Genomic DNA, 55,860 nt, shown 5'->3' with positions numbered 1-55,860 from the left:
TCAACCTCTTCAACGAGGCCGTCCCAGTGGGTGAACGTGTTCAGCAGCCAGCCAGCGGTCTTATGATCCAGATACGTGAACGAGGTTTTAATATCGTCGGCAAGCGTCACGGATTTAAGGGCGTAGTCCTCAATCGTCAGCTCATAGCGCAATGTTTCAGTGGCATCGTCGGGCCAGAAGGTCAGGGTGACGGGCGTAAGTGCTGACTGGGCGTTATCTTCGGCGAGCGTATAGTCAATTTCGATCAGCGTACGAAGGCTGTCTTTAACACGCTGTAACTTGGTTTGATAATAGGTTTTACCGTCTATTACGTGGGCTGTGGCAAGCCAGGTCGAGTACAGAAAGTAATATCCATCGAGGGTCAGCGACTCGGGTAGATAAAACAGCGAATCTCCCAGCTTGGACAAGACTTCTGTTCTGCCGCCTTTGCGGTAGACGGTCAATTTACCATCGGCGCCCCATTCGGCAATGACCGCCACTTGTTTCAAGTTTTTGCCCTTTTTCAAGGGCAGTGTTTCGCCGGTATTGAGCGTTAACTTTTCATATTCTTCACTGTAAATAGTCGTGCTGAATTCCCAGCCGTCGCCCAATGCGGCCTGGTTATTGGTCAGGGGGCTATAATACAGGTCCATTTCTAACGGGGGGCCGTTACCCTGGTTACCGCTCGGGGTGGGCATTTTTACGTACGCTTCAAACAGTCCGGTGCGGGTGTTCACCATATTGAATTTTTGGGTGGTTGCGTTAAAAATCGGCTCGCTCTCGTAGTCGGCCGGGTCTTTGCCCATTGGGTTATGTGCCATGTTCAATCTCCTTATAAGTTTGCTTGTCCTGAGCCTTCAGAACAGGGTGGAGATCTGAGCCTATATAAAATCTGACGGGGTAAAACCTGTGATTTCTGACAGTTTTTTATAGCGATTGGCTATAGACCGGGCTGTTTAATAGCAGCGATGGGCGAGGGTGTGCGGCGGGCATAAAAAAACCGGTGCCCTTGGCGGGGCTCCGGTTTTTAAGCAGATCACGGATTATTGATTAATCACACAAGTGATCAGCGGTACAGCAAGGTGTGCTTAAGCAGTAAAGGTCTTGCCTTCGAACTGCTCAGCCACGAACTTCCAGTTGACCAGGTTCCAGAACGCTTCCACATACTTTGGACGCACGTTGCGGTAGTCGATGTAGTAAGCGTGTTCCCAGACGTCGCAGGTCAGCAGCGGGGTGTCGCCGCTGGTCAGCGGGTTGCCGGCGCCGATGGTGCTGGCCAGGGCCAGGGAACCGTCAGCCTTTTTCACCAGCCAGCCCCAACCGGAACCGAAGGTGCCGACGGACGTCTTGGTGAATTCTTCTTTGAACTTGTCGAACGAACCGAACGCAGCGTTGATGGCATCGCCAAGTGCGCCGGTTGGTTGGCCGCCGGCGTTTGGCGCCAGGCAGTTCCAGTAGAACGTGTGGTTCCAGACCTGAGCGGCGTTGTTGAAGATGCCGCCCGAAGAGGACTTGACGATTTCTTCCAGGGTCTTGCCTTCGAACTCGGTGCCTGGCACCAGGTTGTTCAGGTTCACGACATAGGTGTTGTGGTGCTTGTCGTGGTGGTATTCCAAGGTTTCCTTGGAGATGTGCGGCTGCAGGGCATCGTGTGCGTAGGGCAGCGGCGGCAATTCGAAAGCCATGATGATTCTCCTAATCAGGTCAGTTGCGGTGAGCGCAAGGCCGATCACGGGCGGCCAAACAAGCGCCGGGGAGTTTGTACTCTTTGCGGCGCAGGGTCCGGATCATAGCACCGGGGGTGCGGCAAAACCACGCAACAACTGTGTGGGATAGAGGTTCCAGAGCGTTTTGGAATATTCATCAAGCACTGATCAATTGATACGCCACGCTGAACATCATGACCGCCACCAAAAGGTCCAGCAGCCGCCAGGTAGCAGGGCGTGCCAACCACGGCGCCAACCACGCGGCGCCTAATGCCAGGGTGGCGAACCACAGGAACGACGCGCTGGCCGCACCGGCCACGTAGGCGCCGGGTTCAGTTTGCTGAGCGCCTAAAGAGCCAATCAGCAAGACGGTGTCCAAATACACATGCGGATTGAGCAACGTCACCGCCAGGGCGCTGAGTAACACCGCGCGCAGGGAACGCACCTTGAGGTTTTCGCCTTGACCTAGGCTTTGCTTGGAAAACGCGCGACGCAGCGCCAAGGTGCCGTACCACAACAGGAACGCCGCGCCGCCCCAACGGGCAACCGCCAGCAGCAGCGGGTTTTGTGCCAGCACTGTGGCCAAGCCGAATACCCCGGCAGCCACCAGAATCGCATCACATACGATGCACAGCGCCGCCACCGGTAGGTGATGCTCACGGCGCAGGCTTTGCGCCAACATAAACGCATTCTGGGTGCCGATCGCCATGATCAGGCCGAGGGCTACCAGCAGCCCGTTCACGTAGCTTTGCCACATAACCTTTACTCCGCGTTTGCTGCCAAGTGGCGCAATACATCCATGGCTCGCTCAGCATCGCTGCGGCCGACAAACAGGTGGTCGTGATAAAAGCCGGCGATCACGTTGCAACTGATGCCGGCCTTGCCCAAGGCGCTGGCGAAGGCAGCGGTCAGGCCTACCGCCTCCAAGGCCGAATGCACGTTCAAGGTGATCCACGCGGCGACATAGTCGAAGGCCAATCCGGCCTGTTCAGCGTGTTGGCGGTCCAGGATCAACGTCAGGCCTTCCTGCTCGCGGAAGCTGCCGATCACCTCGCAGCCGGGGGGGATACGGTTGTCGGGCAGGGTGCAGAACACATAATCGCCCTCATTGAGCTGTGGGCTCATGCTGCGCAGCAGGGTTGCCAGGGCGGTTTCGCCAGCCATGTGTGGGTTCCTTAATAGAGAGAGACTCAATGCTGGTCATTCTCATGGGCTAGGCTGTATAAGAAAAACCAATATTGCTGATCGCCCATTAGAGAAACTGATGTTCGACTATAAATTGCTTTCCGCCCTGGCGGCGGTGGTGGAACAGGCCGGCTTTGAGCGCGGCGCCCAGGTGCTGGGGTTGTCGCAGTCGGCGATCTCCCAGCGCATCAAGTTGCTTGAGGCGCGTGTCGGCCAGCCGGTGCTGGTGCGGGCCACACCGCCCACACCTACCGAAATCGGCCGGCGCCTGCTCAACCATGTGCAACAGGTGCGCTTGCTCGAGCGCGACCTGCAAAGCCAGGTGCCGGCGCTGGACGAGGAGGGCATGCCCGAGCGCCTGCGCATCGCACTGAATGCCGACAGCCTCGCCACTTGGTGGGCTGAGGCCGTCAGCGACTTTTGCGCCGAGCAGCATTTGCTGCTGGACCTGGTGGTGGAAGACCAGACTGTGGGCCTTAAACGCATGCGCGCCGGTGAAGTGGCGGCCTGCATTTGCGCCAGCGAGCGCCCCGTGGGCGGCGCGCGCAGCCTGTTGCTCGGTGCCATGCGCTATCGCGCGCTGGCCAGCCCGGCTTTTATTGCGCGGCATTTCCCTGAGGGCGTGCGTGCCGATCAATTGGCGCGAACGCCGGCGCTGGTGTTCGGCCCGGATGATTTCCTGCAGCACCGTTACCTGGCGTCCTTGGGCGTGGACGGCGGTTTCGAACACCATTTATGCCCATCCTCCGAAGGCTTTATCCGCTTGACGGAAGCCGGCCTGGGCTGGGGGCTGGTGCCGGAATTACAGGTGCGCGACCAGCTGCAAACCGGCGTATTAGTCGAGTTATTGCCAGATAAGCCCATCGATGTGCCGTTGTACTGGCATCATTGGCGCAGTGGCGGGCAGTTGTTGGGCCTGTTGACCGACCATCTGGCCCAGGCCTGTGGCCAATGGTTGGTGCCCTATCAGCAGTAACAAGCGTCAAGCTGCAAGCTGCAAGAGAAAAGCTTGCGGATCGTTTTTAACTTGTGGCTTGAAGCTTGACGCTGGCAGCTGCATCCGTAGGAGGCTACATGAAGATTCTGGTCACCGGCGCAAGCGGCTTCATCGGCGGGCGCTTTGCGCGTTTCGCCCTGGAGCAAGGCCTGGACGTGCGGGTCAACGGGCGGCGCGCCGAAGGTGTGGAGCACCTGGTACGGCGCGGCGCCGAGTTTATCCAGGGTGATTTGAACGACGCCGATCTGGTGCGCCACCTGTGCCGCGATGTTGAAGCCGTGGTGCATTGCGCCGGCGCCGTCGGGCTGTGGGGCAAGTATCAGGACTTCCATCAAGGCAATGTGCTGGTCACCGAAAACGTGGTTGAAGCCTGCCTCAAGCAGCGCGTCGGGCGACTGGTGCACTTGTCATCGCCGTCGATCTACTTCGACGGGCGCGACCACCTCGGCCTGACGGAAGAACAAGTGCCCAAGCGCTTCAAGCATCCCTACGCCGCCACCAAGTACCTGGCGGAACAGAAAGTGTTCGGCGCCCAGGAGTTCGGCCTGGAAGTGCTGGCCCTGCGCCCGCGCTTTGTTACCGGTGCCGGTGACATGAGCATCTTCCCGCGCCTGTTGAACATGCAGCGCAAGAACCGCCTGGCTATCGTCGGCGACGGCCTGAACAAGGTCGACTTCACCAGCGTGCACAACCTCAATGAAGCGCTGCTGAGCAGTTTGCTGGCCACCGGTTCGGCGCTGGGCAAGGCCTACAACATCAGCAACGGCACGCCGGTGCCGGTGTGGGATGTGGTCAACTACGTGATGCGCCAGATGGACATGCCCCAAGTCACGCGTTATCGCTCTTACGGTTTGTCCTACAGCGTGGCGGCGTTGAACGAGGCATTTTGTGCGATGTGGCCGGGGCGCCCGGAGCCGTCACTGTCGCGGTTGGGCATGCAGGTGATGAACAAAGATTTCACGCTCGATATCAGCCGGGCGAGGCATTATCTCGACTACGAGCCCAAGGTCAGCTTATGGACTGCACTCGACGAGTTCTGCAGTTGGTGGCGAGCCCAGGCTCCGGGGCGCCAGTAAGCTCACACCCGGCAACACTTCGGGAACCGAATTCGCGGTTCCGGGTCGATCAGTGCGGCGCAAGCGCGGTTTATACTCGCGCTGCTCGGCTTTTCAGGTAGCTATCTCACCGATTCAGGGTTGATTCATGCGTAACGATGCTAAAGACGATTTCGACAACGTTCCCAGCCTGCGGGCCGACATCGGGGACGATGATGATTTCGAGCCGAGCCCCGCCACGTCGGTGCGCTCGCGCAATCCGAAGGTGGTCAAGGTCAAGAGCGCCAGCACCGGCCCGCTGTGGGCTTTGGTCGGCGCGCTGTTGATCGCCTTTGCGGGTCTTGCCTGGTGGAGCTTCCAGCAGATTTCCCTGATGGGCCAGCAATTGGTCGCTACCCAGGAAAGCTTTGCGCGCATCAGCGAAGAAGCGGCGGGGCGCCTGCAGGATATTTCCGGCAAGGTGGTGGCCAGCCAAGCCAGCGTGAACAACGGCAGTGAAGCGCTCAAGTTGCAGATCAAGCAGTTGGAAGCGCAGTTGCAGGAACAAGGCAAGCAGCAGGTCGGCGTCGCCGGCCAGGCCTCCGAACTGGACCAGCGCCTGGCACAAATGACCGCCAGCACCGCCGACCTGTCGAGCGCGAATGCCAAGTTGCAGGGCCAGGTGCAGGCGCTGACCGACGCAGTGGCAACCCTCAAAGCGGCGCAAGGTGAAGTTAAGGATCTGTCTGCCGACGTGGCCACCCTGAAGAAACAGGGCAACCCGAGCGCGGCCATTGCCCGCCTGGAACAGGACCTCGTGGTGCTCAAAAGCGCGCAGGACAACCCGACGGTTAACAGCGATGCGCCGACCAATAAAGAGTTTGATGTGTTCCGCATCCAGACCACGCGCAATATCACCACCCTGCAAAGCCAAGTGCAAAACCTGCAGCAACAGCTCAACGCGCCAGCGAAGATCAGGCCTCTGGGGCAGTGATAGCAGGTGTAAACCGGCTTTCAACTGTGGGCGCTGGCTTGCCTGCGATAGCGATCTGTCAGCTCATGCTTTTGTAACTGACCCACCGCTATCGCAGGCAAGCCAGCTGCCACAATTAGAGTGGGTTCAGAGTTAGACAGGACCATCTTTTGAATTGTCACCGGCTGGTGACATTTCCGTTCCCCTTCGTTACTTGCCCTGATCTCACCCTTGTTTAGACTCCGGTCATCCCATAAAAAATAATAAGGGCTACCTATGACCACGCAACCACTGCCTGCCAGCAGTTGGCTGAACGCACCTGCCCATCACACTTGGCTCGCCCACGAAGGCCTGCGCCTGCTGGCATTCGCCAAGGCCTCGCGCCTGCCAGATGGCTTCGGCAACCTCGACGACAACGGCCAACTGCCGGCCGATACCCACGCCGAAACCATGAACACCGCCCGCATGACCCACAGCTTCGCCATGGCCCACGCCATGGGGTTGCCCGGTTATGCCGACCTGGTGGCGCACGGCGTTGCGGCGCTCAGCGGGCCATTACGCGATAGCGAGCACGGCGGTTGGTTTGCCGCGCCCCATGCCGTGGATGGCAACCGTGGCAAGGCCGCTTACCTGCATGCGTTCGTCGCCCTGGCCGCCAGTTCGGCGGTGGTGGCGGGCGCGCCCGGTGCACAAAACCTCTTGAACGACGCCGTGCACATCATCGACCAGTTCTTCTGGAGCGAGGAGGAAGGCGTCATGCTCGAATCCTTTGCCCAGGGCTGGAGCGGTGTTGAGGCTTATCGCGGCGCCAACAGCAACATGCACGCCACCGAAGCATTCCTGGCCCTGGCCGATGTGACCGGTGACACGCGCTGGCTCGACCGCGCATTGCGCATCGTCGAACGTGTTATCCACACCCACGCCGCCGGCAACCAGTTCATGGTCATTGAGCACTTCGACGCCCACTGGAAGCCACTGCTCGGCTACAACGAAGACAACCCTGCCGACGGTTTCCGCCCTTATGGCATCACCCCCGGCCACGGTTTTGAATGGGCGCGGCTGGTGCTGCACCTGGAAGCCGCGCGCCTGCAAGCCGGGTTGGCCACGCCGGACTGGCTGGTAACCGATGCTCAAGGCCTGTTCGCCAGCGCCTGCGAATACGCCTGGGCCGTAGATGGTGCGCCCGGCATCGTCTACACTCTGGACTGGAACCACCGCCCGGTGGTGCGCGAGCGCCTGCACTGGACCCATGCCGAAGCCAGCGCCGCCGCCCAAGCGTTGCTCAAGCGCACCGGTGAGCTGCATTACGAAACCTGGTATCGGCGGTTCTGGGAGTTCTGCGAAAGCCACTTTATCGACCGCATCCGTGGCAGCTGGCACCACGAACTCAGCCCACACAACCAACCCAGCAGCAAGATCTGGGGCGGTAAACCGGACCTTTATCACGCCTGGCAAGCGGTGGTGCTGCCTGCGCTACCCTTGTCACCCAGCATGACCAGTGCGTTAGGGCAGGGCTGCTATGTCACCAAGTGGTGACATTTGTACGTCCCTTTGTTACCTGCGCCTGGAAAATCCCTGTTTAAACTCCGTGCAGCGCAAGCTCTAGACTTGCATGCATAACAACAAGAAAAGGTACTCAGATGAACGCGATTAATCGCCTCGCCGTTGCTATTTCCATTGCCTCGTTGTTTCCCCTCAGTGCATTTGCCGCCGACTCGAAAGGGACGGTTGAAGTTGTGCATTGGTGGACCTCCGGCGGTGAAAAGGCGGCTGTAGATGTCCTGAAGGCCCAAGTTGAAAAAGACGGCTTCACCTGGAAAGACGGTGCCGTCGCAGGTGGCGGTGGTGCCACCGCGATGACTGTGCTGAAAAGCCGCGCAGTCGCCGGCAACCCACCCGGCGTTGCCCAGATCAAAGGCCCCGACATCCAGGAATGGGCGTCCACCGGCTTGCTCGACACCGACGTGCTCAAAGACGTCGCCAAAGAAGAAAAGTGGGACTCCCTGCTCGACAAGAAAGTCTCCGACACCGTGAAGTACGAAGGTGACTACGTCGCCGTACCGGTCAACATCCACCGCGTTAACTGGCTGTGGATCAACCCGGAAGTCTTCAAGAAAGCCGGTATCACCAAGAACCCGACCACCCTCGAAGAATTCTACGCAGCCGGTGACAAGCTCAAGGCCGCGGGCTTCATTGCGCTCGCCCACGGTGGCCAGCCTTGGCAGGACAGCACCGTATTCGAAGCGGTCGTACTGTCGGTGATGGGGGCTGATGGCTACAAGAAAGCCCTGGTCGACCTGGATAACGCTGCGCTGACCGGTCCTGAAATGGTCAAGTCCCTCACCGAGCTGAAGAAAGTCGCGACCTACATGGACGTCGACGGCAAAGGCCAGGACTGGAACCTCGAAGCAGGCAAGGTCATCAACGGCAAGGCCGGCATGCAGATCATGGGTGACTGGGCCAAGTCCGAGTGGACTGCCGCCAAGAAAGTCGCCGGTAAAGACTACGAGTGCGTAGCCTTCCCAGGCACCGACAAAGCCTTCACCTACAACATCGACTCCCTGGCGGTGTTCAAGCAGAAAGACAAAGGCACTGCTGCCGGTCAGCAGGACATCGCCAAAGTCGTGCTGGGTGAGAACTTCCAGAAAGTCTTCAGCATCAACAAAGGCTCGATTCCGGTTCGGGTCGACATGCTGAACAAAATGGAATCGTACGGGTTCGACTCCTGCGCCCAGACCGCTGCCAAAGACTTCCTGGCAGACGCCAAAACCGGCGGCCTGCAGCCAAGCATGGCGCACAACATGGCCACCACCCTGGCTGTGCAAGGTGCGTTCTTTGATGTCGTGACCAACTTCATCAACGACCCGAAAGCCGACCCGGCCGACACCGCCAAGAAACTCGGCGCTGCGATCAAGTCTGCCAAGTAACGGTTAGCAGCTGGTCCTTGTGAGGGGAAACCCCCTGACCCCTCACAAGGCTTGTTCCTGTAGTCCTTTTCTCTGTACTGGATTTTCCCATGAGTTCTGTTGCTGTGTTCAGCAAGGCCTCGCCGTTCGATGCACTGCAGCGCTGGCTCCCTAAACTGGTGCTGGCGCCCAGCATGCTCATCGTGCTGGTGGGCTTTTATGGCTACATCCTGTGGACGTTCGTTCTGTCGTTCACCACTTCCACGTTCCTGCCAAGCTACAAATGGGCGGGGCTTGCGCAATACGCGCGGTTGTTTGACAACGACCGCTGGTGGGTAGCGAGCAAGAACCTGGCTGTTTTTGGCGGGATGTTTATCGGCATCACCTTGGTGATTGGCGTGACCCTGGCGATTTTCCTCGACCAGAAAATCCGCCGCGAAGGTTTTATCCGCACCATTTACCTGTACCCGATGGCGCTCTCGATGATCGTCACCGGTACTGCCTGGAAATGGCTGCTCAACCCGGGCATGGGCCTGGACAAACTCCTGCGTGACTGGGGCTGGGAAGGCTTTCGCCTGGATTGGCTGATCGACCCGGACCGCGTTGTGTATTGCCTGGTGATTGCTGCCGTGTGGCAAGCCTCCGGCTTCATCATGGCGATGTTCCTCGCTGGCCTGCGTGGCGTTGATCAGTCGATCATCCGTGCCGCCCAGATAGACGGCGCGAGCCTGCCGCGTATCTACTGGAGCGTGGTACTGCCAAGCCTGCGTCCGGTGTTCTTCAGTGCGGTGATGATCCTGGCGCACATCGCCATCAAGAGCTTCGACTTGGTTGCGGCAATGACCGCCGGTGGCCCGGGCTACTCGTCCGACTTGCCCGCGATGTTCATGTACTCGTTCACCTTCAGTCGTGGCCAGATGGGCATGGGCTCTGCCAGTGCAATCCTGATGCTCGGTGCGATCCTCGCGATCATCGTGCCTTACCTGTACTCCGAGCTGAGGACCAAGCGTAATGACTAGTCTCGCTTCCAAACCAACCATCAGCCTGAGTCGCATCGCGATCTACACGGTGCTGATCCTTGCTGTGCTGCTGTACCTGGTGCCGCTGGTAGTGATGCTGTTGACCAGCTTCAAGACCCCGGAAGACATCAGCACCGGCAACCTGCTGAGCTGGCCCACCGTGGTCACCGGCATCGGCTGGGTAAAAGCTTGGGCCACCGTCGATGGCTACTTCTGGAACTCGATCAAGATCACCGTTCCGGCGGTGCTGATTTCCACTGCCATCGGCGCATTGAACGGCTACGTGCTGTCGTTCTGGCGCTTCCGTGGTTCGCAGCTGTTCTTCGGCCTGCTGTTGTTCGGCTGCTTCCTGCCGTTCCAGACCGTGCTGCTGCCGGCCTCTTTCACCCTCGGCAAGATGGGCCTGGCCAGCACCACCACCGGCCTGGTGTTTGTGCACGTGGTCTACGGGCTGGCATTTACCACACTGTTCTTTCGTAACTACTACGTCAGCATTCCGGATGCGCTGATCAAGGCGGCACGACTGGACGGTGCAGGGTTCTTCACCATCTTCCGGCTGATCATTCTGCCGATGTCGACGCCGATCATCATGGTCTGCCTGATCTGGCAGTTCACCCAGATCTGGAACGACTTCCTGTTCGGTGTGGTGTTCTCCAGCGGCGACTCGCAGCCCATCACGGTGGCGCTGAACAACCTGGTCAACACCAGCACGGGGGCCAAGGAATATAACGTGGATATGGCGGCGGCGATGATCGCCGGGCTGCCGACCCTGCTGGTCTATGTGATCGCAGGCAAGTATTTCGTGCGCGGCCTCACGGCCGGCGCGGTCAAGGGGTAATCATGGCTACGCTTGAACTTCGCAATGTAAACAAGACCTATGGCGCCGGCCTGCCCGACACCTTGAAGAACATCGAACTGTCGATCAAGGAAGGCGAATTCCTGATCCTGGTCGGCCCTTCGGGGTGTGGTAAGTCCACGCTGATGAACTGCATCGCCGGTCTGGAAACCATTACCGGCGGCGCCATCATGATCGGTGATCAGGATGTGAGCGGCATGAGCCCCAAGGACCGTGACATCGCCATGGTGTTCCAGTCCTACGCCCTGTACCCGACCATGAGCGTGCGCGAGAACATCGAGTTCGGCCTCAAAATCCGCAAGATGCCTCAGGCGGATATCGACGCTGAAGTGGCGCGCGTGGCCAAGCTGCTGCAGATCGAGCACCTGCTTAACCGCAAGCCAGGCCAACTGTCCGGTGGCCAGCAACAGCGTGTTGCCATGGGCCGCGCCCTGGCGCGTCGGCCGAAGATCTACCTATTCGACGAACCGCTGTCCAACCTCGACGCCAAGCTGCGCGTCGAGATGCGCACCGAAATGAAGCTGATGCACCAGCGCTTGAAAACCACCACTGTCTACGTCACCCACGATCAGATCGAAGCGATGACCCTGGGCGACAAAGTGGCGGTGATGAAGGACGGCATCATCCAGCAGTTCGGCACGCCGAAAGAGATCTACAACGACCCGGCCAACCTTTTTGTGGCAAGTTTTATCGGTTCACCTCCGATGAACTTCATTCCTTTGCGCCTGCAGCGCAAGGACGGTCATCTGGTGGCGCTGCTCGACAGCGGCCAGGCCCGTTGCGAGCTGCCGCTGAGCATGAATGACACCGGCCTTGAAGACCGTGACGTGATCCTGGGCCTGCGCCCGGAGCAGATCGTGTTGGCGGCGGGTGAAGGTAATGGTTCGTCGAGCATTCGTGCCGAAGTCCAGGTCACCGAGCCGACTGGCCCGGACACACTGGTATTCGTGCAACTCAACGACACCAAAGTCTGCTGCCGCCTGGCACCCGACGTGGCACCGCAGGTGGGTGAGACCCTGACCCTGCAGTTCGACCCGGCCAAGGTCTTGCTGTTCGACGCCAAAACCGGCGAGCGCCTGGGCGCTGCTGCTTCATTGCCTGCACACGGGCATGCCGACAATGTGGCCCAATTCAAAGGCCGCTAATGCAGATAAGTTGTTGTTTTAGATAAAAATGTAACCCGCGTTAGATAAAAACAGTTTAATAACAATAAAGACGAGGATGTAGGGATGAAAAAGCAACACAACAACACCCGGCTGATCTGCCAACTGTCAGCAGCAGCAGCCCTGGTATTGTCCGCCAATGCGATGGCGGCCGATGCATTCAGCGCCGACTCCAAGTGGATGACCGGCGATTGGGGCGGCGAGCGGACCAAGCTCATCGAGCAAGGTATCGACATCAAGGCTGACTACGTTGGGGAAGTGGGCGCCAACCTGCGCGGCGGCTACAACGACGACAAAACTGCCCGTTACGCTGACCAGTTCGGTCTGGGCGTAGCACTGGATCTGCAAAAGCTGTTTGGCTGGGATAACACCCAGGCCAAGATCCAACTCACCAATCGTAACGGCGCGAACATTTCCAATGACCGTATTGGTGACCCGCGTGCCGGCACCTTGAGTTCGTCTCAAGAAGTTGATGGCCGAGGCCACATGGTGCGTCTGACCCAGTTCTGGATTCAGCACCAGATGTTCGACAACAAGTTGGACGTCAAACTCGGTTACTTCGGTGAAGGCGAAGACTTCAACACCTTCCCATGCGACTTCCAGAACCTGTCGTTCTGCGGCTCGCAAGTGGGTAACTACGTTAACACCTGGTACAACTGGCCGGTCAGCCAGGCCGCGATCCGCGTGAAGTACAACATCACGCCTGAGCTGTATGCGCAAATCGGTGCTTACAACCAGAACCCATCGCAACTGGAGCACGGCAACGGCTTCAAACTCAGCGGCAGTGGCACCAAGGGCACCGTATTGCCGGTGGAATTGGTCTGGTCGCCGAAGGTCAATGGCCTGCCGGGCGAATACCGTGTGGGTTACTACAAGAGCACCGCCGACGCTACCGACGTACGTGAAGACGTCAACGGTAACGACGCTGGTACCACCGGCGCGGCCTTCCGCGTTCGTAGCAGCAAGAGCGGCTACTGGGGCGTTCTTCAACAGCAGCTCACCACGCACAATGGCGACGCTTCACGCGGCTTGAACATCGCGGCCAACGTGACCTTCCACGACAAAGACACCAACGTCGTCGACAACTACCAGTCGCTGATGCTTGTGTATAAAGGCCCATTCGACGCGCGCGCCAAAGATGACATCGGTATCGGTGTTGCGCGTATCCATGCCAACAGTGACGTGAAGAAAAACGCCGAGTTGCTCAATGCCGCTGGCGGCTTCACCGATTACGACCAACTGGGTTACGCGCCACTGCGTAACACCGAGTACAACGTCGAGCTCAACTATGGCGTCCACGTCACCAATTGGCTGACCGTGCGTCCTAACTTGCAATACGTCGTCCACCCAGGTGGCGTGAACCAAGTCGACAACGCGCTGGTAGCGGGCCTGAAAATTCAGTCTACGTTCTAACGCTGTTGCGATAAGCTCCTTCTCTCTGTGCGCATTTCGCGGATAGCCATGGCTATCCGCTTTTTTTTGGGCAGCACGCTGCACAACTCCTGCGGGAGCTGGCTTACCTGCGATGGCATCGCCTCGGTCATTCAAACAAACCGAGTCGCTCACATTGCAGGCAAGCCAGCTCCCACAGGGGAACCAAGGTTTGAGCGAGAATGAATTTCAGGACCGTGGCACATGCATGAGCATCCGCTGCAACGTTTTTTCAAATCCCTGCGCGAGCGTCCGGTGTTCGCCTGGGAGCGCTTTCAGATGCGCGATGTGTTGGTGATCGACCATCCGCTGTGCCAGGCGGTGTTCAGTCGCCAGGGCGCGCAACTGCTGCATTTTCAACCCCGTGGCCAGAAACCCTGGCTGTGGTGCGCGGCCAAGTGGCCGCAAGTCGGCGCCATCCGTGGCGGCGTGCCGGTGTGCTGGCCATGGTATGGGCGCCACCCGAGTGAAAACGCGTGGCCGTCCCATGGCTGGGCGCGGCTGATTGATTGGAAACTGCTCGACAGCAGTACCGACGACGATGGCGTGCGCCTGCATTGGCAATTGCAGCTGTGCGACTGGCAGGTCGACCTGCACGCGCACCTGGGCGAAACCCTGGAACTGCGCCTGTGCACAGAGCATCAGGACGAGTTGCCGTGCCAGTTAAGCCATGCTTTGCACGCTTATTGGCGGATCGGCAATGTCGGTGAGATAGCGCTGTCTGGGCTCGATGGAGCGCAAGGTTATGACCAGCTCAATCGCCAGGTTTGCCAGCAGGAAGGCGAGTTACGCGTGGACGGCGGTTGCCAGCGAGTGTTCCAGCATGACGGCGAGCTGCACCTCAAAGACCACGCCTGGCAGCGCGAGCTGTGCATTGATACTGGCGACAGTGCCGACACGGTGGTGTGGCACCCGGGCAGCCGGCCACTGTTGGGCGTGAGCTTCAACGAGGCGTCAGGGTTTGTGTGCGTGGAGTCGGCGATGGCTGGGGCCAGTTTGGCGCCGGGGGAGAGGGCACATTTGAGTCTGCAGGCCAGGGCAGGGGTTTAGCGGTGTGGCTTATGGCCTCATCGCGGGCAAGCCCGGCTCCCACAGTGGAATGCATTCCAAATGTGTGAGCGGGCTTGCCCGCGATGGCGGCGGTACTGCTGGCAGAGATTTGATCGTTCCCACGCTCCGCGCGGGAATGCCACCTTGGACGCTCTGAAGTCGTGACGCAGAGCGTCACTGGATGCATTCCCACGCAGAGCATAGGAACGATCTGGAACTAGTTAAACTCATCCCCAACCGGATACCGGCTGTCATTCAAACTCTCTTTGATCTTGCGCAAATGCGGCTGGAAATCCACGCCACGGCGCAACGTCATGCCCGTTGCCAGCACATCCAGCACCGTCAGCTGGATAATCCGCGACGTCATCGGCATGTAGATGTCGGTGTCTTCCGGCAGCGGAATGTTCAGGCTCACCGTGCTGGCCTTGGCCAGCGGCGAGTTCTCGGCGGTTACGCCCAGTACCGATGCGCCGTTTTCCCGCGCGATACGCGCCACTTCCACCAGCTCACGGGTACGTCCGGTGTAGGAAATAATCACGAACAGCTCACCCGTATGCGCCACCGACGCGAGCATGCGCTGCATCAGCACGTCGGCGTGTGCGGTCACGGCCAGGTTGAAGCGGAAGAATTTGTGCAGCGCATCCATGGCCACCGGCGCCGAGGCGCCCAGGCCGAAGAAGTGGATCTGCCGCGCCTGGATCAACAGGTCTACGGCCTTGCTGATCAGCGCCGGGTCCAAGGCTTGGCAGGCGCTGTCCAGTGACGCAATGGCACTGCCAAAGATCTTCTGGGTGTAGGCCTCAGGGTTATCATCGGCCTCCACGGCGCGGCTGACATACGCCGCACCACTGGCCAAACTTTGCGCCAGCTGCAATTTAAGTTCAGGGTAACCGCTGACGCCGAACGAACGGCAGAAACGGTTGACCGTCGGTTCACTGACCGAGGCGGCTTGGGCGAGGGCTGCGATCGAGAAGCGGGTCGCCTGCTGCGGGTTGAGCAGGATGACCTCGGCGACTTTTTTCTCAGCCTTGTTCAATTCTTCGAGGCGGTTCCGGATTTGTTCCAGAAGATTTCGCACGCGGTCCATTCAGTCTTTCCTTCGGGCGACGATGCAACTATAGGGCGGTAACCAATCGACGAGTGGCCCTTTGCGGTGGCCTATCCTACTGAGGGTAGCTGAACACCACCACTCGGAATGCATATTTTGGGAAAATGTTGTGGTTATTACTACATTTTTCCTTGAGTGATGCCTTGAAAAAAGGTATTTGTAGCTTAACTTGATAAAAGAACAAACATCATGCCTTCGATAACCGTAGAACCCTGCACCTTTGCCCTGTTTGGCGCGTTGGGTGATCTGGCGCTGCGCAAGTTATTTCCTGCCCTCTATCAACTCGATGGCGCAGGCCTGCTGCACGACGACACGCGCATCCTGGCCCTGGCCCGTGAAGCCGGCTCCGAGCAGCAGCACTTGGCGCATATCGAAAAAGAACTGCGTAAATACGTCGGCAAGGAACTGGACGAAACCATCGCCCAGCGTTTCCTGGCTCGCCTGACGTACCTGCACGTCGACTTCCTGAAGGCTGACGACTACCTCGCCCTGGCAGAGAGCGCCGGCACCGAACAACGCCTGATTGCCTACTTCGCCACCCCGGCGGCGGTGTACGGCGCGATCTGCGAGAACTTGTCCACGGTCGGCCTGGCGGAAAACACCCGCGTCGTCCTGGAAAAACCCATCGGTTCGGACCTGGAGTCGTCGCGCAAAGTCAACGACGCCGTGGCGCAGTTTTTCCCGGAAAACCGCACCTACCGCATCGACCACTACCTGGGCAAAGAAACCGTCCAGAACCTGATTGCGCTGCGTTTCGCCAACAGCCTGTTTGAAACCCAGTGGAACCAGAACTACATCTCCCACGTGGAAATCACCGTGGCCGAGCAGGTGGGCATCGAAGGCCGTTGGGGTTACTTCGACAAAGCCGGCCAGCTGCGCGACATGATCCAGAACCACCTGCTGCAGCTGCTGTGCCTGATCGCCATGGACCCGCCGGCCGACTTGTCCGCCGACAGCATCCGCGACGAGAAGGTCAAGGTGCTCAAGGCCCTGGCGCCGATCAGCCCAGACGGCCTGACCACCCAAGTGGTACGTGGCCAGTACATCGCCGGCTACAGCGCCGGCAAGCCGGTGCCGGGTTACCTGGAAGAAGAGAATTCCAACACCCAGAGCGACACCGAGACGTTCGTTGCCCTGCGTGCCGATATCCGCAACTGGCGTTGGGCCGGGGTGCCGTTCTACTTGCGTACCGGCAAGCGTATGCCGCAAAAGCTGTCGCAGATCGTTATCCACTTCAAGGAACCGTCCCACTACATCTTCGCCCCCGAGCAGCGCCTGCAGATCAGCAACAAGCTGATCATCCGCCTGCAACCGGACGAAGGTATTTCCTTGCGTGTGATGACCAAGGAGCAGGGCCTGGACAAGGGCATGCAATTGCGCAGCGGCCCGCTGCAACTGAATTTTTCCGACACCTACCGCAGCGCGCGCATCCCTGATGCCTACGAGCGGTTGTTGCTGGAAGTGATGCGCGGCAATCAGAACCTGTTTGTTCGCAAAGATGAAATCGAAGCTGCGTGGAAGTGGTGTGACCAGTTGATCGCCGGGTGGAAAAAATCCGGTGATGCGCCCAAGCCTTATGCGGCTGGGTCCTGGGGGCCGATGAGCTCGATTGCACTGATCACGCGGGATGGGAGGTCGTGGTATGGCGATATCTGAATTGAAACTGCCTCAGGGCGTGACTGCCCATGAGTACCGTACGCCCGTGCTGCTGGCGGACGGCCTGGCCAATGACGTGGCCGAGCAACTGCGCGGGGCCATCAGTGCCCGTGGCGAGGCCACCCTGGTCGTGTCCGGTGGCCGCAGCCCCGTGGCGTTTTTCCAGAACCTGGCCAAGCAGAGCCTGGACTGGTCCAAGGTCACCATCACCCTGGCCGACGAGCGCTGGGTGCCGGTAGAGCACGCCGACAGCAATGCTGGCCTGTTGAAGAAGTATTTGCTGCAAGGCCCGGCAGCCAAGGCCACGTTCCTCAGCCTGTACAACGTTGCCGCGAACCTTGAAGACGCCGCCGAACTGGCCGACCGCCAGTTGGCAGAGTTGTCAGCCATTGATGTGCTGGTACTGGGCATGGGCGATGACGGCCACACCGCGTCGCTGTTTCCCAACAGCCCGAACCTCACCGAAGCCCTGCAGGCCGACGGTACCCGCCGTTGCTGGCCGATGCTGGCGCCGACCGTGCCGCACCAGCGCCTGACCATGAGTCGCGCGTTGCTCGCCACGGCCCACTACACCGTGCTGTCGATTGCCGGCAGCTCGAAATTGACCACCTTGAGCGCCGCGCTGGCCAGTGACGACGTTGCTGCCATGCCGATTCGCGCGTTTTTGCAACCTACTTTAGAGATTTACTGGTGCCCATGAGCCAAGGATCAGCCGCTATGAAAAGCCCTCAACCGACCGTGTCCATGGCGGAAAAAGTTGCCTTGATCGACAGCCTCTGCGCCAAGGCGCGGATCCTGCCGGTGATCACCATCGCCCGCGAACAGGACATCTTGCCGCTGGCCGATGCCCTGGCAGCGGGCGGTTTGACCGCATTGGAAGTGACCCTGCGTTCCGAGTTCGGCCTCAAGGCTATTCAGGTACTGCGCGAGCAACGCCCTGAACTGTGCACCGGTGCCGGCACCGTGCTCGACCGTCACATGCTCGAAGCGGCGGAAGTAGCCGGCTCGCAATTCATCGTCACCCCAGGCATTACCCGCGACCTGCTGGAAGCCTCGGTGCATAGCCCGATCCCGCTGCTGCCGGGCATCAGCAATGCCTCCGGCATCATGGAAGGCTATGGCTTGGGTTATCGCCGCTTTAAGCTGTTCCCGGCTGAAGTGAGCGGTGGCGTAGCGGCTATCAAGGCCCTGGGCGGCCCGTTCGGCGAAGTGAAATTCTGCCCAACCGGCGGCGTTGGCCCGGCCAACATCAAGAGCTACATGGCGTTGAAAAACGTGATGTGCGTGGGCGGTAGCTGGATGCTCGACCCGCAATGGGTCAAGAACGGCGACTGGGCCCGCATCCAAGAAGTCACCGCACAGGCGCTGGCGCTGCTGGATTGAGCTGATTTACCGAATCGTTGTTGCTGTGCTTAACGGCATTTTTGCGGCGCACTTGGTCGGTGTGCCGCTTTTTTTTGCCTGTAGAAAAACTTGAATTCAACGCCGATCAGTTGTGGGAGCTGGCTTGCCTGCGATAGAGGTGTAACTGCCACTGCAATGTGGCTGACCCACCGCCATCGCAGCATAGGTATCTACACATCTTTTTATGGGTTGAATTCTTTGGTTGTCGCGGGGGTGCTGGGTACATATCCGTTATTTGGGTAACGGCTGCTATGGGTTCCGCCCTTACGGCGGGTCACTTTTGGAAAAGAGCCCCAAAAGTAACCAAAAGGGCTCTTGCCCCACCACTCGGCACCTCGCCTAGGCTCGGTGTGCCCTCACTCCGGCTTTGGAGCGGGGGCCGCCGCCATGGGCCATCCTTGGCCCATCGCGGCTAAACCGGCGTCCTGCCGGTTTACCCACGCTCCAAAGCCTGCGTTCGGCCAGCGTGGTTTAACGGGGCGCCTAAGATCAAGATCAAAAGCAAAAGCACGGCGGCCTAGTAGCCGACCTGAGTGGTTAAATCAAAAGCGAAGCCAAGGCGGCCTGACAGCCGACCTGATATTTGAAACTGAACTCAATCTAATGTGGGAGCTGGCTTGCCTGCGATGGCATCACCTGGTTATGCCTGATACACCGAGGTGCCTGCATCGCAGGCAAGCCAGCTCCCACAGAAAAACAGAGCGCCACGGTGCTGGCAGCTAAACTCGGTCAAAATTGTGGGAGCGGGCTTGCTCCCACAGTTGGATCTCGGCACATCAGACAGAGAGTGTGCTGCTGTGCTTTTGCCCTGCTTTTGCTTCAACCACTCAGGTCGGCTACTAGGCCGCCGTGCTCTTGCTTTTGATCTTGCTTTTGATCTTGATCTGAGGCGCCCCGTTAAACCACGCTGGCCGAACGCAGGCTTGAATCCGTGGGTAACCCGGCAGGACGCCGGGTTAGCCGCGATGGGCCAAGGATGGCCCATGGCGGCGGCCCACGGATTCAAGCCGGAGTGAGGGCATGCCGAGCCTAGGCGAGGCACCGAGTGGTGGGGCAAGAGCCCTTTTGGTTACTTTTGGGGCTCTTTTCCAAAAGTGACCCGCCGTAAGGGCGGAACCCTAAGTCGCCGTTACCGCAGCAACGGATATGTACTCAATCTACCTAAACCATCGCAGGCTAAAAGCAACACAAAAAGTTGTGTAGATGCCTATGCTGCGATAGCGGTACATCAGTAAGCGTATCTTTCACTGATACACCGCTATCGCAGGCAAGCCAGCTCCCACCTTTAGATCTCCGTCAGCCGAAGCGGTAGATGTCCATGCCCAGTGCGCCCAGGGTGAAGCCTTGGTGCGCCACGCTGAATTCGCCACCAGCGCCGCGCGCAAAGTACAGCGGCAGCAGATGCTCGTCACTGGGATGGCTGCGCACCGCATGGGGCGCCTGGCGACGGTAATCGTGCAAGGCCGTTTCATCGTTAGCGGCGAGTTTATCCACCACCCAATCACGAAAATCCCGTGCCCAAGGCTCGATGCTCTCAGGTCCGGCCTGCCAGTTCAGCTCGCCCAGGTTATGGGTGATGCTGCCGGAGCCGATCAACAGCACGCCTTGCTCGCGCAGGCTGGCGAGTGCGTGCCCGACCTTGGTCTGCAGGGCAGGGCCCATACGGCTGGGCAAGGAAACCTGGACCACGGGGATATCTGCCGCTGGGTACATCAGCGACAGCGGCACCCAGGTGCCGTGGTCGAACGGGCGTTGATCATCAATTCGCGCATTCAGGCCATCGGCGTTGAGCAATTCGACAATCTCAGCGGCTAACGGCGGGTTACCCGGTGCAGGGTATTGCACCGCAAACAGTTCGCGCGGGAAGCCGCCGAAGTCGTGCCAGGTTTGCGGGGCGGCGCTGCCACTGACGAGTAATTCCTGGCTTTCCCAGTGCGCCGACACCACCACAATCGCCTTGGGCCGTGGCAATTGCGCGGCCAGGCGCTTGAGCGCCGGGCCGCTGGCGCCGGGTTGCAGGGCAAGCATGGGCGAACCGTGGGAGATAAACAGGCTGGGGAGCATAAGTGGGGTCCTGAGCGTTAACATAGGCCCATCTTCAATCAGATCATTGATCTAAATCTAATATAAGTTTTAGCGCTTTTTGATCGAATTTTCAGGGTGATTCCATGGAGCCTAAGTTTTGGCAAGAGCGCTGGGCACGTAACCAGATCGGCTTTCATCTGCCCGAGGCCAACCCCTACTTGCAGCGCCACTGGCCGCAACTGACGCTGCCGGAGGCGGCAAAGGTGCTGGTGCCGCTGTGTGGCAAAAGCCTGGACCTGATGTGGCTGGCCAGTTGCGGGTATCGCGTGCTGGGCGTGGAGCTGTCTGAGCAGGCGGTGGAGGCGTTCTTCAGTGAGCAAGGGCTTGTGCCCAGGATCAGCCAGAGAGGCGTGTTCAAGGTGTACCAGGCTGATCTGGTCGAGGTGTGGTGTGGTGACTTCTTTGCCTTGGGCGCCGAGGCAGTGGCTGACTGCACTGCGCTCTATGACCGCGCAGCGTTGATTGCGTTGCCGCCGTTGATGCGGGCGCAATATGCTCGGCATCTGAACGGCCTTCTGGGATCGGGTTGCAAGGGGCTGCTGATCACCCTCGACTACGACCAGACAAAAAAGGCCGGCCCCCCCTTTGCGGTGATCGATGATGAGGTGAAGGTGTTGCTGGGGCCGCACTGGGCTGCGCAGGTGGTGGAAGAGCAAGACATCCTGGGCGAGAGCTGGAAGTTCGTGCAGGACGGCGTCACGCGGCTGGAAGAGCGTGTGTACCAACTGACAAAGTACTGACCCTCTTATCGCCGTCGCGGGCAAGCCCGGCTCCCGCATCGACCGCCTCGTCTACAGTTTATGTGAACCTGAGCAGATCCCTGTGGGCGTCGGGCTTGCCCGCGATGGCGATTCAAGCACCCACAAAAAAGGGGCGATCAGATCGCCCCCTCCAGTGTCACTGCCTAGCTATCAGCCCCGGCGACGCAGTGCGTCGATCCGCTCTTCCAGCGGCGGGTGGCTCATGAACATGCGTGCAAAGCCTTGCTTGATGCCACCGTTGATACCAAACGCGGTCAGGCTGTCGGGCATGTGCACCGGCAGGCCCTGTTCGGAGCGCAGGTGCTGCAACGCGGCAATCATCGCCCCGGTACCGGCCAGGCGGGCACCGGCTTCGTCTGCGCGGAACTCGCGTTTGCGCGAGAACCACATGGTGATTGCGCTGGCCAGGAAGCCCAGTACCACTTCGGCGAAGATAGTTGCCACGAAGTAGGCAATGCCACGGCCGCCTTCGTTTTTGAAGATCACTTTGTCGACAAAGTTGCCGATGATCCGCGCGAAGAACATCACGAAGGTGTTCACCACGCCTTGTACCAGCGCCAGGGTGACCATGTCGCCGTTGGCCACGTGGCCGATCTCGTGGGCCAGTACTGCCTTCACTTCATCGTAGGAGAAGCGTTCCAGCATGCCCTGACTCACCGCAACGAGCGCGTCGTTCTTGTTCCAGCCGGTGGCAAAGGCGTTGGCTTCATAGGCCGGGAAGATCCCGACCTCAGGCATCTTGATGCCGGCCTCGCGGGACAGTTGCTCAACGGTTTGCAGCAACCATTGCTCATGCCGGGTGCGTGGCTGGGTGATGACCTGGGTACTGGTGCTCATCTTCGCCATCCACTTGGAGATGAACAGCGAGAACAGCGAACCGGCAAAACCAAAGACTGCACAGAAGACCAGCAGCTGATTGAGGTTCAGATCAACCCCGTTGGCCGCCATGAACCCGTTGAAGCCGAAAAGGCTCAGGGTGATGCTGGCAATCAGCACGACCGCCAGGTTAGTGGCCAAGAACAGCAGGATGCGCATCATGGTTGTAGAATTCTCCTCATGCTTAATATGTCGCGTACTGCGGGGTATATAAGGTGCGGCCTGGGGTGATTCAACCGAGCGACTATTTCAAACTGTGTCCTACAGCAAGAATGAAGCGCCTTGAAGGGATTTTCCGACCTGCAAAGCAAGCATAGGTCACTACACTCATGCCTTCGCGTCCCGTAATTGCAAGGGGCTGACCGGTCCATGGTGTGCAGCGATAGCGGGAGAGGGGTGTAGCGCAGAGAAGTGTTGCCAGATACTCGCTGTACGACCGAATGCCGGTCGTACAGCGTCACATGCGTTACTGGCGATAGGACTTGAGGAAGTTGCCGATGCGACCAATGGCCATGTCCAGGTCATCCACACGCGGCAACGTCACCACACGGAAGTGATCCGGCCACGGCCAGTTGAACGCGGTTCCCTGCACCACCAGCAGCTTTTCCGACAGCAGCAGGTCGAGCACGAACTTCTCGTCGTTGAGGATCGGGCAGACTTTCGGGTCGATCCGTGGGAACGCATACAGTGCGCCCATGGGTTTCACGCAGCTGACACCCGGAATCGCGTTGAGCAACTCCCAGGTGCGGTTGCGCTGTTCCAGCAGGCGGCCCTGGGGCAATACCAGGTCGTTGATGCTCTGGTAGCCGCCAAGCGCAGTCTGGATCGCGTGCTGGCTCGGCACGTTGGCACACAGGCGCATGTTGGCCAGCATGTCGATGCCTTCGATGTAGCTCTGGGCGTTGTGCTTGGGGCCCGAGATGGCGATCCAGCCGGAGCGGAAACCCGCCACGCGGTAGGACTTGGACAAGCCATTGAAGGTCAGGCACAGCAGGTCCGGCGCCAGGGAGCCGGTGCAGATGTGCACGGCGTCATCGTAGAGGATCTTGTCGTAGATCTCGTCGGAGAACACCACCAGGTTGTGCTGGCGTGCCAGTTCAAGCATGCCCAGCAGCACTTCCTTGGAGTACACAGCGCCGGTTGGGTTGTTCGGGTTGATGATCACCAGGGCCTTGGTGTTCGGGGTGATCTTGGCCTTGATGTCGGCCAGGTCCGGGAACCAGTCGGCACCTTCATCGCACAGGTAGTGCACCGGGTGGCCGCCGGCCAGGGTCACTGCGGCGGTCCATAGCGGGTAGTCGGGCGCCGGCACCAGCACCTCGTCGCCGTTGTTGAGCAAGGCCTGCATGGACATCACGATCAGCTCGGACACGCCATTGCCCAGGTAGATGTCTTCGATGCCGACACCTTCCACCTGCTTTTGCTGGTAGTACTGCATCACGGCTTTACGCGCGCTGAACAGGCCTTTGGAGTCGCTGTAGCCCTGGGCGGTCGGCAGGTTGCGGATCACATCCTGGAGGATTTCGTCCGGCGCTTCGAAACCAAAGGGCGCCGGGTTGCCAATGTTCAGCTTGAGGATGCGATGGCCTTCCTCTTCCAGACGTTTGGCGTGCTTGAGCACTGGGCCGCGAATGTCGTAGCAGACGTTGGCGAGCTTGTTCGATTTGCTGACCTGCATGGCGATGTGATCCTGAAAATGAACGATCCAGACGGTGTGGACACTACCGTACTGTGAATCCTGCGAGGCCTGCACCCATAAATACGTTTGAATGCCGATAGCGCGGGTGCCAGACTGGCGTTTTGAAGAGGCGCAATCATACGTGCCGCCTGATCCATGGAAAAGACACAGATCAGGGTTTTTCAGTTGCCGAGGTGTACCGATGGAAAAGTTGCAGAAAACCGTTGATGAATGGAAGGCGATGCTCGATCCAGAGCAGTACAACGTGTGCCGTCTCAAGGGCACCGAGCGACCTTTCAGCGGTAAGTACAATGGCACCAAGACAGATGGCATATACCACTGCATTTGCTGCAATGAGCCACTGTTCGACTCCAAGACCAAATTCGATTCCGGCTGCGGCTGGCCGAGCTTCTACGCGCCGATTGCCGGCAGCGCGATGATCGAGATCCGCGACGTCAGCCACGGCATGATCCGCACCGAAGTCACCTGCGGCAAGTGCGATGCGCACCTGGGTCACGTGTTCCCGGACGGCCCGCCGCCGACGGGCCTGCGTTACTGCATCAACTCGGTGTGCCTGGACCTCGTCCCGCGCTAGGGCAGGCAACACCTACCCAATGTGGACGTGTGTGGGAGCTGGCTTGCCTGCGATGCAGGCACCTCGGAGCAACTGAGAGACCGAGGTGCCTGCATCGCGGGCAAGCCCGGCTTCCACATTTGAACCGAGTACGCATCATCAATCCGATCAATTAAATTGCGTGCAATTGAATTGCCTACTATCTTTCTGTGTCTTCCCCTTTATTCGAGGCACTGCCATGAGCGACAACCTGCTGAGCATCCCGTGTACCACCCTCAAGGGTGAGCAAAAGACCTTAGCCGATTTCGCCGGCAAGGCCATTTTGGTGGTCAACACCGCCAGCAAATGTGGCTTCACCCCGCAATACAAAGGTCTTGAACACCTCTGGCAGCAGTACAAGGACCAGGGCCTGGTGGTGCTGGGTTTTCCCTGCAACCAGTTCGGTAAGCAGGAGCCGGGTAACGAAGGCGCGATTTCCGAGTTCTGCGAGTTGAATTTCGGCGTCAGCTTCCCGCTGTTCAAAAAGATCGACGTCAACGGCAGCGAGGCCCACCCGTTGTTCGTGCAGCTTAAAAAACAAGCGCCTGGGTTGCTGGGTTCCAAAGGTATCAAGTGGAATTTCACCAAGTTCCTGATCGGCCGCGATGGCCAGGTGGTCAAGCGTTTTGCCCCGACCACCAAGCCCCAGGACCTGACCCAAGAGATTGAAGCCCTGCTCAAATGATCGACGCCCCCACTGTGTCCCTGGCCTTGGACGATCAGCTGTGTTTCAAGCTTTACGCCGCATCGCGGGCGGTGACACGCGCCTACAAACCGATGCTCGAACAGTTGGGCCTGACTTACCCGCAATACGTGGTGATGCTGGTGTTGTGGGAATGGCACGACGCAACCCCGCCGCAGCCTACGGTCAAGGCGTTGGGGGAGCGGCTGATGCTCGATTCGGGCACGCTGACGCCGCTGCTCAAGCGCCTTGAACAGCTTGCCTGGGTGCGGCGCCAACGCAGCGCGCGCGATGAGCGGGAAGTGCACTTGAGCTTGACCCCGGCCGGCGTGCAATTGCGCGACCAAACCCATGGCCTCAAGACCCGGCTGTTGTGCGACAGCGGCATCGACCTGAACCAGGCCGATGCCTTGCGCGATGGCCTCGATCAGTTGCTGGCGCAGATCAAAGGCTTGTCGTCTGCGGCACCCACAGATCCAGCAAAGCCTTGAGTTCTTCGCGGCGAAACGGCTTGGCCAGGTAATCACTCATTCCGGCGGCCCGGCAACGCTCGCGCTCCTCCGGCAAGGCGTTGGCGGTCAACGCGACGATAGGCAGGTCCGGCCAGCGCCCGCTGCGACGAATCTGCCGGCTGGCCTCATAGCCGTCCATCACCGGCATATTGCAGTCCATCAACACCATGTCGAAACGCTGTTCCTCGAGGAGCTTGAGCGCTTCGCCACCATGGGCCGCCACAATCACCTCGCACCCCAGCTTGCTGAGCATGCCCTTGGCCACTAGCTGATTGACCGGGTTGTCCTCCACCAGCAGGATGCACGCCCGGTGTGCGAAGGGCGCGGCTTCCATCTGGAGGGTGTCGAGGATCAGTTGCGCGTCGCTGCGCAAGTTGCGTTGCAGGATCTGGTACAGCGCGTTGCGACTCAGCGGGCGCGCCTGTTGCTGCAATGGCGCCAGGGCCGCGACTTCTTCGCTGGGCATGAAGTTGCCATACGAGGTGACCAGAAGAATCGGCGCGCTGATCGCCGGGCGCAGGCGGAACAGGCACTCCGGGCAATCGGTGATCAGCAGGTCGGGATTTTGCCCACTCAAGTCATCGTCTTGGGAATAGACACGCGGGGCCAGCCCCCAATGGGGCAGCAAGGTGGTGAGCAATTCCGTCAGGCCGCTGCCGGCGCTGGTGATGACAATCACTTCACCGGCCAGCGGCGCCTGCCGCGCTGCGGGCAAATGCGTGGGCAGCGGCAGATCGGCACAGAACTGGCTGCCAAAGCCGACTTCCGAGCTGATGCTCAAGCGGCCTTTCATTGCGTCACACAGGTTGTGCGTCAGCGCCAGCCCCAGTCCCGTGCCGCCAAACTGGCGAGTGATACCCGCGCCCGCCTGGGTGAACGGTTGGAATATCTTGACCTGCGCTTCCAGGGCAATGCCGATGCCGGTGTCACACACTTCGACTTTCACCCGGCCATCGTGGGCGCTGAGGCGTACATCCACGCGGCCAAAGCGGGTGAACTTCAAGGCATTGGAGAGCAGGTTGCTGACGATCTGGCGTACCCGTGTCGGGTCGCCAATCACCTGGGCGGGAAAGAGCGGGTCGATCAGGCAGGTCAACTCGACACTCGGCGCGGCGTTCTGCGACAGCAGGTTGGCGGTGTCTTCTACCAGCGAGCCGAGGTCGAAGGGAATGTGCTCGAGTTCCAACTGGCCGGCGTCGAATTTCGACAGATCGAGGATGTCGTTGAGCAACTCCACCAACACCTTGCCCGAATCGTGAGCGATGGACAGCTGCTGGCGCTGTTCGGCGTTCAGCGTGCTGTCCAGTGACAGCGCGATCATCCCCAGCAAGCCATTGAGCGGCGTGCGAATCTCGTGGCTCATATTGGCCAGGAACGCAGCTCGCGCCTGGGCCATGCCCAAGGCGGTCAATTTTGCCGCCTCCAGTTCATCGTTGGATTGGCTCAAGCGTTGGTTGCTGGCCTTGAGTTCTAGGGTGCGCGCAGAGACGATGTCTTCCAGTTGGCCCAAGTATTCGGTGAGGCGGTCTTCGGCGTGGCGGCGTTGCTGGATCTCGGTCTCCATGTTTTCGAACTGCTGGTTGGCGACGCTGACCAGCACGCCGATTTCATCGTTCTCGTGCCCCGGCGGACAATCCAGATGGGCCTGCTTGCGGGTGCTCAGTGCCCGGATAACGCGCACCAGCGGTTGGGTCAGCATCACGTAGAACAGGCCTAGCAGGATGCCGGTCAGCAGCAGGCTGCGGGCAAAGCCGTTGAGCAGGGTGATCTCGGCACGGTGCAGGAAACGGCTGCCAAAGGCGTAGGTGTCGACGTCCAGGCGCAGCACACCGAGGGAATCGTTGGGCATATGTTTGAGGAACAACCGGTCTTCGAACTGACGGTTGGCGCCGAATAGAAAGTCGCTGATCGGCCGGTAGGTGCTTTCCTTGCGCGGGCGATCGACATCGGCCAGCACCACGCCATTGTTGTCGACCAGTTGTGCACGGATGATCGCCGGGGAGTGCAGCAGGCCCAGGGTCAATTCCTGGGCAAGTTCGGCGTCGATGTTGTAGGCAATACGTGAGGCAGGGTTATGGCTGATTTCGATCAGTGAGCGTATTTCACGGTTGATGGATGCGTCTTCGCTGGCATAATCAATGCCGATTTGGATCAGACTGAGCAAGGTTCCCAAGACGAAACCGACCAGCACAGTCAATTGAGCTTGTTTATAAGACAAGCGGTGGGCGAACTTGATATCCATCGGGTGTTGAACCACTTTACGTTTCCCTTCGCCCGGCAAGCATAGCTGAACATCCACAGGCTCTGGCTTGACCGGCATGAATCGTTTTTTTACGCAGCCTTGTGCGGTCTGCCCGCAGGGTTGCCAATACGCCATCTTTTGCAAGAACTTGCCAGAGGAATAATCGTGGATTCTCGATTGAATGCCTTTCTTGAGCGGGCCGATGCAGTACTTGCTCGCTTGGAACCGCTGTTACCTGCACCACGCCACGCCATCGACTGGAACCATTGCCTCGCCGCCCGTTGGCAGCGCGAAGGCCGCAGCGGCTTTTTGCTGCCGCTGGAAGTCAGCCTGGACATGCGTCTGTCCGACCTTATTGGCGTAGACAAGCAACGCGAGCAATTGGCTCGCAACACCCAACAATTTCTCGATGGCCTGCCCGCCAACCATGCGCTGCTGTGGGGCTCACGCGGTACCGGCAAATCGTCGATGGTACGCGCACTGCTTGCCCAGCACGCCAAGGCCGGCTTGCGCTTGATTGAAATCGAGCGTGATCACTTGGCTGACCTGCCGCGGGTGGTCGAGCAACTGCTCAAGCTGCCGCAGCGGTTCATCCTGTTCTGTGATGACCTGTCTTTCGAGGCCGGGGAAGGCGATTACCGCGTGCTCAAGAGCGTGCTGGACGGCTCGCTGGAGCAGGCGCCGGAAAACGTGTTGCTGTATGCCACCTCCAACCGTCGTCACCTGGTGCCGGAAAACCAGAGCGACAACGACAACTGGAAGCGAGTGGATGGCGAGTTGCACCCCAGTGAGGCGGTGGAAGACAAGATCGCCTTGTCCGACCGTTTTGGCCTGTGGCTGTCGTTTTACCCATTTAGCCAGGAACACTTCCTGAAGGTGGTCGAGCACTGGATCGGCGAACTGGCGAGCAAGTCGGGTTTGCAATGGCAGCGCGATGAAGCTCTCGACATTCTTGCCGTGCGTTGGGCCACCGGGCGTGGCAACCGCAACGGCCGTTGCGCGTATCAATTCGCCCGTTACTGGGTGGGTCTCAAGTTGTTGGAGCGTCAACCATGATCGATTTACAACAGGCCGGCACCGGCCTGGACGGCTATGCCATGTTGTGCGCGCAGTTGGAGTCGCTGCTGGCCGATGAGCGCGATTTCATTGCCAACAGTGCGCAGTTTTCTGCGTTTCTGTTCAACCAGCTGGACGACCTGAACTGGGCAGGCTTCTACCTCAATCGTAATGAAGAGCTGGTGCTTGGCCCGTTCCAGGGCCAGATCGCCTGTGTGCGCATTCCGTTCGGGCGTGGGGTGTGCGGGGCTGCAGCGGCATCGCGGCAAACCCAGCGGGTGGAAGATGTTCACGCATTCCCCGGGCATATCGCCTGTGACAGCGCGTCTAACAGCGAGCTGGTGGTGCCGCTGGTCAAGGACGGCGTGTTGATCGGCGTGCTGGACCTGGACAGCCCGTCGCTGGCCCGTTTCAGCCTTCAGGACCAGGCGGGTATCGAGCAGTTGGCGGCAATTTTCCTGCGTTTGACCGACTGCTGATGAGTGAGGAGGGGCCAGCCTCGGTTAGTGGCTGGCCAGATTATGGAGTTGCACTTGCAGCGTCCTCTCCAGTTCCAGCATGAGTTTTTCCAGGGACTTCACGTACGCCTCGATCATGGCGCGATCATCGCTGCGGGCACAGGCCTGCTCGAGTGCTTCGCATTGCGCTGCCAGCGGGCCGGCCTGAACGATCCGGGCAGCGCCCTTGATCTTGTGGGCTTGCTCAATGATCTGCTCGGGCGAGGCCTGTTGAGCCAGGAGGGCGACCAGTTCCTGGCGGTCCTGACGGCTGCTGCTTAACAGTTCCTCCAGCAGGCGACGGCTCAATAGCGGATCGCCACCGGTCAACGCGTCCAGGCAGCCCAGGTCCAGCAGCAAGCCCGCAGCTTGAGGCTTGATCTGCGCCAGTTGCTGCTCCAGTGCCGTGAGGCTGATAGGTTTGAACAGGCAATCGTTCATGCCCGCTTGCGCACAGCGGTGTTTCTCCTCGGGTTGGGCATTGGCGGTGAAACCGAGAACCACACAAGGCGCCAATTGCTCTCGATGCTCGTATTCACGGATCGAGCGGCTCAACTCGTAGCCATTCATAACGGGCATGTTGCAGTCGGCTATCACCAGGTCGAAGCGCTCCTGGCGCCAGGCCTGGAACCCGGCGGCGCCGTGCTGGGCGGCCGTGAACTGATGCCCCAGGTAACCCAATTGCTGGCACATCAACAGGCGGTTAGCCGGGTGGTCGTCCACTACCAGCACATTGAGGACCGGCGTGGCGGTGGGCGCCTGCGACTTGAGTTCGTCCACCACCTCGACCGGCTGCAGGCGCGTCATCTTCAGGCTGACATGAACCTGCGTGCCGACCATCGGCACGCTGCTCAGGCTCAGTTGCCCACCCATCATCGCGCACAGGCTGCGACAGATCACCAGCCCAAGGCCTGCGCCGCTCCTGGCCAAGTGCCCGGAGTTGTCGGCCTGGGCAAAGGGCTCGAACAGCCGCAATTGGTCGTCTCGGCTGATGCCGATGCCGGTGTCCTCGACCACCAGTTTCATCTGGATTTCTTGCGGCAGCTCGGTGGCTTGCACTTGTACCTTGATTTTCACCTGCCCGCGTTCGGTGAACTTGATGGCGTTGCTGACCAGGTTGGACAGCACCTGCTTGAAGCGCAAGGGGTCGATCAGCACGGCGGTGTCGTCGAGAACGGGGTCGAACTCAAGTAGCAGGCTGAGGGTTTTCTGGCGGGCCAGGCCATCAAAGACGCGCACCACCGATTCGATCACCTCCCGCAGGTTCACGCGCTCTGGGGCCAGGCTCAGACGGCCGGACTCGATGCGCGCAATGTCCAGGATGTCGCCGATCAGCTCCAGCAGGTCCTTGGCCGAGTTGTAGGCCACTTCGATAGCCGGGCGATCGAGGTGGCCCTGGTCGGCGCGCTTGAGGGTCAGCTCCAACATACCGATCACGGCGTTCATCGGCGTGCGGATTTCATGGCTCATGGTGGCGAGAAAGGTACTTTTGGCGCGATTGGCTTCGTCGGCGCGTTCCTTGGCGGCGCGCAGTTCGTCGAACAGCTGACGCCGCTCACTGATGTCGATCCAGCCGCCGATGATGCCTTGCACTTCGCCGACCGAGTCGCGATAGGGCAGGATCCAATGGTAGATCGTCAGTTTTTTACCTTGGATATGCAGGGTGCGATCAAGGATCAACGGGTTGCCTTCGACCACTACCCGTTGGTAGTCGGCGTGGTACTGCGCCGCCTCCGACTCCAGGGCCATGTCCATCTGGACAACACTTTTGCCGATCACCTCTTCGCGCTTGACGTCGAACACCTGCAGGTAACTGTCATTGCAGGTTTGCAGCAGCCCCTTGCGATCACGCACATAGATCGGGTGCGGCGTTTCGTTGACCAGTGCGCGCATGAATTCGAACTGGTCGCCGAGGGCGCGCTCGGCCATCTTCCGTTGCTTGATCTGGCGGCGCATGTAGGCGTTCCAGGTCAGGGAAATCAGCAACAACAGCCCCGTACCGATGATGATTTGTGCGATCAGTTGGTGGTAATTGCGCCAGTAACTGTCGGAGGCAGCGGTGTAACCGCGCCAGCGACTGTTGATCACGCCCATTTCGTCTGGCGCAATGCTCAATAGCGCCTTGTCCAGGATTGAACTCAGTTCGACGGCGCGGCGCGGCGTTGCCAGGGCGAATGTCGCGGGCAGGGTGCCGATGCTGGAACTGATCTGCAGCTTGTCCTGGAACACTTGCGAGGACAGGAAGTAGTTGGCGATCACCAGCGAGTTCACCGCCCCGTCTACATTCCCCTGGGCCAGCAGTTCTGAGGCCTTGAAGGTGTCACTGACTTGCACCAGGTGAATCAATGGAAAATCCTCGCGCAAGGTTTTTTCCAGTGGGTTGCCTTCGGTGATTGCCAGGCGCATGCCTGCCATCTGCTCCAGGTTCGAGGGCGCGTTGGGCTCTTTACGGGTCAGCAGGACGTAGGAGTTTTCCAGGTAGGGGCGGCTGAAACTGAGCTGGGCTTCTCTTTCGGCACTCGGCGCGATGGCCCCAATGATATCGGCTTTGCCGGAGACGACCTGTTCGATCATCGCGTTGACTTCGCGACTGCGCTGGATTTCGAAACGCAAGCCGGTACGCAGTCGGATCAGCTCCAGCAGGTCTGCGGTGATGCCGCGAAAGTTGCCGTCGGCATCGAAGAACGTCAGGGGCGCGAAGGTCTCGTTTACAACGACGTTCACCACCGGATGCTCTTTCAGCCAACGCTCTTCGCGCTGCGTCAACTGCAGCTTTTTGTCGGTCAGCAAGATATCGCTGCCGGCGCTCCAGCGCTTGGCGATGCTGTCCCGCTCGTTGATGGGCACGGCGGCCAGCACCGAGTCGACGATACCGAGGAGAATGTGTTGGTCCTGGCGCAACGCAAAGCTGAAACCATAGGCTTCATGTTTGCCGAAGTTGGCCATGCGGATGTTCTTCAGGTAGCCCTTGTTAATCATGTAATGGGTAGAAATGGTGTCGCCGAGAAACACATCCGCCTGATCGAAAGCCACCGCATTCAAGGCGTTTTGATACGAGGGATAGGCGCGAATTTGTGCTTGCGGGTACATCTTTTCCACTTCGTTGAGCGGCAGGTAGTGGTAGACCAGGCTCAAACGCAGACCGGCCAGGCCGTCGCTCAAGCTGCGTGTTTCGCCCTCGCGGGTCACCAGTACAGGCTGATCCACCGCGTACGGCTGCGACAGGATGAGGTTCGAGTTGGCGGCCTCAAAGCCATTGGAGGAGCCCAGTAAGTCAATTTCGCCCGTTTCCAGGGCATGTATCGACGCCTCTCGCGAGGGGTGGCGCACAACCTTGACCGGCATCGCCAGGGCTTTGGCCAGCAGCCCCGCGTAATCGGCGGTCAGGCCCTCATAGTCACGGCCGCTGGAGGTGAGATCGAAGGGCGGGTAATCAGGTGCCGAGGTGCCCAGCACCAGCTCGCGTTTGTTCTGTAGCCACTGACGCTGAGCCTTGTCCAGTTGAAGATCCAGTTGAACGGCACCCGCACGGCTCAATAAGGTGAAGTGTTCCGGGCCGGCTTGAGTGCTCGCGGGCACAGCAGTGCTGAAGCACACGCCGGCGATTAATATAATTAGATAGTCCTTTATACACCTGGGCATCCGCTTTCTCACACTAGCGCGTTTCGTTTTGCCATCTCGATAAGTTCTACCAAGGATTTGGCTTTAAGTTTTTGCATCAGCCTTTTTTTGTAAGTGCTTACTGTCTTGTTACTTAAGAACATGCCTTTGGCTATTTCTTTGTTGGTGCGACCTTGTGCAAAAAGTTGCAAGACCATCAGTTCTCGGTCATTTACCGTCTTGAATAATTCAAGTTCCAGGTAATCCTTGCCGTCGGTGCCATTGGCATTCAATGCCTGGCTGGGGAAATAGTTGTAGCCGGAGAGCACCGCGCGGATGGCGCTCAGCAGCTCGCTCAGGTCACCTTCCTTGCACACATAGCCATCGGCGCCCGAGCGCATGCACCGCGTGGCGAACAGCGTCGGGCTTTGGGCGGTGAGAATCAGGGTTTTCATGGATGTGCTCATGGCGTTGAATCGGCACAGTACCTCGAGGCCATCAAGTTTAGGAATACTGATATCCAGGATGATCAGGTCCGGCAGGCATTCGCGAACCATTTGTATTGCATCACAGCCGTTGTCCGTTTCACCGACGACTTTATAACCTTCATGTTCCAACAACATCCGAATTGCCAACCGGATAACGGGGTGGTCATCAATGATAAAAACTGTGTTCATAATCACATTCCATGCAAGTGCAAATAAAGCGGGCACATTAGCTCAGAAGATGAGGGAGGAGCATGAGCCTTGGAGGGAGTAGGTATAAAACAAGAGAATTCCTACATAAAAAAAGGTAACTGCCCACCGGCTGGTAAGGCTTTGTGTCGGTAGGTGTAAGCAATTATTGGAATCATGCATTCAGGAGCGGTGCGAGGGGTTTAGCTGAGGTTTTCAGGTGATCTTTCGTAAGTGGGCGCGTTTAAAGTCCTACATTTATAAATGGAGTAGTGGCGCAATTAACGTTGCCAGTTCGTCTTTGTTTAGGGGTTTTAATAAATAGCCAAGCAGTGGCAGGTTGCGTTGCAAGGCTTGGGTGGTCAGGTTAGACAGTTCCGCAAGAGGCAGCCCGCTCAGTAGAATCGCGCCCCTTATAAAGTGTCGCCGACTGGCGATTTCCACCAGTTCCAACCCAGGTAAATCAGGCAGGCATTGGTCGCATAGCATGAGGTCAAAGGGCGCCTCGGACTGTGACATTACGCGGATGGCCTGTTCAGCATTTTCGGCGAGGCTCAGTTGGTTAAAACCGAAACTGTTGAGCAGGCACTGAGTGGCCAGGAGCTGAAAGGGGTGATCCTCCACCAATAGGATTCGAAGAGCGAGTCTGGGCATAAGAGGCACACGTGTCAGTCAAGCGTCGATGGGGTAGGGCGTAGGAATTACTCGCCAGGTCCGCCAGAAGCGTGCGCGATTATTCCTTGAGTGGCTGTGCGAATTCGATCAGGCCGCTCTGTTCCCGTCGTAGGTAAAATCTGTTCGGGCAACAGGCGGCGTGACCAGTCTGTTCACTGTGGGCTGGAACGCCCCGTCATCTCCCGTGCCATCTCGGTGGCGTAGCTGTCGGTCATGCCGGCGATAAAGTCGATCATGCGCAGGAACGAGGCGTGCAACGACCCGTGCGGGTTAGGTGCACTGTTACCCAGCAAGTCGAGGATGCGCCGGTTCTTGAACGACGGCGTGCGCCCGCCATGCTGCTCCAGCGCTGCGCCGCAAAAGGCGTTCAAGAGGATTTCCAGCGTGGTGTAGGCGCCGATTTCATGCAGGGTCTTGCGCTTGTCCTGGAAGATTTTCTTGCGGGCCATGTCCTTGGCATCCAGTACGCAACGCTTGGCGGGGCCATGCATGTGCTCCACCAGATCGCCTGGGAGCGTGCCGGCGAGCAAGGCATCCTGTTGTTCGACAAAGGCCCGCGCGGCGGCATTGGTCAGGTGTTCGATGGCCTTGCCACGCAGGATCGCCAGCTTGCGTCGGCGCGAGTCCTGGGAACCCAGCTGCCGGTACGTCTGAGGCAGGTCGTCGCCCACCAGGTCGAGCAGCAATGACTCGACCTCGGCATATTGCAGCAACTCCATTTCCAGGCCGTCTTCGAGGTCGATCAAGGCGTAGCAGATATCGTCTGCCGCCTCCATCAGGTAAACCAGCGGGTGACGGGCCCAGCGTTGTTCTTCCAGCTGTGGAAGGCCGAGCTTACTGGCGATCTGCTCAAGGATCGGCAGCTCGCTCTGGTAACAGCCGAACTTATGCTTCTTGTAGCCCAGCGAGTCCGCGTGACGGGCGGTCCAGGGGTATTTCAGGTAGGTGCCCAAGGTGGCGTAGGTCAGCCGGGTGCCACCGTCGAACTGGTGGTATTCAAGCTGAGTCAGTACGCGAAAGCCTTGGGCATTGCCTTCGAAATTGAGGAAGTCATTGCGCTCGGCGGTGCTCATGTCATCCAGCCAGCCACGACCCGCCGCCTGTTGGAACCAGTGCCGAATGGCATCTTCACCGGAATGCCCGAACGGTGGGTTACCAATGTCATGGGCCAGGCAGGCCGATTGCACCACCATGCCCAGGTCGCTCGGGTCGCACCAGTCGGGCAGGGCGCTGCGCAGCGTTTCGCCCACGCGCATGCCGAGGGAGCGGCCCACACAGCTGACTTCCAGGGAGTGGGTCAGGCGGGTGTGGATATGGTCGTTGCTGGACACCGGGTGCACTTGGGTCTTGCGGCCCAGGCGGCGGAACGCGCCAGAGAAAATAATGCGGTCGTGGTCCTTGTGGAACGGGCTGCGGCCCAGTTCTTCCGGGCTATGCAGGGGCTTTCCAAGACGTTCGCGGTTAAGCAGGGTGGGCCAATCCAAGGCGGGTGCTCTCCGTGTGGTGAATGACACCGCCCAGCTTCCCGGTTCCGCCTTGGCGGAGCAAGCGAAAATCTACAGGCCGACCGCATCAATATCGATTAACAGCAAACGCTGACCGTTATTGAAGAATTGTCCGGCGGTCAGGCAATACTGGTTGGTGGTGGCATCTCGGTAGGTCGAGGACAGCGTCAGGCGTCGTTCCTCCCAGCCTTCGGCGAGCAAATGATAGAAGTAGGGCCGCCACGACCAGTTATGCCCCAGGTAACGGCTGTCGGCCTGCCAGGCGTCCTGGCGCCATTCGAAGTTGGGCGTGAGTTGAGTGCCATGGCGGTCGCACTGGTAAAAACGCAGCAACCAGGGGAAGTCCGGCAATTGCGGTAATTGATCAAGCGGCGCCTGGCCCTGTGCCCAAGCCTGCAGGATCTTCATCAGCTCGGCCAGTTTCAGGCGCAACTGCATGATACGGCCGCGCTCGGCGAGTTTTTGCTTTACGTAAACCGTGCGCAGTTGGGCAAAGCGCGCCACGAAGGCATCGGCGGAAAACCAGTCTAACTGCGCCTGGGCAAACAGATAGCCCTGTACGTAGCGCGCGCCGCATTCCAGGGCGAAGCTCAACTGTGCCTCGGTTTCCACGCCCTCGGCGATGATCCAACAGCCGGTCTTTTCGGCCATTTGCGCCAGTGCCCGTACCACCTCGCTGCTCGGCCCGCCCTTGGCCGCTTCCTGGAACAGGCGCATGTCCAACTTGAGAATATCTGGCTGCAACGCCAGCACCCGGTCGAGCTGCGAATAGCCGGCGCCGAAGTCATCAATGGCGATGCGTGCTCCGGCCTCGCGATAACGCGCCACCACGTCGGCCAGGCGCTGGATGTCGCCGCCCAGTTCGGTGATCTCGAACACTATGCGCTGCGGGTCAACGCCGTGCGCATGCACCTGCTTCAAGCTGGGCAAGGCTTGGCCGGGACGCAGGCGGTTGATCCAGCGTGGGGAGATGTTCAGGCTGAGGAACCAGTCTTCGGGCGCCTCGTGCAGGCGGCTCAAGGCATTGTCGCGGATCTGCCGGTCGAGGCGGCGCAAAGCCACACCAGGCGTGCGTCGGTCGGCGAACAGTGGGCCGACCGACTGCAAGCTGTCATCCGCCTGGCGCAGGCGGCCGAGGGCCTCGACGCCGGCGATGCGCCCAGTGGCAGTGTCGATAAATGGCTGGAAACAGGCGAGCGGTTGCCCGTCGATCACGGGGCCTCCTTAAAAACGTCGGCGAAAAAAAGGCCCGGCCCTCAGTGACGAGGGCCGGGCCGATTCTGTTTGCAAGAATGCAGCCAGCAGCGCTTAACGCTTGCGCCCTGCCATGGCCAATTTGATCAGCGGGATCAAACCGGCCCCCAACCGCACCAGGCGCGTCAGGCTGCTGATACTGCCGCCCTTGGCACCTTTGCCGGTGAAAAAGCCCATCAGCGTCACCGCTGCCACGCCCCACAGCGGCGCGTGCTTGATGCCCAGGCTGTCCTGCCAGTTGTGGCGCAGGTCGCGCACTTTATTCAGGGGCACCATGAGTTGCTGGGACTCGTGGCGAATCTCCTGGCGGTGCATTTCCATGCGCAGGCGGATCAACGCCTTGCGCATTTCCCGGCGGGAAGTGTTTTGCGGGATTTCAGTCAAGCTCATGGCAGCAGGCGCTCCCGATCATTGGCCAGCTCTTCGAGGGTGGCGTGGAAGGGCGTTGATTCATCGAATATCGCCGCTTTCAAGCGCACACCGCAGAAGGCCGCGGCCAGGGTGTAGAACACGCACAGGCTGATAATCCCGGTGAGACGGTAGGTGTCCCACACCAGAATCATCACCAGTGCCGATAACCCCACCAGCAATAGCAAGGCGAACACCAGTGCCAGGCCCGCAAACAACAACAAGCTGACCGTGCGGGATTTCTGCTCCTGCAACTCTATGCCAAACAATTCGACGTGGCTGTGCAGCAAGCCCAGAACGGCCGCGCCCAGGCGTCGGGAAGTGGAGCTTGAGCTCGTGGACGAGCCGGATTCGCCGATAGACATGGTATTAGCGCCTTGTAGCCAGCAGACCGATCAAAAAGCCCACGCCGGCGGCAATGCCCACCGACTGCCAAGGGTTGGCTTGCACGTAATCTTCGGTGGCGGTGACGGCCGCCTGGCCGCGTTCGCGCAGGGAGTCTTCGGTCAGTTGCAGGGTTTCGCGGGCCTTGAGCAGGCTTTCGTGAATCTTGGTGCGCAGCTCATCAGCCTGGTCACCGGCCAGCACGGCGGTGTCGTCCAGCAACCTTTCAGTGTCACTGACCAGGGTTTGAAAATCCGCCATCAGTATTTCTTGCGCAGTCTTTGCAGTTCTTCTGGCCATGGGTATCTCCGTGATTGGCTGATCTGTACATATTTTAGTTACGTCAGTTTTCGAGTCACCAGTATCGGTGAAGGTTCACTGCAATTGTCTGGTACAGCTTTTGCTTTGCCTTGGTGCGCAGGCCCCGGGGCCTGCGCTGAATCCGGGCGGTTGAGGCGAATGCCTACAAAAACCTTACCCTAAATAACTGAAACTCGCGGAAAAACCCTGTCGGCAACGGCCTGTTGTGTTGATCGCTGCGCTAAAGCGGTTCACGCCCTCTGAAGAGGGGCGGGGCCGGTGGTGCCAATTTAGTGCGCGAAATACTGGCTTGAACCGCTTTGGTGCTTTTTGCCTTATTGCAGGCCTGCCAACCTCCATGGAAAATTTGCAAAGTGCAGTGGACACCCTCGTCCACAGCTCCAACACCCTGTTCATCCTGATCGGTGCGGTCATGGTCCTGGCTATGCACGCCGGCTTCGCGTTCCTGGAAGTCGGCACCGTGCGCCAGAAAAACCAGGTGAATGCCTTGTCGAAGATCCTCAGCGACTTCGCCATCTCCACCCTGGCCTATTTCTTTATAGGCTATTGGATCTCCTACGGCGTGAGCTTCATGCAACCGGCCGCGGTGCTCAGTGCCGATCATGGCTATGGCCTGGTGAAGTTCTTCTTCCTGCTGACGTTCGCCGCGGCCATTCCGGCGATCATTTCCGGGGGCATAGCCGAACGGGCAAAGTTCGCCCCGCAGCTGTGCGCCACCGCGCTGATCGTGGCGTTTATCTACCCGTTTTTTGAAGGCATAGTCTGGAACGGCAACTTCGGCCTGCAAGCCTGGCTGCTGGCGACCTTGGGTGCCAGTTTCCATGACTTTGCCGGCTCCGTGGTGGTGCACGCCATGGGCGGCTGGCTGGCGCTGGCGGCCGTGTTGCTGCTGGGGCCGCGTAACGGGCGATACCGTGAAGGGCGGCTGGTGGCCTTCGCGCCGTCGAGTATTCCGTTTTTGGCGCTGGGCTCGTGGATCCTGATTGTCGGCTGGTTCGGCTTTAACGTAATGAGTGCGCAAACCCTCAACGGCGTCAGCGGGCTGGTGGCGGTTAACTCGCTGATGGCGATGGTCGGCGGCACGGTCGCCGCCTTGGTGATCGGTCGTAATGACCCGGGCTTTTTGCATAACGGCCCGCTCGCCGGGCTGGTGGCGATTTGCGCCGGCTCCGACCTGATGCACCCGGTGGGCGCGCTGGTCACCGGTGCGGTCGCCGGCGGTTTGTTTGTGTGGTGCTTCATCGCGGCCCAGGATCGCTGGAAGATCGACGACGTGCTAGGTGTGTGGCCGTTGCACGGCCTATGCGGCGTGTGGGGCGGCATCGCATGCGGCATCTTTGGCCAAACCGCCCTCGGCGGCCTGGGTGGCGTAAGCCTGATCAGCCAGTTGATCGGCACCGCCCTTGGCGTGGTGGTGGCGCTGCTCGGCGGCCTGCTGGTGTATGGCGTGATTAAGCGTGTGCACGGGCTGCGCCTGAGCCAGGAGCAGGAGTACTACGGCGCGGACCTATCGATCCACAAGATTGGCTCGGTCAGTCAGGATTAATCGGTGCTTCTCTCTCCGGGTAGAAACCGTGCAGCAGGCGATAGCGGCTATGCCGCACCTCATTCACCCGCGCTTGCACCTGTTGGTCCGGCAGGCCCAGCAGGATCAAGGCGTGAGAGGCGAGCATCAAGCTCGACTCCAACAGCTCAGGCACCACTTCACTGGCGCCTGCCGCTTTCAGCTCAGCCAGTTGGCTGTCATCGCGAGTGCGCACGAGGATGGGGACTTGTGGGTTGAACCTTCTCGCCTCTTTCAGCACCGTCAGGGCGACATCGCTGTTATCCACGGCGATGACCACCAACCGCGCACGTTCCAGGCCGACCGCGCAGAGCAGGGCACCACGGCGGCAGTCGCCGTAATGCACGCTGCTGTCTTCGGTGGCGGCTTCATTCACACGCTCGGGGTCGTCATCCAGGGCGATAAACGCCTGTTGCTCCTGGCGTAGAAATCGACCGATGGACTGCCCGACCCGACCGTACCCGCAAATCACGGCGTGGCCGCGTAACTCGGCATTGAGTGCGGTGATTTCTTCCAGCTGCACCTGCTGATTGGGCTTGCGGTGCAGGCGCAGGGCAAGCGTGGGGGCCGCGCGCAGTAACAGCGGGGTCAGCAACATCGAGCAGAAAGTGGCGGCAAGCAGCAACCCATTGAATTCGTCCGGGATCAGCTGGCTCTGTTGCATCTGTGCCATCAACGCAAAACAGAACTCGCCCCCTTGCGCCAGGGCCAGGCCGCTGCGCCACGCGGTTTCACTGTCGCTGCCGCGCAGCTTGACCAGGGCCGCCACGACGCAGCCCTTGATTAGCATCAGTGCGAGGGTCAGGCCGAGGATCAACAGGCTGTGGCTGATGAATAACTGCAGGTCGATAAGCATGCCGATGCTGACGAAAAACAGCCCCAGCAGAATGTCGCGAAACGGCCGGATATCCGCTTCGATCTGATGCCGGTAGTGGCTTTCCCCCAACAGCATGCCGGCCAGAAAAGCGCCGAGCGCAGGGGAGAGGCCCAGCAAATGCGTGAGCCAGGCGGTAAGCAACACGATCACCAGCGCCAACAGCACAAACAACTCTGCCGAGTGCGAAGCGGCGACTTCATGGAACAGACGTGGCAGTAACCAGCGGCTGGCCAATAGCAGGCCGACGAACAACAACACGGTTTTGCCCAGGGTCAGCGGCAGCGCCCAATACCAGGCTTGCTCGCTGCTACCGGCAAACACCGGCACCAACGTCAGCAGCAACACCGCCACCACGTCCTGGAACAGCAACACGCCAATCGCGTTCTGGCCATGGCTGCTGAAGATTTCCCCGAGGCTGGTCAACTCCTTGCTGACGATAGCCGTGGAGGACAGCGCCAAGCCCGCGCCGAGCAACAGCGCGACGCCAGGTGCCAGGCCGAAGCCCATCAGCACGCCGCCCAACAACACCCCGCAACCGAGTACCTGCAAACTGCCCAGGCCAAACACCACGCTGCGCAGCGCGAGCATCTTGGTCAGGGAAAATTCCAACCCGAGGGAAAACAGCAGGAACACCACCCCCAGTTCGGCGAGGTCGGGCAGGTCTTCGCTGTCATTCACCCAGTCCAGTGCGGTGGGCCCCACAGCCAGGCCCACGCACAGGTAGCCCAGCACGGGCGGCAGTTGCAGCCGGCGAAACAGCGCAATCACCACCAGGGATGAGGCCAGAATGATCAGCAGGTTGGCGAACACGAGCAGCTTCCTTGCAGGTTGAATGGACAAAAAGGCGCGAGAATCGCTGAATCAGTTATAGGCCATGCTGATCTGTGTCAGGGGTTGTGTGGGTTAAGTGGGCTTGTGGTGGCAAGCGGGCTTGCCCCGCGTTGGGGCGCGAAGCGGCCTGAAAACCTGTGAGCAAGTTTTAACCGGGAAGCCGCATCAGCCGCACTGGGGCCGCTTCGCAGCCCAACGCGGGGCAAGCCCGCTCGCCACAGGTATTCGCTGGGCATAGAATAAAGTCCCACTTTCTGATCAGGCCCATTCGCCATGCTTCCTGAATGCCAGTTATTCGGCACCCTGGGTTGCCATCTTTGTGAGATCGCCGAAGTCGAAATCATGCCACTCGTCGAACATGGGTTGCTGGTAGAACTGGTGGATATCACCGACCCCGATGATCTGACCGAAGCCTACGGCCTGCGGATTCCGGTGCTTCGCCGGGTGGATACCGGGGCAGAACTGGACTGGCCATTCGACACTGGACAGATTGTTGCCTTCCTTTCTTAAGTTTTCTCCGATGGTGGGTTTCCAAATATTACGTTACTGTATGCTTGTACAGTGATGGAATAGAGGGAACGCCCGTGGTGAATGTTGAACAACTGAAAAGCAGCGTCAATCGCATGTCCGCCGACGTCGTGCGCGACGCGGTGAACGAGCTGCGCCTAGATGGCCTGGTCACGGAAGGCAAGACGCCGTTTAATAAAGTGCATTTCAATACCTGCTTTGCCGAGATCGAGGCGTTGTTCCAGCGCGCCGGTTACCACAAGCAGTTGGATGTGGTGGGTTATCAGGGCTTGCTGTACGCGCTTTACGATCCCGGCCGCTGGGAAGCGGTGGACGTGCTGCGCTGGCTCAAGGAATTCACCGACGCCGCCAGCGCCTCGCCGGTCCTGCGCGCGCAATTGGCCAAGGCCTGAGATCCGCCCTAGGCTCCATCGTGCTCCATGCGGGATAATGCCTGCCTGATTTTCCAGGCCTCGAGCATTTTCATGTCCACATCCGGTTTTTCCGCTTCGCAACACCAAGCCAGCACGCTGTATTTGCCGCCTGGCCCCTGGGCGACGGTGCTGGACTGCCTGTGCGAGCACTTCCCGGCGATCAGCCGTGAACACTGGCTGGACCGCATCGCCCGTGGTCGGGTACTCGACATCAACGGTACGCCGATCAGCCTAGGCCTGGCCTACAAGGAAGGCCTGTGCATCTACTACTTCCGCGAAGTGCCGAATGAAAAGGTGATCCCGGTTCAGGAAACCATCCTGTACGCCGACGAGCACCTGGTGGTCGCCGACAAACCGCACTTTCTGCCGGTGACGCCAGCCGGTGAGTACGTCGAGCAGACCCTGCTGCGCCGTTTGATCCGTCGCCTGGATAACCCCTCTTTGGTGCCCTTGCACCGTATCGACCGGCACACCGCAGGGCTGGTGCTGTTCAGCGCCAACCCGCAAAGCCGTTCGGCGTATCAACAGCTGTTCCCTACGCGTCGCATCGACAAATTCTACGAAGCCATCGCCCCAGCCTTGCCGAACCTGACCTTCCCCAGGGTGCACAAAAGCCGTCTGGTGGATGGCGAGCCGTTCTTCCGCATGCAGGAAGGGCCCGGCGCCAGCAACACTGAAACTGCCGTGGAAGTACGCGAGAAAAACGGCGACCTATGGCGCTACGGCCTATTCCCCGTGACCGGCAAGAAGCACCAACTGCGGGTGCACATGACCGCGCTTGGGGCGAGTATCTGCAATGACCCGTTCTACCCTGACGTGATCAAGGACGCCGAGGACGACTACGCCAACCCACTCAAACTGCTGGCCCAAGGCGTACGCTTTATCGACCCGGTGACCGGCGAACAGCGTGATTTTCGCAGCCAGATCACCCTCGACTGGTAACCCCCAGAAACGACAAGGCCCGCACATGGCGGGCCTTGTTGGCAAACGCTAAGACTTACAGGTCTTTAACGGTGCGAACCTGATCTTTGTTGATGCGGGTCTGCTTACCGTCAAGTTGTTTGAACTCATAGAAGCCCGAAGCCTTGTCGTATGTAGGGGTGTCGACGGCCTGGATTTCGCGACCGTCATTCAGGGTGATCACTGTAGGCGAGGCGCAACCGGCAAGCGTGGCGAGGCCCAGTGCAAGCATGAGAGCGGCGATGGTCCGTTGAGTCATGTGTGTGTCTCCGAGAGAATTCTTTTAAATTGCTGACCTTGTGACGCGCGCGGCGCCGACAAAGTTCCTTGTTCGAGGTTCATTCTGACACGCCGATGCCTGGGTGCAACAGCTTCGGTGTATTCAAGTTGGCCAGGCGCGGGTCTTCAGCCGGGCACTCCAGGCCCACGCCACCCAGGTGCAAAAAAAGCTTGCGGGGGCTACGTTCGCCGGCGTCCCAGGCCCGTTTTACCTCGGTTTGCAGGTATGTCGGGATGATGCAGATCAAGGGTTCCCAGAACTCACCATGGCGCACCATCACCGGTAGCTGCGGGTTGCGGCGTGCAATCTCACGCAGGTCGGTGAGCAGTCCCACGTCGATGTTTGGCACATCACACGGCAGTATCAGCAAATGCGCATGACGCGCGGCGGCTAATCCGGTGCGGATGCCTGCCAGCGGGCCGGGGAAGTCCGGGCTGTCGTCACTCACCAACTGGTCGGCATAGGGCGCATAGTGGTCATGGTTGCGGTTGCACGAGATGATCAAGTCATCCGTGAGCGGCCGTGTCAGGCGCTGCAAGTGCGCGATCAGGGGCTGGCCATGCCAGGGCAGCAGGCCTTTGTCCTGGCCGCCCATGCGTTGGCCGCGGCCACCGGCCAGCAGCAAAATCGAACAGGGCAGGGGCGAAGCATCGAGAGACATGGCGGTTCCGCTGGGGCAGGTAAATAGGGCCTGTGTGATATAACATCGGGCTGTTCCTTCGACAACCGGACCGAGCCATGAACGCCAAGGCTGATGCGCCCTTCGTACCCCTGAATATTGCTGTACTGACCGTCAGCGACACCCGTACCCTGGACACCGACACCTCGGGCCAGGTCTTCGTCGACCGGCTGACCGCCGCCGGCCACAGCCTGGTCGAGCGCGTGCTGCTCAAGGACGATCTCTACAAGATTCGCGCCCAAGTCGCCCACTGGATCGCCGAAGACGTGGTGCAAGTGGTGCTGATCACCGGCGGCACCGGCTTCACCGGCCGCGACAGCACGCCCGAAGCGGTAAGTTGCCTGCTGGACAAACAGGTCGACGGTTTTGGCGAGTTGTTCCGCCAGATCTCCGTGGCCGATATCGGCACCTCCACTGTGCAATCGCGCGCGCTGGCCGGCCTGGCTAATGGCACGCTGGTGTGCTGCCTGCCGGGCTCCACCAACGCGGTGCGCACCGGCTGGGACGGCATCCTTGCCGAGCAACTGGATAACCGCCACCGCCCGTGCAACTTCGTCCCTCACCTGAAGCAGGCTGAACCCTGCCAATCCCGTGGGTAAGCCCGGCAAGACCGGCGCGCTGATGCCGGTGGAAGACGCGTTGCGTCAACTGCTGGACATGGCCGAAGCCGCGCCGATCCGTGAGCCGCACGTACTGCCCTTGGCCGACTGCGACGGCCGCGTGCTGGCGCAGGATTTAGTCTCCACCCTCGACCTGCCGCCTTGGCCCAACAGCGCCATGGACGGTTACGCCCTGCGCCTTGCGGACTGGGTCGGCGAGCCCTTGCCCGTCAGCCAGCGCATCTTCGCAGGCCAGGCGCCGCAGCCCTTGGCCGCCGGCACCTGCGCGCGCATCTTTACCGGGGCGCCAGTGCCCGAAGGCGCCGATTGCGTGGAGATGCAGGAAAACGCCGTGGTCCACGCCGACGAGCGCGTGAGCTTCACCGAGCCGCTACAGGTGGACCAGAACATCCGCCCGCAAGGCCAGGAAACTACTGTAGGCGAGTTGGTGTTGACCGCGGGCACGCGCTTGGGCCCGATCGAACTGGGCCTGGCTGCGTCCCTGGGCCACGACCGCCTGAACGTGGTGCGCCGGGTGCGCGTGGCCGTGCTTTCTACCGGTGACGAGTTGATCGAGCCCGGCCTGCCGCTGGGCCCGGGCCAGATCTACAACAGCAACCGCCGCGTGCTGTGCAGTTGGTTGGCGCGAATGGGCTGTGAAGTGATTGATGCCGGGATTCTGCCGGATGACCTGGAAAAAACCCGCAAACGCCTGGCGGACCTGGGCAATGTCGACCTGATTCTGTCGACTGGCGGTGTGTCAGTGGGCGAGGCGGACTTCCTCGGTATCGCCCTGCGCGAAGAGGGCGAACTGGCCCTGTGGAAGCTGGCGATCAAACCCGGCAAACCATTGACCTTCGGCCACTTTCGCGGTGTGCCGGTGATCGGCCTGCCTGGCAACCCAGCCTCGACCCTGGTGACCTTTGCGCTGCTGGCGCGGCCTTATCTGCTGCGCCGCCAAGGTGTGCAAGACGTCGAGCCGCTGCGGTTCGAAGTACCGGCAGGGTTCGTATGGCCCAAACCCGGCAACCGTCGCGAATACCTGCGCGGGCGGATCGAGCAGGGCAAGGCGATCATCTACCGCAACCAGAGCTCCGGCGTACTGCGCAGCGCGGCGTGGGCCGAAGGGTTTGTGGAGGTGCTGGAAGGGACGACGTTGGCTATCGGCGACCGCGTCAATTTCATTCCCCTGAGCGAAGTCCTGAACTGACAATAGAGATCTAAATGTGGGAGGGCTTGTAGTGGCGAGCCCGCTCGCCACTACAAGCCCGCTCGCCACAAGGGGTATGGGGTCCGAGTCTTTAGTAATCATCCCCACGCTCGGTCACATCCCGCTCCACTGGCCCCGCATCCGGGTCATACCCCACCGGGAACTTGCCCTTCAGCGTCCACGCAAACGCAATGATCTCCGCCACCGTGCGGTACAACTCCTCCGGGATACTGTCTCCCAGTTCCATGCGCGCCAGCAGCTTGACCAGCTCGGCATTCTCATAGATAGGCACTTCATTTTCCCGCGCCAGCTTCAGGATGGCTTCGGCCAGGGCATCGTCACCCTTGGCCGTCAGGGTCGGCGCTTGCTGGCCGTCGTACTTGAGGGCAATCGCCTGGCGCGGCGGGGTAGGGTTTTTCATGCGGTTTCATCCACCCAGCGCTGTTCCAGGCCGGTTCTTGGCCCGCGTGGCGGGGTGCCGAGGTGGCAATCCAGATCGCCAACATTGATGCCCGAGGTCACCAGGCGCTCACGCAAACTGGTTAAGTGGCTCTCGATCAAGCTGGCCGTAAACGGCCGAGAGGCCCATAGCTGGCTGGACAATTTGCCCTGCGTCAGCTGCGCTTGAACCTGCAATGGCCCCAGCGGCTCCATGTCGAAGGCCAGCTCGACGCGCCAGAGCATCTGTTTGGGGTCTTTTTTGTCTTTGCGCTCGGGCTGGTCTTTGTCCGGCGCCGGTTCTTCGCGCTGGAACTTGACTTGCAACGGTACGATGTCCTGCAGGGTGCGCATGGGGATTTCCAACTGCCAGGTGGTTTGCAGGCGGCCGTCGGCGGTGGTGCCGGTCTGTTCCAGGCTCGACAGTTGGTGGCTCTGCAGGCGCGAAATCGCCCCGGCGGCCAGGCGCAGCAGGTTTTCCAGGTCACCTTCGCCTTCCAGTTTCGCCATCAGCCGTTCGGGCAATGGGAAGCCGGCGGGTATTTGTTTGGCGCTGACCTGGCCGAGCGTGTTCAGCGGGCTGCGCACGAAGTTGGGCAACACCTGGGCCAGCGTATTGGCGGCCAGTATCGCACTCAGATTGGTGCTGGCGGGCAGGGCCGGCAGCAGGTCGGCGACCAGGCGCAACAGTGCGCCCTTCATGTCCAATGGCGGAATTTGCGGGTTTTGCCCGGCGAGTAATTTGGCTTCTAAAAAGGCACCGCTGTTCTGGATCACTTGCGCCAGCACCTTGGGGTTGCTGACTTGGGCCAGGTCGGGCAAGGCCGCGAGTAAGCGGTCGGCAGCCGCGCGCAGGTCGGCCGAGGTGCTGTCGCCACGTGGCAGGTTTTGCAGCGCGGTGAACACTGCATCCAGCGAGCCCTGGCGGCTTTGCTGGGTCGAGAGCTGTTGCGCGACGGCCAATTGATCCTTGAGCCCGCTCAACGGCACGAAGTTCAAGGTCTGCGCGTTTTGCACTACGGCGCTGAGCAAGCTGCCGACCCGCAGCGGTTGCGGGCTTTCGAGCGTTAGCGTGGTGCCGGCCAGGGCGTTATTGAGCACGGTGACCAGCGAGCGGTAGATGGCCGGTTGCGTGGTGCCTTGCGGCAGCATCTGCGTGGTCAGCACCTTGGCTTGCAACAGCGTGCCCTCCGGCATTTGCGTGGTGTCGATGCGGGTCAGGGCCGCCACATTGGCGCTCAAAGCTTGCTGCAAGGTGATGGTCAGGTTGCCGGTTGGTGTCTGGCTAACCGCCACGTTACTGCCCAACGGCAAAGGCTGGGCACTGCTGGCCTGCACCAAGGTTTGGCGGCCGCCTTCGAGGGTCAACTTGAGCAACAGCTGAAAGGCTTCGCCGCCTTGTTTAAGCGCAATCACCTCGGCGTTGACGGTTTTCCCAGGGTTGATCAGGCCGGTCTGCGGCTCCAGCAGCTTGAGCAACTCACCGGTCGGCGGCAGCGGGGCAGGGCTGGTCACCGGGGCAGGAGGCAGCGTAGGAAGGTTGATCTCACCGGTCATCGTGCGCGTCGTCTCTGGGGAAATTGCCCTCTTTAGAGTAGGGCATCACATGTATAATGCCGCCCGTCTGCAAAGAGAGCGGTAAAAACCTCACAACTATTTGATCCAGCTCTCTAAAATCGGTCGCCAAAGCCGTTATTGTGCATCTCTCTATAACGGCCGCTGCACCGCCGACTTGAACCGTAAAGGCCCGCGATCTCTTGACCAGCCCTCTTCTTGAAGCCGTAGCGCTTGCCTGTGAACGCGACCTGCGACTGCTGTTCGAGCACCTCGAACTGCGTCTGACGGGCGGCGACATGGTGCAAATCAGCGGCCCGAACGGCAGCGGCAAGACCAGTTTGCTGCGCCTGCTGGCCGGTTTGATGCAGCCGACGGCCGGTGAGGTGCGACTGAACGGCAAGCCACTCAACGAACAACGCACGGAGTTGGCCCGCAACCTTGTCTGGATCGGCCACGCTGCCGGCATCAAGGACGTGCTCACGCCGGAAGAAAACCTCAGCTGGCTCAGCGCCCTGCATCACCCGGCTTCTCGCGACGCCATCTGGCAAGCGCTGGCGGCTGTCGGCCTCAAGGGTTTTGAAGACGTGCCCTGCCACACCCTGTCCGCCGGCCAGCAACGCCGCGTGGCCTTGGCGCGTTTGTACCTGCCCGGCCCGCCATTGTGGATTCTCGACGAACCCTTCACCGCCCTCGACAAACAAGGCGTCGCCCAGCTTGAAGAGCACCTGGCCCGGCACTGCGAGCAGGGCGGCTTGGTGGTGCTCACGACTCACCACACCCTGACGCGCATGCCAGCCGGTTACCGCGACCTGGACTTGGGCCGGTGGTCGGTATGAGTGTGTTCGCCCTGTTGGTCGCCCGTGAAGCGCGGTTGTTGTGCCGTCGCCCGGCTGAATTGGCCAACCCACTGGTATTTTTCGCCATCGTCATCGCGCTGTTCCCGTTGGCGGTCGGCCCCGAGACTAAACTGTTGCAAACCTTGTCCCCAGGGTTAGTGTGGGTAGCAGCGCTTTTATCCGTCCTGCTCTCGCTGGACGGGCTGTTCCGCAGTGATTTTGAAGACGGTTCTCTTGAGCAGTGGGTCCTTTCGTCGCACCCTCTGCCACTTCTGGTACTGGCTAAGGTACTGGCACACTGGGCTTTTTCCGGCTTGGCGCTAGTCTTGCTCTCACCGCTGCTTGCGATGATGCTGGGCTTGCCCGTCGAATGCCTGCCGGTATTGCTGCTTTCCTTGTTGCTCGGCACGCCGGTGCTCAGCCTGTTGGGGGCGGTGGGCGCAGCGTTGACCGTCGGTTTGAAGCGGGGCGGTCTGTTGTTGGCCCTGCTGATTCTGCCTTTGTACATCCCGGTGTTGATCCTGGGCAGCGGTGCCTTGCAGGCCGCGCTCATGGGCATGCCGGCGACCGGTTACCTCTTGTGGCTTGGCAGCCTGACCGCCCTGGCGGTAACCCTGACACCCTTTGCTATAGCGGCTGGCCTGAAGATCAGCGTCGGCGAATAATGAGGTCTGGTTAAGCGACATAATCAGCTCTTCAACATAAGAAAGGCCCTGAGCTTCTTGCCTGACGAGAAGCCACCGTGATGGAAACAGCAATGAACTGGACCTGGTTTCACAAGCTCGGCTCGCCCAAATGGTTTTACGGCATCAGCGCCAAGCTGCTGCCGTGGTTGAGCATCGCAGCCCTGTTGCTGATCGGCACCGGCCTGGTCTGGGGCCTGGCCTTCGCGCCGCCGGACTACCAGCAAGGCAATAGCTTTCGCATCATCTATATCCACGTGCCCGCCGCGATGCTGGCGCAGTCCTGCTACGTGATGCTGGCGGTGTGCGGCATCGTCGGCCTGGTGTGGAAGATGAAGCTGGCCGACGTGGCCCTGCAATGCGCCGCGCCCATCGGCGCGTGGATGACCGCCGTGGCGCTGGTCACCGGCGCGATTTGGGGCAAACCGACCTGGGGCTCTTGGTGGGTGTGGGATGCGCGCCTCACGTCCATGCTGATCCTGCTGTTTCTGTACTTCGGCCTGATCGCCCTGGGCAATGCCATCAGTAACCGCGACAGCGCCGCCAAAGCCTGCGCGGTACTGGCCATCGTCGGCGTGATCAACATCCCGATCATCAAATACTCGGTGGAGTGGTGGAACACCCTGCACCAGGGCGCCACCTTCACCCTCACCGAAAAGCCGGCCATGCCCGTGGAAATGTGGGCGCCGCTGCTGCTGATGGTGCTGGGGTTCTACTGCTTCTTCGGCGCCGTGCTGCTGATGCGCATGCGCTTGGAAGTGCTCAAGCGTGAAGCCCGCACCAGTTGGGTCAAGGCCGAAGTGCAAAACAGCCTGGGAGCGCGTGGATGAGCTTCAACTCTTTCAGTGATTTTCTCGCCATGGGCCACCACGGCCTGTATGTCTGGACGGCCTACGGCATCTGCATTGCCGTACTGGCCCTCAACGTCGCCGCGCCGATCCTGGCCCGCAAGCGTTACCTGCAACAAGAGGCGCGTCGTTTGCGCCGGGAGACCGATAAGTGAATCCGCTGCGTAGAAAGCGTCTGTTGATCATCCTTGCCATCATGGCCGGCGTCGGCATAGCCGTGACCCTGGCCTTGAGCGCCTTGCAGCAGAACATCAACCTGTTTTACACCCCGACCCAGATCGCCAATGGCGAAGCGCCTGTCGACACACGTATCCGCGCCGGCGGCATGGTAGAGAAGGGCTCTTTGAAGCGTTCCGGCGATTCCCTCGACGTGACTTTCGTGGTCACCGACTTCAACAAGGCCGTGACCATCACCTATCGCGGCATCCTCCCGGACCTGTTCCGCGAAGGCCAGGGCATCGTCGCCTTGGGCAAGCTCAACGCCGATGGCGTGGTGGTGGCCGATGAAGTACTGGCCAAGCACGATGAGAAATACATGCCGCCCGAGGTCACCAAAGCTTTGAAAGACAGCGGCCAATCCGCCCCGAGCGCAACTTCACAGCCTGCGAAGGAGGGCTAAGCCATGACGTCCGCACTGTTTATTCCGGAGTTGGGCCAGTTGGCGATGATCCTCGCCCTGTGCTTTGCCGTCGTCCAGGCCATCGTGCCGTTGCTCGGCGCCTGGCGCGGCGACCGCCTGTGGATGAGCCTGGCGCAGCCAGCCGCCTGGGGCCAGTTTGCCTTTCTGCTGTTCGCGTTTGGTTGCCTGACCTACGCCTTCATGACCGACGACTTTTCCGTCGCCTATGTCGCCAACAACTCCAACAGCGCGCTGCCTTGGTACTACAAGTTCAGCGCCGTGTGGGGCGCCCACGAAGGTTCGTTGCTGCTGTGGGCCTTGATCCTCGGCGGTTGGACCTTCGCGGTGTCGGTGTTCTCGCGCCAACTGCCGCAAGTCATGCTGGCGCGGGTGCTGGCGGTGATGGGCATGATCAGCATCGGCTTCCTGTTGTTCCTGATCATGACCTCCAACCCGTTCAGCCGCATGCTGCCGCAGATCCCGGTGGACGGGCATGACCTCAACCCGCTGCTGCAAGACATCGGCTTGATCGTGCACCCGCCGATGCTCTACATGGGTTACGTCGGTTTCTCGGTAGCCTTCGCCTTCGCCATCGCCGCCTTGCTCGGCGGGCGCCTCGATGCGGCCTGGGCGCGCTGGTCGCGGCCGTGGACCATTGTGGCCTGGGCGTTCCTCGGTATCGGCATCACCTTGGGCTCGTGGTGGGCCTATTACGAACTCGGCTGGGGCGGCTGGTGGTTCTGGGACCCCGTGGAAAACGCCTCGTTCATGCCATGGCTGGTAGGCACCGCGCTGATTCACTCGCTGGCGGTTACCGAAAAACGCGGCGTGTTCAAAAGCTGGACGGTGCTGCTGGCGATTGCCGCATTTTCCCTCAGCCTGCTCGGCACGTTCCTGGTGCGGTCGGGTGTGTTGACCTCGGTGCACGCGTTTGCTTCCGACCCTGCGCGCGGCGTATTCATCCTGATCTTCCTGCTGTTTGTAGTCGGCGGCTCACTCACCTTGTTCGCCCTGCGTGCGCCGGTGGTCAAGAGCCAGGTCGGCTTTAACCTGTGGTCGCGGGAAACCTTGCTGCTGGGCAACAACCTGGTGCTGGTGGTGGCCGCGTCGATGATCCTGCTTGGCACCTTGTACCCGCTGGCGCTGGATGCGTTGAGCGGCGCCAAGCTGTCCGTGGGCCCACCGTACTTCAACGCTTTGTTTATCCCGTTGATGGGCCTGTTGATGGTGGTGATGGCGGTCGGCATGCTGGTGCGCTGGAAAGACACCCCGGTGAAATGGCTGGTGGGCATGTTGATGCCGGTGCTACTCGGCAGTGTGGCCTTGGCGGTGATCGCAGGCTTTGCCTACGGTGACTTCAATTGGGCAGTGCTTGCCACCTTCCTGCTCGCCGCTTGGGTATTGCTGGCCGGCGTGCGCGATATCGCCGACAAGACCCGCCACAAAGGCCTGATCAAAGGCCTGCCAACCCTGACCCGCAGCTACTGGGGCATGCAGATCGCCCACATCGGCATCGCCGTGTGCGCCTTGGGCGTGGTGCTCTCCAGTCAGAACAGCGCCGAACGCGACCTGCGCCTGGCGCCGGGCGAGTCCATGGACCTGGCCGGTTACCACTTCATTTTCGAAGGCGCCAAGCACTTCGAAGGGCCGAACTTCACGTCGGACAAAGGCACTGTGCGTGTCGTGCGCAAAGGTAAGGAAGTGGCCGTGCTGCACCCGGAAAAACGCCTGTACACCGTACAAAACTCAATGATGACCGAGGCCGGCATCGACGCCGGTTTCACCCGCGACCTCTATGTGGCGCTGGGCGAACCGCTGGGCGACGGTGCCTGGGCCGTGCGCGTGCATGTGAAACCGTTCGTGCGCTGGATCTGGTTCGGCGGTTTGCTCACCGGGTTTGGGGGCTTGCTGGCCGCGCTGGACCGGCGTTATCGGGTCAAGGTCAAGAGCCGGGTGCGTGAAGCCCTCGGTCTGCAAGGAGCGGCGGCATGAAGCGTTGGTTGATGGTGTTACCGCTGGCGGCCTTTCTGGTGATGGCGGTGTTCCTGTATCGCGGCTTGTACCTGGACCCGGCCGAGCTGCCTTCGGCGATGATCGGCAAGCCGTTCCCGGCGTTCAGCCTGAAGACGGTGCAGGGCGACAAGACCCTGACGCAGGCCGACCTGCTGGGCAAACCGGCGCTGGTCAACGTGTGGGCGACCTGGTGCATCTCGTGCCGGGTCGAGCACCCGGTGCTGAACAAGCTGGCCGAGAAGGGTGTGGTGATCTACGGCATCAACTACAAGGACGACAATGCGGCGGCCTTGAAGTGGCTGGCGGAGTTTCACAACCCGTACCTGCTGGATATTCGCGATGAAGACGGCAACCTCGGTTTGAACCTTGGCGTGTACGGCGCCCCGGAAACCTTCTTTATCGATGCCAAAGGCGTGATCCGTGACAAGTACGTCGGCGTGATCGACGAAGTGGTGTGGCGCGAGCAACTCGCCGCCAAGTACCAGGCGCTGGTCGATGAGGCCAAGCCATGAAGCGCCTGTTAGCCGCTGCTGTTCTCGCACTCGGATTGGCCGGCGTGGCCCACGCCGCCATCGACACCTACGAATTCGCCAAGGACGGTGACCGTGAGCGTTTTCGCGAACTGACCAAGGAACTGCGCTGCCCCAAGTGCCAGAACCAGGACATCGCCGACTCCAACGCGCCCATCGCCGCCGACCTGCGCAAAGAGATCTTTCGCATGCTGGGGGAGGGCAAGGACAACCAGCAGATCATCGACTTCATGGTCGACCGCTACGGCGATTTTGTGCGCTACAAACCGGCCCTCACCGGCAAGACCGCGCTGCTCTGGTTCGGCCCCGCCGGGCTGTTGCTGGCCGGCGTGGTGGTCATGGCTGTGATCGTACGCCGTCGCCGCGCCGCACCTACTGATGGTTCCGACGCGCTCTCTCCTGAAGAGCGCAAACGCCTCGACCAATTGCTGGACACCAAGACTGATGATTGATTTTTGGCTCGCCGCAGGGTTGCTGCTCCTGATTGCCCTGAGTTTCCTGTTGATCCCTGTATTGCGCGGCCGCCGTGCCCAGCGAGAAGAGGATCGCACCGCGCTGAACGTGGCGCTCTACCAAGAACGCGTGGCCGAGTTGCAAGTGCAGCAGGACGAAGGCGTGCTCAATGCCGTGCAACTCGACACCGGCCGCGCCGAGGCTGCCCGCGAATTGCTGGCCGACACCGAAGGTGTGGAAAAGCCCCGCGAATCGCGCCTGGGCAAACCGCTGCCTTTTTTGGCGGCTTTTCTAGTGCCGGTCCTGGGCATTGCGCTGTACCTGCATTACGGGGCGAGCGACAAGGTCGCACTGACCCGCGAATTCGCCCAGCCGCCGGTGTCCATGCAAGACATGACCCAGCGCCTGGAACGTGCCGCCGCTGCTCAGCCGGATTCGCCGGAAGGCTTGTACTTCCTCGGTCGCGCCTACATGGCTCAGGACCGTTCGGCCGATGCGGCGAAAGTCTTCGAACGCACCGTGGCCCTGGCCGGTCGCCAGCCGGAACTGCTCGGCCAGTGGGCGCAGGCGCAGTACTTTGCCGACAACAAGCAGTGGTCGCCCAAGGTGCAGGCGCTGACCGATGAAGCCTTGAAGCTGGACCCGAAGGAAGTCACCAGCCTTGGCCTGCTGGGTATCGCCGCCTTTGAAGGCCAGCGCTATCAGGAAGCCATCGACTACTGGAACCGCCTGCTGGCGCAGTTGCCACCGCAAGACAATTCCCGTGTCGCGCTGCAAGGCGGGATTGATCGCGCGGCCGAGAAGCTCAAGGACAGCGGCGGCACCGTGGCGCAAAGAACCGTGATGAAAGTGCGTGTCGACTTGTCCGCCGAGGTCAAGGCCAAAGCCCTGCCAACCGACAGCGTGTTTATCTTCGCCCGTGCGGTCAGCGGCCCGCCAGCGCCGTTGGCGGCCAAGCGCGTCACCGTCGCCGAACTGCCAGTCACCGTCGAGCTGGGCGATGCGGACGCGATGATGCCGCAGTTGAAACTGTCGAACTTCGCCGAAGTCCAACTGGTTGCGCGCATATCCCGGGCAGGTGTTCCAACCGCTGGCGAGTGGATCGGCCGCAGCCAACCCTTGGCCAGCAGCACCACTGCCACGCAGCAGCTGACCATCGATCGTCCGGATAAGTAATTCGAGGAAACGCCTATGACCGCTCTTGCACGCATCACCTTGCTCAGCCTGGTACTCGGCTTGAGCGCTTGTGCGGTCCATCGGCCACCTGGGGCGCCCACCGGCCCGACCATCCCACCGTCGGGCCCCTCGACCCAGCCGAGCACCCAACCTTCCGGCCCGGTAACCCCGCCGCCGAAACCGGTGCCGAGCAAATCGCCAACCTTCGCCCCGCCACCGGGCGCCGCCAGCCACTGGGACGGCAAGATGCAGGTGTATGTGCTGGAAGAACAGCCCGACACCTTCTACCGCCAGCGCACCTACTACCGCTGGAGCAACGGCTGGAGCCGCTCCATCAGCCCGAATGGGCCATGGGAAGAGACGGATGTGCACGGCGTGCCGCCGGGGTTGAGCAAGCAGTACGCGCAATGACAAAAGGCGACCTTCGGGTCGCCTTTTTCATATCCTTGAAATACACCCCTTCAAACACTGAAGAT

The 55,860-nt window shown here is 60.3% G+C and carries 57 protein-coding genes (1 of these 57 only partly in view); 35 read left to right on the top strand and 22 right to left on the bottom strand.

The window, feature by feature from the left end; genetic code table 11:
• From ACI77I_RS14490 to ACI77I_RS14475, 4 genes are all read right to left on the bottom strand, one after another.
• Positions 1-800: the 5' portion of an RHS repeat domain-containing protein gene (locus ACI77I_RS14490; RefSeq protein ID WP_406997818.1), read on the bottom strand. The gene continues 3,907 nt to the left of window position 1, outside the view; 800 of the gene's 4,707 nt are visible here — the first part of the coding sequence; the start codon lies at positions 798-800; its stop codon lies off the left edge, out of view.
• Positions 801-1,067: 267 nt separating this feature from the next.
• Positions 1,068-1,664 (bottom strand): superoxide dismutase, encoded by a 597-nt coding sequence (locus tag ACI77I_RS14485; RefSeq protein WP_094950838.1) that lies wholly within the window; start codon positions 1,662-1,664, stop codon positions 1,068-1,070.
• 178 nt (positions 1,665-1,842) lie between these two features.
• Positions 1,843-2,442: a LysE/ArgO family amino acid transporter gene (locus ACI77I_RS14480; RefSeq protein WP_406997817.1), complete on the bottom strand. Its 600-nt coding sequence runs from the start codon at positions 2,440-2,442 to the stop codon at positions 1,843-1,845.
• Positions 2,443-2,447: 5 nt separating this feature from the next.
• Positions 2,448-2,849: an ACT domain-containing protein gene (locus ACI77I_RS14475; protein ID WP_094950840.1), complete on the bottom strand. Its 402-nt coding sequence runs from the start codon at positions 2,847-2,849 to the stop codon at positions 2,448-2,450.
• A gap of 100 nt (positions 2,850-2,949) precedes the next feature.
• On the opposite strand from ACI77I_RS14475, the gene ACI77I_RS14470 reads away from it, so the two are divergent.
• From ACI77I_RS14470 to ACI77I_RS14425, 10 genes are all read left to right on the top strand, one after another.
• Positions 2,950-3,846 (top strand): LysR family transcriptional regulator ArgP, encoded by an 897-nt coding sequence (locus ACI77I_RS14470; RefSeq protein ID WP_406997816.1) that lies wholly within the window; start codon positions 2,950-2,952, stop codon positions 3,844-3,846.
• A 98-nt stretch (positions 3,847-3,944) separates the two neighbouring features.
• Positions 3,945-4,943, top strand: coding sequence for an NAD(P)-dependent oxidoreductase (locus ACI77I_RS14465; protein WP_094950842.1), 999 nt, complete (start codon positions 3,945-3,947; stop codon positions 4,941-4,943).
• A gap of 127 nt (positions 4,944-5,070) precedes the next feature.
• On the top strand, positions 5,071-5,895 hold the full coding sequence (locus ACI77I_RS14460) for an ATPase (RefSeq protein WP_094950843.1): 825 nt from the start codon (positions 5,071-5,073) through the stop codon (positions 5,893-5,895).
• Between the two features lie 255 nt (positions 5,896-6,150).
• Positions 6,151-7,410 carry an AGE family epimerase/isomerase gene (locus ACI77I_RS14455; RefSeq protein WP_406997815.1) on the top strand — a complete coding sequence of 420 codons (1,260 nt, stop codon included), beginning with the start codon at positions 6,151-6,153 and terminating at the stop codon, positions 7,408-7,410.
• Positions 7,411-7,514: 104 nt separating this feature from the next.
• Positions 7,515-8,801, top strand: a complete 1,287-nt coding sequence (locus ACI77I_RS14450; protein WP_094950845.1) for an ABC transporter substrate-binding protein — start codon at positions 7,515-7,517, stop codon at positions 8,799-8,801.
• 89 nt (positions 8,802-8,890) lie between these two features.
• A complete protein-coding gene (locus ACI77I_RS14445) occupies positions 8,891-9,799 on the top strand; it encodes a carbohydrate ABC transporter permease (protein ID WP_094950846.1) in 909 nt (302 codons plus the stop codon).
• The gene (locus tag ACI77I_RS14440; RefSeq protein ID WP_094950847.1) at positions 9,792-10,637 is read left to right on the top strand and encodes a carbohydrate ABC transporter permease; all 846 of its coding nucleotides are present in this window, start codon (positions 9,792-9,794) and stop codon (positions 10,635-10,637) included. Before ACI77I_RS14445 ends, ACI77I_RS14440 begins: the two co-directional genes overlap by 8 nt.
• A 2-nt stretch (positions 10,638-10,639) precedes the next feature.
• Positions 10,640-11,800, top strand: a complete 1,161-nt coding sequence (locus tag ACI77I_RS14435) for an ABC transporter ATP-binding protein (protein ID WP_094950848.1) — start codon at positions 10,640-10,642, stop codon at positions 11,798-11,800.
• An 84-nt stretch (positions 11,801-11,884) separates the two neighbouring features.
• The gene (locus ACI77I_RS14430) at positions 11,885-13,231 is read left to right on the top strand and encodes a carbohydrate porin (RefSeq protein WP_094950849.1); all 1,347 of its coding nucleotides are present in this window, start codon (positions 11,885-11,887) and stop codon (positions 13,229-13,231) included.
• 222 nt (positions 13,232-13,453) lie between these two features.
• Positions 13,454-14,299: a D-hexose-6-phosphate mutarotase gene (locus ACI77I_RS14425; protein WP_094950850.1), complete on the top strand. Its 846-nt coding sequence runs from the start codon at positions 13,454-13,456 to the stop codon at positions 14,297-14,299.
• Between the two features lie 217 nt (positions 14,300-14,516).
• Here ACI77I_RS14425 and ACI77I_RS14420 read toward each other — a convergent pair whose 3' ends face one another.
• A complete protein-coding gene (locus ACI77I_RS14420) occupies positions 14,517-15,377 on the bottom strand; it encodes a MurR/RpiR family transcriptional regulator (protein ID WP_176462929.1) in 861 nt (286 codons plus the stop codon).
• 219 nt (positions 15,378-15,596) lie between these two features.
• On the opposite strand from ACI77I_RS14420, the gene zwf reads away from it, so the two are divergent.
• Genes zwf through ACI77I_RS14405 form a run of 3 tightly spaced genes read left to right on the top strand, consistent with a single transcriptional unit; the run spans position 15,597 to position 18,446 of the window.
• Complete coding sequence (gene zwf, locus ACI77I_RS14415; protein ID WP_406997814.1) at positions 15,597-17,063, top strand: glucose-6-phosphate dehydrogenase; 1,467 nt, start codon at positions 15,597-15,599, stop codon at positions 17,061-17,063.
• Complete coding sequence (pgl, locus tag ACI77I_RS14410; RefSeq protein ID WP_094950853.1) at positions 17,050-17,763, top strand: 6-phosphogluconolactonase; 714 nt, start codon at positions 17,050-17,052, stop codon at positions 17,761-17,763. Before zwf ends, pgl begins: the two co-directional genes overlap by 14 nt.
• Positions 17,764-17,780: 17 nt before the next feature.
• Complete coding sequence (locus ACI77I_RS14405) at positions 17,781-18,446, top strand: bifunctional 4-hydroxy-2-oxoglutarate aldolase/2-dehydro-3-deoxy-phosphogluconate aldolase (RefSeq protein WP_094950854.1); 666 nt, start codon at positions 17,781-17,783, stop codon at positions 18,444-18,446.
• A gap of 1,317 nt (positions 18,447-19,763) precedes the next feature.
• On the opposite strand, the gene ACI77I_RS14400 is transcribed toward ACI77I_RS14405, so the two are convergent.
• Positions 19,764-20,531, bottom strand: a complete 768-nt coding sequence (locus ACI77I_RS14400; protein ID WP_406997813.1) for a DODA-type extradiol aromatic ring-opening family dioxygenase — start codon at positions 20,529-20,531, stop codon at positions 19,764-19,766.
• Positions 20,532-20,635: 104 nt separating this feature from the next.
• On the opposite strand from ACI77I_RS14400, the gene ACI77I_RS14395 reads away from it, so the two are divergent.
• On the top strand, positions 20,636-21,292 hold the full coding sequence (locus tag ACI77I_RS14395; protein WP_406997812.1) for a thiopurine S-methyltransferase: 657 nt from the start codon (positions 20,636-20,638) through the stop codon (positions 21,290-21,292).
• A 171-nt stretch (positions 21,293-21,463) separates the two neighbouring features.
• Here ACI77I_RS14395 and htpX read toward each other — a convergent pair whose 3' ends face one another.
• Both htpX and ACI77I_RS14385 read right to left on the bottom strand, forming a co-directional pair.
• Positions 21,464-22,351, bottom strand: coding sequence for a protease HtpX (htpX, locus tag ACI77I_RS14390; protein ID WP_083359430.1), 888 nt, complete (start codon positions 22,349-22,351; stop codon positions 21,464-21,466).
• A gap of 304 nt (positions 22,352-22,655) precedes the next feature.
• Positions 22,656-23,867, bottom strand: a complete 1,212-nt coding sequence (locus ACI77I_RS14385) for a pyridoxal phosphate-dependent aminotransferase (RefSeq protein ID WP_017136168.1) — start codon at positions 23,865-23,867, stop codon at positions 22,656-22,658.
• Between the two features lie 202 nt (positions 23,868-24,069).
• Here ACI77I_RS14385 and msrB point away from each other — a divergent pair, with 202 nt between their 5' ends.
• The 3 genes from msrB to ACI77I_RS14370 all read left to right on the top strand — a co-directional run bounded on the left by msrB (position 24,070) and on the right by ACI77I_RS14370 (position 25,653).
• Positions 24,070-24,462 carry a peptide-methionine (R)-S-oxide reductase MsrB gene (gene msrB, locus ACI77I_RS14380; protein WP_094951864.1) on the top strand — a complete coding sequence of 131 codons (393 nt, stop codon included), beginning with the start codon at positions 24,070-24,072 and terminating at the stop codon, positions 24,460-24,462.
• Positions 24,463-24,679: 217 nt separating this feature from the next.
• Entirely contained in the window at positions 24,680-25,165 is a 486-nt protein-coding gene (locus ACI77I_RS14375) for a glutathione peroxidase (RefSeq protein WP_094951865.1), read from the top strand.
• Positions 25,162-25,653 (top strand): MarR family winged helix-turn-helix transcriptional regulator, encoded by a 492-nt coding sequence (locus ACI77I_RS14370; RefSeq protein ID WP_406997811.1) that lies wholly within the window; start codon positions 25,162-25,164, stop codon positions 25,651-25,653. The genes ACI77I_RS14375 and ACI77I_RS14370 overlap by 4 nt, the downstream gene beginning before the upstream one ends.
• On the opposite strand, the gene ACI77I_RS14365 is transcribed toward ACI77I_RS14370, so the two are convergent.
• Entirely contained in the window at positions 25,607-27,916 is a 2,310-nt protein-coding gene (locus ACI77I_RS14365) for a response regulator (RefSeq protein ID WP_094951892.1), read from the bottom strand. The two genes, ACI77I_RS14370 and ACI77I_RS14365, sit on opposite strands and share 47 nt — an antisense overlap.
• Before the next feature lie 165 nt (positions 27,917-28,081).
• Here ACI77I_RS14365 and ACI77I_RS14360 point away from each other — a divergent pair, with 165 nt between their 5' ends.
• Together ACI77I_RS14360 and ACI77I_RS14355 are read left to right on the top strand one after the other, a co-directional pair.
• The gene (locus ACI77I_RS14360) at positions 28,082-28,972 is read left to right on the top strand and encodes an ATP-binding protein (protein WP_094951867.1); all 891 of its coding nucleotides are present in this window, start codon (positions 28,082-28,084) and stop codon (positions 28,970-28,972) included.
• Complete coding sequence (locus ACI77I_RS14355) at positions 28,969-29,451, top strand: GAF domain-containing protein (RefSeq protein ID WP_094951868.1); 483 nt, start codon at positions 28,969-28,971, stop codon at positions 29,449-29,451. Before ACI77I_RS14360 ends, ACI77I_RS14355 begins: the two co-directional genes overlap by 4 nt.
• Before the next feature lie 24 nt (positions 29,452-29,475).
• Here the strand turns inward: ACI77I_RS14355 and ACI77I_RS14350 are convergent, their stop codons facing one another.
• From ACI77I_RS14350 to ACI77I_RS14315, 8 genes are all read right to left on the bottom strand, one after another.
• On the bottom strand, positions 29,476-33,111 hold the full coding sequence (locus ACI77I_RS14350) for a transporter substrate-binding domain-containing protein (RefSeq protein ID WP_242155146.1): 3,636 nt from the start codon (positions 33,109-33,111) through the stop codon (positions 29,476-29,478).
• 8 nt (positions 33,112-33,119) lie between these two features.
• On the bottom strand, positions 33,120-33,746 hold the full coding sequence (locus tag ACI77I_RS14345; protein ID WP_094951870.1) for a response regulator transcription factor: 627 nt from the start codon (positions 33,744-33,746) through the stop codon (positions 33,120-33,122).
• 255 nt (positions 33,747-34,001) lie between these two features.
• Positions 34,002-34,397: a response regulator gene (locus ACI77I_RS14340; protein ID WP_094951871.1), complete on the bottom strand. Its 396-nt coding sequence runs from the start codon at positions 34,395-34,397 to the stop codon at positions 34,002-34,004.
• Positions 34,398-34,570: 173 nt separating this feature from the next.
• Positions 34,571-35,902, bottom strand: coding sequence for a deoxyguanosinetriphosphate triphosphohydrolase (locus ACI77I_RS14335; protein WP_094951872.1), 1,332 nt, complete (start codon positions 35,900-35,902; stop codon positions 34,571-34,573).
• A 72-nt stretch (positions 35,903-35,974) separates the two neighbouring features.
• Positions 35,975-37,138 carry an EAL domain-containing protein gene (locus ACI77I_RS14330; RefSeq protein ID WP_094951873.1) on the bottom strand — a complete coding sequence of 388 codons (1,164 nt, stop codon included), beginning with the start codon at positions 37,136-37,138 and terminating at the stop codon, positions 35,975-35,977.
• Positions 37,139-37,231: 93 nt separating this feature from the next.
• Positions 37,232-37,567, bottom strand: coding sequence for a hypothetical protein (locus ACI77I_RS14325; protein ID WP_242155148.1), 336 nt, complete (start codon positions 37,565-37,567; stop codon positions 37,232-37,234).
• Positions 37,564-37,950: a phage holin family protein gene (locus ACI77I_RS14320; protein ID WP_083359418.1), complete on the bottom strand. Its 387-nt coding sequence runs from the start codon at positions 37,948-37,950 to the stop codon at positions 37,564-37,566. Before ACI77I_RS14320 ends, ACI77I_RS14325 begins: the two co-directional genes overlap by 4 nt.
• A 4-nt stretch (positions 37,951-37,954) precedes the next feature.
• Positions 37,955-38,269, bottom strand: coding sequence for a YqjD family protein (locus ACI77I_RS14315; protein ID WP_094951875.1), 315 nt, complete (start codon positions 38,267-38,269; stop codon positions 37,955-37,957).
• A gap of 358 nt (positions 38,270-38,627) precedes the next feature.
• Here ACI77I_RS14315 and ACI77I_RS14310 point away from each other — a divergent pair, with 358 nt between their 5' ends.
• Complete coding sequence (locus tag ACI77I_RS14310) at positions 38,628-39,836, top strand: ammonium transporter (protein WP_406997810.1); 1,209 nt, start codon at positions 38,628-38,630, stop codon at positions 39,834-39,836.
• Here the strand turns inward: ACI77I_RS14310 and ACI77I_RS14305 are convergent.
• Positions 39,823-41,541, bottom strand: a complete 1,719-nt coding sequence (locus ACI77I_RS14305; RefSeq protein WP_406997809.1) for a cation:proton antiporter — start codon at positions 41,539-41,541, stop codon at positions 39,823-39,825. The genes ACI77I_RS14310 and ACI77I_RS14305 overlap by 14 nt on opposite strands.
• A gap of 294 nt (positions 41,542-41,835) precedes the next feature.
• Between ACI77I_RS14305 and ACI77I_RS14300 the strand changes: the two genes are divergently transcribed.
• The 3 genes from ACI77I_RS14300 to ACI77I_RS14290 all read left to right on the top strand — a co-directional run bounded on the left by ACI77I_RS14300 (position 41,836) and on the right by ACI77I_RS14290 (position 43,445).
• Complete coding sequence (locus ACI77I_RS14300) at positions 41,836-42,072, top strand: glutaredoxin family protein (protein ID WP_094951879.1); 237 nt, start codon at positions 41,836-41,838, stop codon at positions 42,070-42,072.
• Between the two features lie 74 nt (positions 42,073-42,146).
• Complete coding sequence (locus ACI77I_RS14295; protein WP_083359413.1) at positions 42,147-42,482, top strand: transcriptional regulator; 336 nt, start codon at positions 42,147-42,149, stop codon at positions 42,480-42,482.
• A gap of 72 nt (positions 42,483-42,554) precedes the next feature.
• Positions 42,555-43,445 carry a pseudouridine synthase gene (locus tag ACI77I_RS14290; RefSeq protein WP_094951893.1) on the top strand — a complete coding sequence of 297 codons (891 nt, stop codon included), beginning with the start codon at positions 42,555-42,557 and terminating at the stop codon, positions 43,443-43,445.
• A 55-nt stretch (positions 43,446-43,500) separates the two neighbouring features.
• Here ACI77I_RS14290 and ACI77I_RS14285 read toward each other — a convergent pair whose 3' ends face one another.
• Positions 43,501-43,722, bottom strand: a complete 222-nt coding sequence (locus ACI77I_RS14285; protein ID WP_094951880.1) for a YgdI/YgdR family lipoprotein — start codon at positions 43,720-43,722, stop codon at positions 43,501-43,503.
• A 79-nt stretch (positions 43,723-43,801) separates the two neighbouring features.
• Positions 43,802-44,404: a molybdenum cofactor guanylyltransferase MobA gene (gene mobA, locus ACI77I_RS14280; RefSeq protein WP_094951881.1), complete on the bottom strand. Its 603-nt coding sequence runs from the start codon at positions 44,402-44,404 to the stop codon at positions 43,802-43,804.
• A gap of 77 nt (positions 44,405-44,481) precedes the next feature.
• On the opposite strand from mobA, the gene moaB reads away from it, so the two are divergent.
• Both moaB and glp read left to right on the top strand, forming a co-directional pair.
• Positions 44,482-45,021: a molybdenum cofactor biosynthesis protein B gene (moaB, locus tag ACI77I_RS14275; protein WP_406997808.1), complete on the top strand. Its 540-nt coding sequence runs from the start codon at positions 44,482-44,484 to the stop codon at positions 45,019-45,021.
• Positions 45,022-45,043: 22 nt separating this feature from the next.
• Entirely contained in the window at positions 45,044-46,231 is a 1,188-nt protein-coding gene (gene glp, locus ACI77I_RS14270) for a gephyrin-like molybdotransferase Glp (RefSeq protein WP_242156029.1), read from the top strand.
• A gap of 91 nt (positions 46,232-46,322) precedes the next feature.
• On the opposite strand, the gene ACI77I_RS14265 is transcribed toward glp, so the two are convergent.
• Together ACI77I_RS14265 and ACI77I_RS14260 are read right to left on the bottom strand one after the other, a co-directional pair.
• Positions 46,323-46,652 carry an EscU/YscU/HrcU family type III secretion system export apparatus switch protein gene (locus ACI77I_RS14265; protein ID WP_025857891.1) on the bottom strand — a complete coding sequence of 110 codons (330 nt, stop codon included), beginning with the start codon at positions 46,650-46,652 and terminating at the stop codon, positions 46,323-46,325.
• Positions 46,649-48,226 (bottom strand): flagellar hook-length control protein FliK, encoded by a 1,578-nt coding sequence (locus tag ACI77I_RS14260; protein WP_094951883.1) that lies wholly within the window; start codon positions 48,224-48,226, stop codon positions 46,649-46,651. Before ACI77I_RS14260 ends, ACI77I_RS14265 begins: the two co-directional genes overlap by 4 nt.
• Positions 48,227-48,426: 200 nt before the next feature.
• Between ACI77I_RS14260 and ccmA the strand changes: the two genes are divergently transcribed.
• From ccmA to ACI77I_RS14210, 10 genes are all read left to right on the top strand, one after another.
• Complete coding sequence (ccmA, locus tag ACI77I_RS14255) at positions 48,427-49,062, top strand: cytochrome c biogenesis heme-transporting ATPase CcmA (RefSeq protein WP_094951884.1); 636 nt, start codon at positions 48,427-48,429, stop codon at positions 49,060-49,062.
• Positions 49,059-49,727 carry a heme exporter protein CcmB gene (gene ccmB / locus ACI77I_RS14250; RefSeq protein WP_003189951.1) on the top strand — a complete coding sequence of 223 codons (669 nt, stop codon included), beginning with the start codon at positions 49,059-49,061 and terminating at the stop codon, positions 49,725-49,727. Before ccmA ends, ccmB begins: the two co-directional genes overlap by 4 nt.
• 92 nt (positions 49,728-49,819) lie before the next feature.
• Positions 49,820-50,575: a heme ABC transporter permease gene (locus ACI77I_RS14245; protein WP_094951885.1), complete on the top strand. Its 756-nt coding sequence runs from the start codon at positions 49,820-49,822 to the stop codon at positions 50,573-50,575.
• Positions 50,572-50,748, top strand: coding sequence for a heme exporter protein CcmD (gene ccmD, locus ACI77I_RS14240; protein WP_094951886.1), 177 nt, complete (start codon positions 50,572-50,574; stop codon positions 50,746-50,748). The genes ACI77I_RS14245 and ccmD overlap by 4 nt, the downstream gene beginning before the upstream one ends.
• Positions 50,745-51,212: a cytochrome c maturation protein CcmE gene (gene ccmE, locus ACI77I_RS14235; protein WP_094951887.1), complete on the top strand. Its 468-nt coding sequence runs from the start codon at positions 50,745-50,747 to the stop codon at positions 51,210-51,212. Before ccmD ends, ccmE begins: the two co-directional genes overlap by 4 nt.
• Before the next feature lie 3 nt (positions 51,213-51,215).
• Complete coding sequence (locus ACI77I_RS14230; protein ID WP_094951888.1) at positions 51,216-53,204, top strand: heme lyase CcmF/NrfE family subunit; 1,989 nt, start codon at positions 51,216-51,218, stop codon at positions 53,202-53,204.
• Entirely contained in the window at positions 53,201-53,737 is a 537-nt protein-coding gene (locus ACI77I_RS14225; protein ID WP_094951889.1) for a DsbE family thiol:disulfide interchange protein, read from the top strand. The genes ACI77I_RS14230 and ACI77I_RS14225 overlap by 4 nt, the downstream gene beginning before the upstream one ends.
• On the top strand, positions 53,734-54,207 hold the full coding sequence (locus ACI77I_RS14220) for a cytochrome c-type biogenesis protein (protein ID WP_065901641.1): 474 nt from the start codon (positions 53,734-53,736) through the stop codon (positions 54,205-54,207). Before ACI77I_RS14225 ends, ACI77I_RS14220 begins: the two co-directional genes overlap by 4 nt.
• Complete coding sequence (gene ccmI, locus ACI77I_RS14215) at positions 54,200-55,384, top strand: c-type cytochrome biogenesis protein CcmI (RefSeq protein WP_406997807.1); 1,185 nt, start codon at positions 54,200-54,202, stop codon at positions 55,382-55,384. The genes ACI77I_RS14220 and ccmI overlap by 8 nt, the downstream gene beginning before the upstream one ends.
• A 15-nt stretch (positions 55,385-55,399) precedes the next feature.
• Positions 55,400-55,795, top strand: coding sequence for a hypothetical protein (locus ACI77I_RS14210; RefSeq protein WP_094951891.1), 396 nt, complete (start codon positions 55,400-55,402; stop codon positions 55,793-55,795).
• The last annotated feature ends 65 nt before the right edge of the window (positions 55,796-55,860 follow it).

The sequence above is a fragment of the Pseudomonas sp. D47 genome (assembly GCF_045447305.1).
Classification (GTDB): domain Bacteria; phylum Pseudomonadota; class Gammaproteobacteria; order Pseudomonadales; family Pseudomonadaceae; genus Aquipseudomonas.
Note: the sequence above shows the minus strand (reverse complement) of the source record. Positions and strands in the feature narration are given on the sequence as shown.

Coding starts and splice junctions, on each gene's coding strand:
- ACI77I_RS14310 (WP_406997810.1), top strand. CDS start 38,628: ATGGAAAATTTGCAAAGTGCAGTGGACACCCTCGTCCACAGCTCCAAC.
- ACI77I_RS14395 (WP_406997812.1), top strand. CDS start 20,636: ATGGAGCCTAAGTTTTGGCAAGAGCGCTGGGCACGTAACCAGATCGGC.
- ACI77I_RS14450 (WP_094950845.1), top strand. CDS start 7,515: ATGAACGCGATTAATCGCCTCGCCGTTGCTATTTCCATTGCCTCGTTG.
- ACI77I_RS14430 (WP_094950849.1), top strand. CDS start 11,885: ATGAAAAAGCAACACAACAACACCCGGCTGATCTGCCAACTGTCAGCA.
- ACI77I_RS14230 (WP_094951888.1), top strand. CDS start 51,216: ATGACGTCCGCACTGTTTATTCCGGAGTTGGGCCAGTTGGCGATGATC.
- ACI77I_RS14225 (WP_094951889.1), top strand. CDS start 53,201: ATGAAGCGTTGGTTGATGGTGTTACCGCTGGCGGCCTTTCTGGTGATG.
- ACI77I_RS14480 (WP_406997817.1), bottom strand. CDS start 2,442: ATGTGGCAAAGCTACGTGAACGGGCTGCTGGTAGCCCTCGGCCTGATC.
- ACI77I_RS14315 (WP_094951875.1), bottom strand. CDS start 38,269: ATGGCCAGAAGAACTGCAAAGACTGCGCAAGAAATACTGATGGCGGAT.
- ACI77I_RS14445 (WP_094950846.1), top strand. CDS start 8,891: ATGAGTTCTGTTGCTGTGTTCAGCAAGGCCTCGCCGTTCGATGCACTG.
- ACI77I_RS14345 (WP_094951870.1), bottom strand. CDS start 33,746: ATGAACACAGTTTTTATCATTGATGACCACCCCGTTATCCGGTTGGCA.
- ACI77I_RS14405 (WP_094950854.1), top strand. CDS start 17,781: ATGAAAAGCCCTCAACCGACCGTGTCCATGGCGGAAAAAGTTGCCTTG.
- ccmD (WP_094951886.1), top strand. CDS start 50,572: ATGAGCTTCAACTCTTTCAGTGATTTTCTCGCCATGGGCCACCACGGC.
- ACI77I_RS14245 (WP_094951885.1), top strand. CDS start 49,820: ATGAACTGGACCTGGTTTCACAAGCTCGGCTCGCCCAAATGGTTTTAC.
- ACI77I_RS14475 (WP_094950840.1), bottom strand. CDS start 2,849: ATGGCTGGCGAAACCGCCCTGGCAACCCTGCTGCGCAGCATGAGCCCA.
- ACI77I_RS14435 (WP_094950848.1), top strand. CDS start 10,640: ATGGCTACGCTTGAACTTCGCAATGTAAACAAGACCTATGGCGCCGGC.
- ACI77I_RS14485 (WP_094950838.1), bottom strand. CDS start 1,664: ATGGCTTTCGAATTGCCGCCGCTGCCCTACGCACACGATGCCCTGCAG.
- ACI77I_RS14285 (WP_094951880.1), bottom strand. CDS start 43,722: ATGACTCAACGGACCATCGCCGCTCTCATGCTTGCACTGGGCCTCGCC.
- ACI77I_RS14370 (WP_406997811.1), top strand. CDS start 25,162: ATGATCGACGCCCCCACTGTGTCCCTGGCCTTGGACGATCAGCTGTGT.
- ACI77I_RS14325 (WP_242155148.1), bottom strand. CDS start 37,567: ATGAGCTTGACTGAAATCCCGCAAAACACTTCCCGCCGGGAAATGCGC.
- ACI77I_RS14460 (WP_094950843.1), top strand. CDS start 5,071: ATGCGTAACGATGCTAAAGACGATTTCGACAACGTTCCCAGCCTGCGG.
- ACI77I_RS14465 (WP_094950842.1), top strand. CDS start 3,945: ATGAAGATTCTGGTCACCGGCGCAAGCGGCTTCATCGGCGGGCGCTTT.
- glp (WP_242156029.1), top strand. CDS start 45,044: ATGCCGGTGGAAGACGCGTTGCGTCAACTGCTGGACATGGCCGAAGCC.
- htpX (WP_083359430.1), bottom strand. CDS start 22,351: ATGATGCGCATCCTGCTGTTCTTGGCCACTAACCTGGCGGTCGTGCTG.
- ACI77I_RS14440 (WP_094950847.1), top strand. CDS start 9,792: ATGACTAGTCTCGCTTCCAAACCAACCATCAGCCTGAGTCGCATCGCG.
- moaB (WP_406997808.1), top strand. CDS start 44,482: ATGAACGCCAAGGCTGATGCGCCCTTCGTACCCCTGAATATTGCTGTA.
- ACI77I_RS14290 (WP_094951893.1), top strand. CDS start 42,555: ATGTCCACATCCGGTTTTTCCGCTTCGCAACACCAAGCCAGCACGCTG.
- ACI77I_RS14355 (WP_094951868.1), top strand. CDS start 28,969: ATGATCGATTTACAACAGGCCGGCACCGGCCTGGACGGCTATGCCATG.
- ACI77I_RS14265 (WP_025857891.1), bottom strand. CDS start 46,652: ATGAAAAACCCTACCCCGCCGCGCCAGGCGATTGCCCTCAAGTACGAC.
- ACI77I_RS14455 (WP_406997815.1), top strand. CDS start 6,151: ATGACCACGCAACCACTGCCTGCCAGCAGTTGGCTGAACGCACCTGCC.
- ACI77I_RS14350 (WP_242155146.1), bottom strand. CDS start 33,111: ATGCCCAGGTGTATAAAGGACTATCTAATTATATTAATCGCCGGCGTG.
- mobA (WP_094951881.1), bottom strand. CDS start 44,404: ATGTCTCTCGATGCTTCGCCCCTGCCCTGTTCGATTTTGCTGCTGGCC.
- ACI77I_RS14210 (WP_094951891.1), top strand. CDS start 55,400: ATGACCGCTCTTGCACGCATCACCTTGCTCAGCCTGGTACTCGGCTTG.
- ACI77I_RS14365 (WP_094951892.1), bottom strand. CDS start 27,916: ATGGATATCAAGTTCGCCCACCGCTTGTCTTATAAACAAGCTCAATTG.
- ACI77I_RS14470 (WP_406997816.1), top strand. CDS start 2,950: ATGTTCGACTATAAATTGCTTTCCGCCCTGGCGGCGGTGGTGGAACAG.
- ACI77I_RS14260 (WP_094951883.1), bottom strand. CDS start 48,226: ATGACCGGTGAGATCAACCTTCCTACGCTGCCTCCTGCCCCGGTGACC.
- ACI77I_RS14340 (WP_094951871.1), bottom strand. CDS start 34,397: ATGCCCAGACTCGCTCTTCGAATCCTATTGGTGGAGGATCACCCCTTT.
- ACI77I_RS14385 (WP_017136168.1), bottom strand. CDS start 23,867: ATGCAGGTCAGCAAATCGAACAAGCTCGCCAACGTCTGCTACGACATT.
- msrB (WP_094951864.1), top strand. CDS start 24,070: ATGGAAAAGTTGCAGAAAACCGTTGATGAATGGAAGGCGATGCTCGAT.
- ACI77I_RS14425 (WP_094950850.1), top strand. CDS start 13,454: ATGCATGAGCATCCGCTGCAACGTTTTTTCAAATCCCTGCGCGAGCGT.
- ACI77I_RS14300 (WP_094951879.1), top strand. CDS start 41,836: ATGCTTCCTGAATGCCAGTTATTCGGCACCCTGGGTTGCCATCTTTGT.
- ACI77I_RS14400 (WP_406997813.1), bottom strand. CDS start 20,531: ATGCTCCCCAGCCTGTTTATCTCCCACGGTTCGCCCATGCTTGCCCTG.
- pgl (WP_094950853.1), top strand. CDS start 17,050: ATGGCGATATCTGAATTGAAACTGCCTCAGGGCGTGACTGCCCATGAG.
- ACI77I_RS14320 (WP_083359418.1), bottom strand. CDS start 37,950: ATGTCTATCGGCGAATCCGGCTCGTCCACGAGCTCAAGCTCCACTTCC.
- ACI77I_RS14220 (WP_065901641.1), top strand. CDS start 53,734: ATGAAGCGCCTGTTAGCCGCTGCTGTTCTCGCACTCGGATTGGCCGGC.
- ccmB (WP_003189951.1), top strand. CDS start 49,059: ATGAGTGTGTTCGCCCTGTTGGTCGCCCGTGAAGCGCGGTTGTTGTGC.
- zwf (WP_406997814.1), top strand. CDS start 15,597: ATGCCTTCGATAACCGTAGAACCCTGCACCTTTGCCCTGTTTGGCGCG.
- ccmI (WP_406997807.1), top strand. CDS start 54,200: ATGATTGATTTTTGGCTCGCCGCAGGGTTGCTGCTCCTGATTGCCCTG.
- ACI77I_RS14375 (WP_094951865.1), top strand. CDS start 24,680: ATGAGCGACAACCTGCTGAGCATCCCGTGTACCACCCTCAAGGGTGAG.